General features: G+C 73.1%; 59 protein-coding genes, 1 tRNA gene and 1 riboswitch (1 of these 61 only partly in view). Of the genes, 20 read left to right on the top strand and 40 right to left on the bottom strand.

Annotated elements, in window-relative coordinates:
- A protein-coding gene (locus ACLQ2V_RS22590) for a hypothetical protein (RefSeq protein ID WP_425720552.1) crosses the window boundary here: on the top strand, positions 1–455 show its 3' portion. 4 nt of this gene lie to the left of the window's left edge; the window shows 455 of its 459 coding nt (coding positions 5–459); the start codon falls outside the window, past its left edge; its stop codon occupies positions 453–455.
- 7 nt (positions 456–462) lie between these two features.
- Here ACLQ2V_RS22590 and ACLQ2V_RS22585 read toward each other — a convergent pair whose 3' ends face one another.
- From ACLQ2V_RS22585 to ACLQ2V_RS22570, 4 genes are all read right to left on the bottom strand, one after another.
- Positions 463–1,176, bottom strand: a complete 714-nt coding sequence (locus ACLQ2V_RS22585; protein ID WP_425720551.1) for a thymidine kinase — start codon at positions 1,174–1,176, stop codon at positions 463–465.
- Positions 1,177–1,229: 53 nt separating this feature from the next.
- The gene (locus ACLQ2V_RS22580; RefSeq protein ID WP_425720550.1) at positions 1,230–2,618 is read right to left on the bottom strand and encodes an MFS transporter; all 1,389 of its coding nucleotides are present in this window, start codon (positions 2,616–2,618) and stop codon (positions 1,230–1,232) included.
- Positions 2,619–2,639: 21 nt separating this feature from the next.
- Entirely contained in the window at positions 2,640–3,407 is a 768-nt protein-coding gene (locus ACLQ2V_RS22575) for a glycerophosphodiester phosphodiesterase (protein ID WP_425720549.1), read from the bottom strand.
- A gap of 76 nt (positions 3,408–3,483) precedes the next feature.
- Positions 3,484–4,278 carry a lysophospholipid acyltransferase family protein gene (locus tag ACLQ2V_RS22570; RefSeq protein WP_425720548.1) on the bottom strand — a complete coding sequence of 265 codons (795 nt, stop codon included), beginning with the start codon at positions 4,276–4,278 and terminating at the stop codon, positions 3,484–3,486.
- A 191-nt stretch (positions 4,279–4,469) separates the two neighbouring features.
- Here ACLQ2V_RS22570 and ACLQ2V_RS22565 point away from each other — a divergent pair, with 191 nt between their 5' ends.
- The 3 genes from ACLQ2V_RS22565 (at position 4,470) to ACLQ2V_RS22555 (ending at position 8,206) form a co-directional block, all read left to right on the top strand.
- Positions 4,470–5,885 carry a cytochrome ubiquinol oxidase subunit I gene (locus tag ACLQ2V_RS22565; protein ID WP_425720547.1) on the top strand — a complete coding sequence of 472 codons (1,416 nt, stop codon included), beginning with the start codon at positions 4,470–4,472 and terminating at the stop codon, positions 5,883–5,885.
- Between the two features lie 15 nt (positions 5,886–5,900).
- Positions 5,901–6,899 carry a cytochrome d ubiquinol oxidase subunit II gene (cydB, locus tag ACLQ2V_RS22560; protein WP_425720546.1) on the top strand — a complete coding sequence of 333 codons (999 nt, stop codon included), beginning with the start codon at positions 5,901–5,903 and terminating at the stop codon, positions 6,897–6,899.
- 116 nt (positions 6,900–7,015) lie between these two features.
- Positions 7,016–8,206 (top strand): GNAT family N-acetyltransferase, encoded by a 1,191-nt coding sequence (locus tag ACLQ2V_RS22555; RefSeq protein WP_425720545.1) that lies wholly within the window; start codon positions 7,016–7,018, stop codon positions 8,204–8,206.
- 67 nt (positions 8,207–8,273) lie between these two features.
- On the opposite strand, the gene ACLQ2V_RS22550 is transcribed toward ACLQ2V_RS22555, so the two are convergent.
- The 5 genes from ACLQ2V_RS22550 to ACLQ2V_RS22530 form a co-directional block, all read right to left on the bottom strand.
- Positions 8,274–8,966: a hypothetical protein gene (locus tag ACLQ2V_RS22550; protein WP_425720544.1), complete on the bottom strand. Its 693-nt coding sequence runs from the start codon at positions 8,964–8,966 to the stop codon at positions 8,274–8,276.
- A 66-nt stretch (positions 8,967–9,032) separates the two neighbouring features.
- The gene (locus tag ACLQ2V_RS22545; protein ID WP_425720543.1) at positions 9,033–9,494 is read right to left on the bottom strand and encodes a peroxiredoxin; all 462 of its coding nucleotides are present in this window, start codon (positions 9,492–9,494) and stop codon (positions 9,033–9,035) included.
- A gap of 129 nt (positions 9,495–9,623) precedes the next feature.
- Positions 9,624–9,749: an MFS transporter small subunit gene (locus ACLQ2V_RS22540; RefSeq protein WP_425720542.1), complete on the bottom strand. Its 126-nt coding sequence runs from the start codon at positions 9,747–9,749 to the stop codon at positions 9,624–9,626.
- A complete protein-coding gene (locus tag ACLQ2V_RS22535; RefSeq protein WP_425720541.1) occupies positions 9,746–11,143 on the bottom strand; it encodes an OFA family MFS transporter in 1,398 nt (465 codons plus the stop codon). Before ACLQ2V_RS22535 ends, ACLQ2V_RS22540 begins: the two co-directional genes overlap by 4 nt.
- A gap of 93 nt (positions 11,144–11,236) precedes the next feature.
- Positions 11,237–11,716 carry a cupin domain-containing protein gene (locus tag ACLQ2V_RS22530; RefSeq protein ID WP_425720540.1) on the bottom strand — a complete coding sequence of 160 codons (480 nt, stop codon included), beginning with the start codon at positions 11,714–11,716 and terminating at the stop codon, positions 11,237–11,239.
- A 239-nt stretch (positions 11,717–11,955) separates the two neighbouring features.
- Here ACLQ2V_RS22530 and ACLQ2V_RS22525 point away from each other — a divergent pair, with 239 nt between their 5' ends.
- From ACLQ2V_RS22525 to ACLQ2V_RS22510, 4 genes are all read left to right on the top strand, one after another.
- Positions 11,956–12,654, top strand: coding sequence for a TetR/AcrR family transcriptional regulator (locus tag ACLQ2V_RS22525; protein ID WP_425720539.1), 699 nt, complete (start codon positions 11,956–11,958; stop codon positions 12,652–12,654).
- Positions 12,655–13,349: 695 nt separating this feature from the next.
- The gene (locus tag ACLQ2V_RS22520; RefSeq protein ID WP_425720538.1) at positions 13,350–14,351 is read left to right on the top strand and encodes a tyrosine-type recombinase/integrase; all 1,002 of its coding nucleotides are present in this window, start codon (positions 13,350–13,352) and stop codon (positions 14,349–14,351) included.
- 183 nt (positions 14,352–14,534) lie between these two features.
- Positions 14,535–15,308: an endonuclease/exonuclease/phosphatase family protein gene (locus ACLQ2V_RS22515; RefSeq protein WP_425720537.1), complete on the top strand. Its 774-nt coding sequence runs from the start codon at positions 14,535–14,537 to the stop codon at positions 15,306–15,308.
- A 117-nt stretch (positions 15,309–15,425) separates the two neighbouring features.
- Positions 15,426–16,193 carry a TSUP family transporter gene (locus ACLQ2V_RS22510; RefSeq protein WP_425720649.1) on the top strand — a complete coding sequence of 256 codons (768 nt, stop codon included), beginning with the start codon at positions 15,426–15,428 and terminating at the stop codon, positions 16,191–16,193.
- Between the two features lie 50 nt (positions 16,194–16,243).
- On the opposite strand, the gene ACLQ2V_RS22505 is transcribed toward ACLQ2V_RS22510, so the two are convergent.
- Entirely contained in the window at positions 16,244–16,852 is a 609-nt protein-coding gene (locus ACLQ2V_RS22505; RefSeq protein ID WP_425720536.1) for a malonic semialdehyde reductase, read from the bottom strand.
- A gap of 102 nt (positions 16,853–16,954) precedes the next feature.
- Here ACLQ2V_RS22505 and ACLQ2V_RS22500 point away from each other — a divergent pair, with 102 nt between their 5' ends.
- Entirely contained in the window at positions 16,955–17,320 is a 366-nt protein-coding gene (locus ACLQ2V_RS22500; protein WP_425720535.1) for a winged helix-turn-helix transcriptional regulator, read from the top strand.
- 10 nt (positions 17,321–17,330) lie between these two features.
- A complete protein-coding gene (locus ACLQ2V_RS22495; protein ID WP_425720534.1) occupies positions 17,331–18,137 on the top strand; it encodes a GNAT family N-acetyltransferase in 807 nt (268 codons plus the stop codon).
- On the opposite strand, the gene ACLQ2V_RS22490 is transcribed toward ACLQ2V_RS22495, so the two are convergent.
- Both ACLQ2V_RS22490 and ACLQ2V_RS22485 read right to left on the bottom strand, forming a co-directional pair.
- Complete coding sequence (locus ACLQ2V_RS22490; protein ID WP_425720533.1) at positions 18,120–18,626, bottom strand: peptide deformylase; 507 nt, start codon at positions 18,624–18,626, stop codon at positions 18,120–18,122. The genes ACLQ2V_RS22495 and ACLQ2V_RS22490 overlap by 18 nt on opposite strands.
- Before the next feature lie 9 nt (positions 18,627–18,635).
- A complete protein-coding gene (locus ACLQ2V_RS22485; RefSeq protein ID WP_425720532.1) occupies positions 18,636–19,637 on the bottom strand; it encodes a helix-turn-helix transcriptional regulator in 1,002 nt (333 codons plus the stop codon).
- A gap of 146 nt (positions 19,638–19,783) precedes the next feature.
- Here ACLQ2V_RS22485 and ACLQ2V_RS22480 point away from each other — a divergent pair, with 146 nt between their 5' ends.
- The gene (locus ACLQ2V_RS22480; protein ID WP_425720531.1) at positions 19,784–20,245 is read left to right on the top strand and encodes a VOC family protein; all 462 of its coding nucleotides are present in this window, start codon (positions 19,784–19,786) and stop codon (positions 20,243–20,245) included.
- A gap of 160 nt (positions 20,246–20,405) precedes the next feature.
- Here ACLQ2V_RS22480 and ACLQ2V_RS22475 read toward each other — a convergent pair whose 3' ends face one another.
- Positions 20,406–20,681 carry a hypothetical protein gene (locus ACLQ2V_RS22475; RefSeq protein ID WP_425720530.1) on the bottom strand — a complete coding sequence of 92 codons (276 nt, stop codon included), beginning with the start codon at positions 20,679–20,681 and terminating at the stop codon, positions 20,406–20,408.
- Positions 20,682–20,937: 256 nt separating this feature from the next.
- Here ACLQ2V_RS22475 and ACLQ2V_RS22470 point away from each other — a divergent pair, with 256 nt between their 5' ends.
- Positions 20,938–21,135: a hypothetical protein gene (locus tag ACLQ2V_RS22470; protein WP_425720529.1), complete on the top strand. Its 198-nt coding sequence runs from the start codon at positions 20,938–20,940 to the stop codon at positions 21,133–21,135.
- A gap of 93 nt (positions 21,136–21,228) precedes the next feature.
- Here ACLQ2V_RS22470 and ACLQ2V_RS22465 read toward each other — a convergent pair whose 3' ends face one another.
- Positions 21,229–21,798, bottom strand: a complete 570-nt coding sequence (locus ACLQ2V_RS22465; RefSeq protein WP_120730846.1) for a class I SAM-dependent methyltransferase — start codon at positions 21,796–21,798, stop codon at positions 21,229–21,231.
- A 290-nt stretch (positions 21,799–22,088) separates the two neighbouring features.
- On the opposite strand from ACLQ2V_RS22465, the gene ACLQ2V_RS22460 reads away from it, so the two are divergent.
- The 3 genes from ACLQ2V_RS22460 (at position 22,089) to ACLQ2V_RS22450 (ending at position 24,001) form a co-directional block, all read left to right on the top strand.
- Positions 22,089–22,313: a hypothetical protein gene (locus tag ACLQ2V_RS22460; RefSeq protein WP_425720528.1), complete on the top strand. Its 225-nt coding sequence runs from the start codon at positions 22,089–22,091 to the stop codon at positions 22,311–22,313.
- A 173-nt stretch (positions 22,314–22,486) separates the two neighbouring features.
- Positions 22,487–23,572 carry a winged helix DNA-binding domain-containing protein gene (locus tag ACLQ2V_RS22455; RefSeq protein WP_425720527.1) on the top strand — a complete coding sequence of 362 codons (1,086 nt, stop codon included), beginning with the start codon at positions 22,487–22,489 and terminating at the stop codon, positions 23,570–23,572.
- Positions 23,573–23,800: 228 nt separating this feature from the next.
- Entirely contained in the window at positions 23,801–24,001 is a 201-nt protein-coding gene (locus ACLQ2V_RS22450) for a DUF5999 family protein (protein WP_425720526.1), read from the top strand.
- A 117-nt stretch (positions 24,002–24,118) separates the two neighbouring features.
- Here the strand turns inward: ACLQ2V_RS22450 and gcvP are convergent, their stop codons facing one another.
- Together gcvP and ACLQ2V_RS22440 are read right to left on the bottom strand one after the other, a co-directional pair.
- The gene (gene gcvP / locus ACLQ2V_RS22445) at positions 24,119–26,941 is read right to left on the bottom strand and encodes an aminomethyl-transferring glycine dehydrogenase (protein WP_425720525.1); all 2,823 of its coding nucleotides are present in this window, start codon (positions 26,939–26,941) and stop codon (positions 24,119–24,121) included.
- A 79-nt stretch (positions 26,942–27,020) separates the two neighbouring features.
- A riboswitch (glycine riboswitch) is annotated at positions 27,021–27,121 on the bottom strand.
- A gap of 127 nt (positions 27,122–27,248) precedes the next feature.
- Complete coding sequence (locus ACLQ2V_RS22440; protein WP_425720524.1) at positions 27,249–28,145, bottom strand: NAD-dependent protein deacetylase; 897 nt, start codon at positions 28,143–28,145, stop codon at positions 27,249–27,251.
- Between the two features lie 127 nt (positions 28,146–28,272).
- On the opposite strand from ACLQ2V_RS22440, the gene ACLQ2V_RS22435 reads away from it, so the two are divergent.
- Positions 28,273–28,932, top strand: coding sequence for an NAD(P)H-binding protein (locus tag ACLQ2V_RS22435; RefSeq protein ID WP_425720523.1), 660 nt, complete (start codon positions 28,273–28,275; stop codon positions 28,930–28,932).
- 34 nt (positions 28,933–28,966) lie between these two features.
- Here the strand turns inward: ACLQ2V_RS22435 and ACLQ2V_RS22430 are convergent, their stop codons facing one another.
- The 15 genes from ACLQ2V_RS22430 to ACLQ2V_RS22360 all read right to left on the bottom strand — a co-directional run bounded on the left by ACLQ2V_RS22430 (position 28,967) and on the right by ACLQ2V_RS22360 (position 41,464).
- Positions 28,967–29,602, bottom strand: a complete 636-nt coding sequence (locus tag ACLQ2V_RS22430) for a DivIVA domain-containing protein (RefSeq protein WP_425720522.1) — start codon at positions 29,600–29,602, stop codon at positions 28,967–28,969.
- Positions 29,599–30,807: a globin domain-containing protein gene (locus ACLQ2V_RS22425; protein ID WP_425720521.1), complete on the bottom strand. Its 1,209-nt coding sequence runs from the start codon at positions 30,805–30,807 to the stop codon at positions 29,599–29,601. Before ACLQ2V_RS22425 ends, ACLQ2V_RS22430 begins: the two co-directional genes overlap by 4 nt.
- Before the next feature lie 2 nt (positions 30,808–30,809).
- Complete coding sequence (locus tag ACLQ2V_RS22420) at positions 30,810–32,051, bottom strand: nitric oxide synthase oxygenase (protein WP_425720648.1); 1,242 nt, start codon at positions 32,049–32,051, stop codon at positions 30,810–30,812.
- A gap of 343 nt (positions 32,052–32,394) precedes the next feature.
- A complete protein-coding gene (locus ACLQ2V_RS22415) occupies positions 32,395–32,979 on the bottom strand; it encodes a MerR family transcriptional regulator (protein WP_425720520.1) in 585 nt (194 codons plus the stop codon).
- 224 nt (positions 32,980–33,203) lie between these two features.
- Complete coding sequence (locus tag ACLQ2V_RS22410; protein ID WP_425720519.1) at positions 33,204–33,668, bottom strand: bifunctional nuclease family protein; 465 nt, start codon at positions 33,666–33,668, stop codon at positions 33,204–33,206.
- 217 nt (positions 33,669–33,885) lie between these two features.
- Positions 33,886–34,593: a MerR family transcriptional regulator gene (locus ACLQ2V_RS22405; RefSeq protein WP_425720518.1), complete on the bottom strand. Its 708-nt coding sequence runs from the start codon at positions 34,591–34,593 to the stop codon at positions 33,886–33,888.
- Between the two features lie 50 nt (positions 34,594–34,643).
- Positions 34,644–35,096, bottom strand: coding sequence for an oxoglutarate dehydrogenase inhibitor Odhl (gene odhI, locus ACLQ2V_RS22400; RefSeq protein WP_089000305.1), 453 nt, complete (start codon positions 35,094–35,096; stop codon positions 34,644–34,646).
- A gap of 213 nt (positions 35,097–35,309) precedes the next feature.
- Positions 35,310–35,690, bottom strand: a complete 381-nt coding sequence (gene gcvH, locus ACLQ2V_RS22395; RefSeq protein ID WP_425720517.1) for a glycine cleavage system protein GcvH — start codon at positions 35,688–35,690, stop codon at positions 35,310–35,312.
- Between the two features lie 58 nt (positions 35,691–35,748).
- Entirely contained in the window at positions 35,749–36,651 is a 903-nt protein-coding gene (locus ACLQ2V_RS22390; RefSeq protein WP_425720516.1) for a DUF881 domain-containing protein, read from the bottom strand.
- A 9-nt stretch (positions 36,652–36,660) separates the two neighbouring features.
- A complete protein-coding gene (locus ACLQ2V_RS22385) occupies positions 36,661–36,993 on the bottom strand; it encodes a small basic family protein (RefSeq protein WP_425720515.1) in 333 nt (110 codons plus the stop codon).
- Entirely contained in the window at positions 36,990–37,952 is a 963-nt protein-coding gene (locus ACLQ2V_RS22380; RefSeq protein WP_425720514.1) for a DUF881 domain-containing protein, read from the bottom strand. The genes ACLQ2V_RS22385 and ACLQ2V_RS22380 overlap by 4 nt, the downstream gene beginning before the upstream one ends.
- The gene (locus tag ACLQ2V_RS22375; RefSeq protein ID WP_425720513.1) at positions 37,949–38,599 is read right to left on the bottom strand and encodes a CDP-alcohol phosphatidyltransferase family protein; all 651 of its coding nucleotides are present in this window, start codon (positions 38,597–38,599) and stop codon (positions 37,949–37,951) included. The genes ACLQ2V_RS22380 and ACLQ2V_RS22375 overlap by 4 nt, the downstream gene beginning before the upstream one ends.
- 299 nt (positions 38,600–38,898) lie before the next feature.
- Positions 38,899–39,369 carry a MarR family transcriptional regulator gene (locus ACLQ2V_RS22370; RefSeq protein ID WP_425720512.1) on the bottom strand — a complete coding sequence of 157 codons (471 nt, stop codon included), beginning with the start codon at positions 39,367–39,369 and terminating at the stop codon, positions 38,899–38,901.
- Between the two features lie 66 nt (positions 39,370–39,435).
- Positions 39,436–40,602, bottom strand: coding sequence for a PP2C family protein-serine/threonine phosphatase (locus ACLQ2V_RS22365; protein WP_425720511.1), 1,167 nt, complete (start codon positions 40,600–40,602; stop codon positions 39,436–39,438).
- 109 nt (positions 40,603–40,711) lie between these two features.
- A complete protein-coding gene (locus ACLQ2V_RS22360; protein WP_425720510.1) occupies positions 40,712–41,464 on the bottom strand; it encodes an SAM-dependent methyltransferase in 753 nt (250 codons plus the stop codon).
- 122 nt (positions 41,465–41,586) lie between these two features.
- Between ACLQ2V_RS22360 and ACLQ2V_RS22355 the strand changes: the two genes are divergently transcribed.
- The 3 genes from ACLQ2V_RS22355 to ACLQ2V_RS22345 all read left to right on the top strand — a co-directional run bounded on the left by ACLQ2V_RS22355 (position 41,587) and on the right by ACLQ2V_RS22345 (position 43,218).
- Positions 41,587–42,468, top strand: coding sequence for a universal stress protein (locus ACLQ2V_RS22355; RefSeq protein ID WP_425720509.1), 882 nt, complete (start codon positions 41,587–41,589; stop codon positions 42,466–42,468).
- Between the two features lie 79 nt (positions 42,469–42,547).
- Entirely contained in the window at positions 42,548–42,757 is a 210-nt protein-coding gene (locus tag ACLQ2V_RS22350; protein ID WP_425720508.1) for a phosphatidylethanolamine-binding protein, read from the top strand.
- Complete coding sequence (locus ACLQ2V_RS22345; protein ID WP_425720507.1) at positions 42,754–43,218, top strand: hypothetical protein; 465 nt, start codon at positions 42,754–42,756, stop codon at positions 43,216–43,218. The genes ACLQ2V_RS22350 and ACLQ2V_RS22345 overlap by 4 nt, the downstream gene beginning before the upstream one ends.
- An 8-nt stretch (positions 43,219–43,226) precedes the next feature.
- On the opposite strand, the gene ACLQ2V_RS22340 is transcribed toward ACLQ2V_RS22345, so the two are convergent.
- On the bottom strand, positions 43,227–43,424 hold the full coding sequence (locus tag ACLQ2V_RS22340) for a hypothetical protein (protein ID WP_425720506.1): 198 nt from the start codon (positions 43,422–43,424) through the stop codon (positions 43,227–43,229).
- Positions 43,425–43,577: 153 nt separating this feature from the next.
- On the opposite strand from ACLQ2V_RS22340, the gene ACLQ2V_RS22335 reads away from it, so the two are divergent.
- On the top strand, positions 43,578–44,216 hold the full coding sequence (locus tag ACLQ2V_RS22335) for a hypothetical protein (RefSeq protein WP_425720505.1): 639 nt from the start codon (positions 43,578–43,580) through the stop codon (positions 44,214–44,216).
- A 4-nt stretch (positions 44,217–44,220) separates the two neighbouring features.
- Here ACLQ2V_RS22335 and ACLQ2V_RS22330 read toward each other — a convergent pair whose 3' ends face one another.
- From ACLQ2V_RS22330 to fdh, 8 genes are all read right to left on the bottom strand, one after another.
- Positions 44,221–44,391, bottom strand: a complete 171-nt coding sequence (locus tag ACLQ2V_RS22330; RefSeq protein ID WP_425720647.1) for an amidophosphoribosyltransferase — start codon at positions 44,389–44,391, stop codon at positions 44,221–44,223.
- A gap of 146 nt (positions 44,392–44,537) precedes the next feature.
- Entirely contained in the window at positions 44,538–44,735 is a 198-nt protein-coding gene (locus ACLQ2V_RS22325; RefSeq protein ID WP_320068763.1) for a hypothetical protein, read from the bottom strand.
- A 35-nt stretch (positions 44,736–44,770) separates the two neighbouring features.
- Positions 44,771–46,534: a selenocysteine-specific translation elongation factor gene (gene selB, locus ACLQ2V_RS22320; RefSeq protein ID WP_425720504.1), complete on the bottom strand. Its 1,764-nt coding sequence runs from the start codon at positions 46,532–46,534 to the stop codon at positions 44,771–44,773.
- Position 46,535: 1 nt separating this feature from the next.
- Positions 46,536–47,837, bottom strand: a complete 1,302-nt coding sequence (gene selA / locus ACLQ2V_RS22315) for an L-seryl-tRNA(Sec) selenium transferase (RefSeq protein ID WP_425720503.1) — start codon at positions 47,835–47,837, stop codon at positions 46,536–46,538.
- Between the two features lie 22 nt (positions 47,838–47,859).
- A tRNA-Sec gene (locus ACLQ2V_RS22310) sits at positions 47,860–47,955 on the bottom strand.
- A 45-nt stretch (positions 47,956–48,000) separates the two neighbouring features.
- On the bottom strand, positions 48,001–49,062 hold the full coding sequence (gene nrfD / locus ACLQ2V_RS22305) for an NrfD/PsrC family molybdoenzyme membrane anchor subunit (protein WP_425720502.1): 1,062 nt from the start codon (positions 49,060–49,062) through the stop codon (positions 48,001–48,003).
- Positions 49,059–50,102 (bottom strand): 4Fe-4S dicluster domain-containing protein, encoded by a 1,044-nt coding sequence (locus ACLQ2V_RS22300; protein WP_425720501.1) that lies wholly within the window; start codon positions 50,100–50,102, stop codon positions 49,059–49,061. The genes nrfD and ACLQ2V_RS22300 overlap by 4 nt, the downstream gene beginning before the upstream one ends.
- Positions 50,095–53,424 carry a formate dehydrogenase gene (gene fdh, locus ACLQ2V_RS22295; protein ID WP_425720500.1) on the bottom strand — a complete coding sequence of 1,110 codons (3,330 nt, stop codon included), beginning with the start codon at positions 53,422–53,424 and terminating at the stop codon, positions 50,095–50,097. The genes ACLQ2V_RS22300 and fdh overlap by 8 nt, the downstream gene beginning before the upstream one ends.
- Positions 53,425–54,102 lie beyond the last annotated feature (678 nt).

Genomic DNA, 54,102 nt, shown 5'->3' with positions numbered 1-54,102 from the left:
GCACCGACGGGGGGTGGCACCGACCGGCCCGGCGCGGCCGGCCGGCGCGCACCGGCGCGCTGGCCGCCGCCGCCGGGCTGGGGCTGTGCCTGGTCGGCGCCGCCGGGCTGGGGGCGTGGAACGTGCAGGTGGTCACCGGGGCGGCCGGTCCGGTGCGGGAGACCGCCGACGGGTTCCTGCGCGACGTCGCCGCCGGCGACGCCGACCGGGCCTACGGGCGGCTCTGCGCCGACGCGCGCACCCGGTGGAGCGGGTCGGGGTTCGCCGCCTGGCTGCGCACCCCGCCCCGGGTCACCGGCTACGAGATCACCGACGTGAGGGTCGCCACCCGCGGCGGCCGGCCCCGGGGCACGGTGGCGGTGCGGCTGATCCGCGACGGCGGCGCCGGCGCCGCGCACGACCTGCCGGTGGTGCGCGACGACGACGGGTGGCGGGTCTGCGGGGACCCGCTCTGAGCGCCGGCTACCGGTCGCCGAGGTCCCCGGCGCGGTGGTGACGCCGGCAGAGCACCTGGTAGCGCACGTCGGCGCTGTTGGCGGTGTCACCGATGACGACCTGTTCGCCCTCGCGCACCACCCGCCCGTCGACGACGCGGGCGTTGAGTAGCCCCTCCCGCCCGCACCAGCACAGCACCTCGACCTGGATGCGGGCCACGGAGTCGGCCAGTTCGAACAGCCGCTGGGCGGCGGGGAACAGGCACGACCGGAAGTCGGTGGCCAGGCCGAAGGCGTACACGTCGACGTCGTAGCTGTCGACCAGCTCGGCCATCTGCTCGATGTGGTCGAGGTCGTAGAACGACGCCTCGTCGCAGATGAGGTAGTCCACCCGCACCCCCTCGGCCCACGCGTCGCGGACCAGGTCGCGTAGGTCCAGGCCGGTGGTGACCTCGATTGCGGTGTGGGCCAGGCCGATGCGGGTGGTGACCTGCGGGCCCAACGACCGGTCGATGCGGGTGGTCACCAGGCCCCGGCGGCCCTGCCGGGCGTGGTTGTAGTTCATCTGCAGCGCCATCGTGGACTTGCCGCAGTCCATCGGCCCCCAGAAGAACTTCAACGCGGCGGCGTGCAGCGGCCGGCCGTTGACGCCCCGGGCGGCGGCGCAGCCGGTGCGGGTGCCCTCCGGGCCGGGCAGGGGACGGGCCAGGCAGAACGGTGCGTCGGCGGCGTCGTGGGTCACGTCGGGGCAGCCTAGCCCATCACCGCCGGCCACCCCGAGCGCGTGCGGCCCCGCTACAGCACCCTGGGTGGGGTGTTGCCGGCGGCGACGATGGCCCGGCGGATCGGCACGAGCGCCAGCAGCGCGAACCCGACCACGAAGAAGATCAGCAGGGAGACCAGGCCCACCCGGTAGGAGGCGGTGAGCTGGAACACCAACCCGAACAACAGCGGGCCGAGCCAGCTGGTGCCCTTGTCGCTGATCTCGTAGAAGCCGTAGTACTCGCCCTCCTTGCCGGCGGGGATGAGCTGGCTGAACAGCGACCGGCTCAGCGCCTGGCTGCCGCCGAGGACCAGGCCGATCGCCCCACCGAGGATCATGAACGGCACCGGGGCCTCGGCGGGCAGCCGGAACGCCGCGATGATCACCCCGGTCCAGAGCACCAGGCTCAGCAGCACCGTCTTGCGCGCCCCGATGCGCCTGGCCAGCGCACCCAGGCCCAACGCCCCGCCGAAGGCCAGGAACTGCACCAGCAGGATCGTGGTGATCAGGGTGCTCTGGCCCAGCTTCAGCTCCTCGGTGCCGTACTGGCTGGCCAGGGTGATCACGGTCTGGATGCCGTCGTTGTAGACCAGGAACGCCAGCAGGAACAGCAGCGTCAACGGGTACGCCCGGACCTCCCGCAGGGTGCGGCCCAGCTGCCGGAACCCGTCGACGAGCACGTTGCCGCCGCCGCGCAGCGCCTCGGCGGTGGGATGGTCGCGCAGCCACCGCAGCGGCAACAGGGTGAACACCGCCCACCACACCCCGGCCGACACGATCGACCAGCGGGCCAGGTCCAGGGTGCGTTGCGGGTTGCCGTCCTCGCTGAGCATCGTCACGGCCACCAGGTTCAACGCCAGCAGCACCCCGCCGCCGAGGTAGCCGATGGCCCAGCCCCGGCTGGAGATGCCGTCGCGTTCGTCGGGGCCGCCCAGTTGCGGCAGGAACGAGTTGTAGACCACCACGGCGGCGCCGAAGGAGATGTTCGCGACCAGGAAGAGCGCCCCGCCGAGCAGGTACCGCTCGCCGGTGACGAACGCCATCGCCACGGTCGCCCCCGCGCCGGTGAACGCGAACGCCGCCAGCAGCCGCTTCTTGTGCCGCGACCGGTCGGCCACCGCCCCGGTCACCGGCAGCACGAACACCGTCAGCAACACCGACAGGGAGATCAGGTACGGGTAGTACGAGCCGGCGGCGACGCGGATGCCCAGCGGGTACACGTACCCGTCGCAGTCGTCGGCGCCCAGCGCGCACCCGGCGGCCAGCTCGGCGACGGTGGTCAGGAACGGGCCCAGGAAGACGGTGATGACGGTGGTCTGGAACGCCGAGTTGGCCCAGTCGTAGAGGTACCAGCCGCGCCGCTCCCGGGGCGTCGACGCCGGTGGTGGGGTGTCCACCGCAGGGGTGAGCGTCTCGGCCATCAGGTCCTCCGCCGGGGTTGGTCAGGCGGCCCAGTGGCCGCGGCTGCGGTAGACGTCGCGCAGCACGCCGACGTGATCGGTCATGATGCCATCCACACCAAGATCAAGTAACTCGTGCATCTGGGCAGCTTCGTCGATCGTCCAGACATGCACCTGCAACCCCAACCGGTGCGCGTAGTCGATCAACCGGCGGTCCACCACCGGGATGCGCCCGAACCGCGGCGGCACCTGCGCCGCCACCACCGACGGGTCCAACCGCACCGGCCGCCCGTGCAGCGACGCCACCCGCAGCCGGGCCACCCCACGCGCCCCCAGACCGGTGGCGACCCGCCCACCGGTGGCCGCCCGCAGCCGCGCCAACCGGGCGTCGCTGAACGACGCCAACAGCACCCGGTCACCGGCCCCGACGCGACCCAGCGCCGCGACCGTCGGGACGACCCCGCCGTCGGCCTTCACGTCGACGTTGAACCGCACCTGCGGCCAGGCGCCCAGGACGTCGTCGAGGCGCGGCACCACCGCCGACCCGCCCACGCGCACCGACGCCAGGTCCGCCCACCGCAGCTCGGCGATGCGCCCCGGCTCACCGGTCACCCGGCGCAGGGTCGGATCGTGGAAGACCACCGCCACCCCGTCGGCGGTGGCGTGCACGTCGGTCTCCACGTACCGGTAACCCAGCTCCACCGCCCGGGTGAACGCGGCCACGGTGTTCTCGTCGCCGTCGGCCGCGCCGCCGCGATGGGCGAACGCCAGCGGCGCGGGGGCGTCGAGGTAGCCGCAACGGGACCGCACGAGGGGCAGTATGCCCGCCCGGGGCGCGCCCCGGCCACGATCGCCGCCGCGTCGACCCACCGTCGCCGCCGCGCCCTCACCGCCCCCGACGGCGGTGCGCGCGGCTGGTGTCCACGGGACGGCCCGGGTCGACGTGCCGGGGCCGGTCCGGCTCGTCGGGGCGCAGCGGCACCAGCGCCTCGGTGATCGCGTCGACGATCCGGTCGGTGGCCACCCGGGCCGCGCCGCCGGCGGCGGGATCCACCCCGGCCAGGTCCACCGGCGCCCCGAAGCGCACCCGCAGCGTCGGGCGACGCCGCACCGCCCGGACCAGGGCGCCCAGCATGCCCTTCGGGGCCTGGTACGGCAGCACCTCGTGCGAACCCCACTGGGCGACCGGGACCACCACCGCGCCGCAGGCCAGGGCGAGCCGGGCCACCCCGGTCTTGCCCCGCTCGGGCCACAGACCCGGGTCCAGGCCGATGCGGCCCTCCGGGTAGACCAGCACCACCGACCCCTGCGTCACCGCCTGGGCGGCGTCGTCGAGGGAGCGGTGCACCGCGGCGCTGCCCCGGTCGACGCGGATGTGCCCCGCGTGGCGCATGACCGCCCCGAGCACCGGGGCGCGGAACAGCCCACCGGTGGCCATGAACCGGGGGACCACCCCGCGGGCCCGACACGCGGCGGCCAGCACCACCGGGTCGAAGGGGCTGAGGTGGTTCGCCGCCAGGATCAGCGGGCCCCGCCGCAGCGCGTCGGGCACGTCGCCGCTGACCTCGATGCGGGCCAGCGCGGCGACCACGGCGTGGGCCAGCAGCAGCGCCCCGCGCCAGAGCAGGGGCGCTTGCCAGGGGCGGGTGGGGGCGTCCGTGCGGGGGGTGGGAATGTCCATCAGCGCCCGATGATCGCACCCGCGCGCCACCGCCGGACTCGGCCGGACGGGGGAGCGGGGCAGGCCCGCACGGCCCGCACGCGCGGGGTCATTGGTCCCGGGTCGGGTCGGGACCTCCGCCCCTGCAGATCGGCCGCACCACGCAGTACCCTCTACTACGTCTCGTAGTATGACTAGCTGGGGGTTACCAGGTGGACGCGTTGGACGTCGCCCGATGGCAGTTCGGTGTCACCACCGTCTACCACTTCCTGTTCGTGCCGCTGACCATCGGCCTGTCCGTCCTGGTCGCGATCCTCCAGACCCGCTGGCACCGCACCGGCGACGAGCGCTACCTCAAACTCACCAAGTTCTACGGGAAACTCTTCCTCATCAACTTCGCCATGGGCGTCGTCACCGGCATCGTGCAGGAATTCCAGTTCGGCATGAACTGGAGCGACTACTCCCGCTTCGTCGGCGACATCTTCGGCGCACCCCTGGCCATCGAGGCCCTCGTCGCCTTCTTCCTCGAATCCACCTTCATCGGCCTGTGGATCTTCGGCTGGGACCGGCTGCCCAAGCGCCTGCACCTGGCCGCCATCTGGGCCGCCGCCATCGGCACCAACCTCAGCGCCTACTTCATCCTCGCCGCCAACTCGTTCATGCAGAACCCCGTCGGCTACCGCCTCAACCCCGACACCGGCCGCGCCGAACTCACCGACTTCATCGCCGTGCTCACCAACAAGGTCGCCCTGATCACCTTCCCGCACACCCTCGCCGGCGCCTTCCTCGTCGCCGGCAGCCTCGTCGCCGCCGTCGGCCTCTACCACGTCATGCGCAACCGCGACAGCGCCGACACCAGCGCCTACCGCCACGCCACCAAGTTCGGTTCCTGGGTCGTGCTCGTCTCCGCCGCCCTCGTCATGATCACCGGCGACATCCAAGGCAAGATCATGACCCAGGTGCAGCCGATGAAGATGGCCGCCGCCGAAGGCCTCTACAACACCGAGAGCCCCGCCTCCTTCTCCGTACTCACCATCGGCAGCCTCGACGGCAGCCGCGAGGTCTTCGCCCTCAAGATCCCCTACCTGCTGTCCTACCTCGGCACCGGCGACCCCAACGGCACCGTCCAGGGCATCGACGACCTCCAGGCCCAGTACGCCAGCCAGTACGGCGCCGGCAGCTACACCCCGATCATCCCGGTCACCTACTGGAGCTTCCGCTTCATGATCGGCTTCGGCCTCGCCGCCGCCGCCATCGCCCTGCTCGTCCTCTGGACCCACCGCAAGGGCCGCACCCCCACCAGCACCTGGCTGCTCCGCGCCGGCCTGATCATGCCCCTGCTACCACTGGCCGCGAACTCCTTCGGCTGGATCTTCACCGAGATGGGCCGCCAACCCTGGATCGTCTTCGGCGAGATGCTCACCCGCGACGGCGTCTCCCGCAGCGTCTCCCTCACCGAAGTCCTCACCTCCTTCACCGCCTTCACCCTCATCTACGCCGTCCTCGCCGTCATCGAAGTCAAACTCCTGCTCCGCTACGCCAAAGCCGGCATGCCCGAACCCACCGACAACCCCGACATCGACGACACCCACGACGACGCCGAGCGCCCGCTCGCGTTCGCCTACTGAGCCCCGGAGACCACCGTGGAACTCACCACCATCTGGTTCCTGCTCGTCGCGGTCCTCTTCACCGGGTACTTCATCCTCGAAGGATTCGACTTCGGCGTCGGCATGCTGCTACCCGTACTCGGCCGCGACGACCGCGAACGCCGCGTCCTGATCAACACCATCGGCCCCGTCTGGGACGGCAACGAGGTCTGGCTCATCACCGCAGGCGGCGCCATGTTCGCCGCCTTCCCCGAGTGGTACGCCACCCTCTTCTCCGGCTTCTACCTGCCGCTGCTGCTCATCCTGCTCGCCCTCATCATCCGCGGCGTCGCCTTCGAATACCGCCACAAACGCCCCGAACACACCTGGAAACGCCGCTGGGACACCGCCATCTTCGTCGGCTCCCTCCTCCCCGCCGTCCTCTGGGGCGTCGCCTTCGCCAACATCCTGCGCGGCGTACCCCTGGACGCCGACCACGAATACACCGCCGGCCTGCTCAACCTGCTCAACCCCTACGCCCTGCTCGGCGGCGCCACCACCGCCGCCCTCTTCCTCACCCACGGCGCCGTCTTCATCGCCCTCAAGACCGTCGGCGACATCCGCCACCGCGCCCGCGCCCTCGCCGTACGCCTCGGCGTCGGCACCGCCGCCCTCGCCGTGGCGTTCCTCGGCTGGACCCTCACCATCCGCTCCAGCACCGCCGCCGTCGCCCTCGCCGTCGCCGCAGCCATCGCCCTGCTCGCCGGCCTCGCCGCCGCCCACCGGCGCCGCGAAGGCTGGGCCTTCACCGGCACCGCCGTCGCCATCGCCCTGGCCGTGGCCACCCTCTTCGCCGCCCTGTTCCCCAACGTGCTGCCCTCCACCGGCGACCCCGCCGGCACCCTCACCACCGTCAACGCCGCCTCCACCCCCTACACCCTCAAGATCATGACCTGGGTGGCGGTCATCTTCACCCCCATCGTCCTGGCCTACCAGGGCTGGACCTACTGGGTGTTCCGCAAACGCATCGGCGTCGCCCACATCCCCCAACACTGACCCGACCCACGCACACCCCGAGGGCACCGCACCGCACACCGGCGCGGTGCCCTCGACGCACCACCCACGGGCAAAACCCCACCCGCAGCACACCAGCCCACCACTATCGTCGCCCCATGCCCCAACCCACCGTCCACATCCGCGAACTCACCCCCGACGACCTCCCCGCCGCCTGGACCCTGCGCCAGCACGCCTTCGGCATCGACCCCCAACCACCACCCCCGGCCACCACCATGCCCCCCGGCGCGACCCGCCACGGCGCCTTCGACACCGCCGGACAACTCCTCGGCCAAGCCGTCGACCTGCACCACCACCAATGGTGGAACGGCCGCCCCGTCACCGCCGCCGACGTCGCCGGCGTCGCCGTCGCACCCGCCGCCCGAGGCCGAGGCGTCGCCCGCGCCCTACTGACCGCACTACTGCGCGGCGCACACGACCGCGGCGCCGCCGTCAGCGCACTCTTCCCCACCACCACCGCCCCCTACCGCGCCTGCGGCTGGGACGTCGCCGGCGCCCTGCGCACCCTCGACATCACCACCACCGCCCTGCCCCGCCACCGCCCCGCACCCCACCTCACCATCCGCGACGGCCACCCCACCGACCTACCCGCCGTCACCGACCTCTACGAACACGTCACCCGCCACCGCCGCGGACTACTCACCCGACGCGGCCCCCAACACGTCCACCCCACCGACACCCTGCCCACCGACGGACTCACCCTCGTCGAACACGACCACCAGCTCGTCGGCTACGCCACCTGGAACCGCGGCCGCGGCTACGGCACCGACGCCGTCCTCACCGTCGACGACATCCACGCCACCACCGCCGACGCCGCCCGCGCCCTCATCGGCTCCCTCGCCAGCTGGGCCAGCGTCGCCCCCACCCTGCGCCTGCACCTCCTCGACGGCGACGCCGTCACCGCCCACCTGCCCGTCGAGACCGCCCGCGAACAACACCGCGACACCTGGATGCACCGACCCGTCGACGTCACCCGCGCCATCGCCCAACGCGGCTGGCCCACCCACACCCGAGGCACCACCACCTTCACCCTCCACGACGACCTCGCCGACTGGAACACCGGCACCTGGCGCCTCGACATCGCCGACGGCACCGCCGAACTCACCCCCACCCACACCGACACCCCCCTGCACCTCACCGTCCGCGGCTTCGCCCAGCTCTACACCGGCGCCAGCAACGCCGAAACCCTCCACCACGCCGGCCTGCTGCACACCGACGCCAACACCGACCCCCGCCCCCTCGACCTCCTCGCCGCCGCCGGCCCCGCCCACCTGCACGACTACTTCTGACCCCACACGACAACCCGCCCCCGCCGCGACAGCGACGAGGGCGGGGGACAAGCACACCAACAGACGGTCAGCCCGCCTCACGCAACTCCGCCAACCGCACCTCGATCTCCGCCAACTCCGCCCGCAACCGCTCCGCCTGCTGCTCCGCCTCCGCCCGCTCCGCACCCACGATCTGCTCCACCGCCTCCTGCACCCCCGGAACATCCACCAACGCCACCATCCGCAACGCCTCCGCCGGCTTCACCACGTACGGCTTCGCCAACGCCTTCGCCCCCTGCTGCGCCGCCACCGTCCACTCACCATCGGCGTACGCCAACGTCACCGTCAGACCCGCCGGGCCCTTCGCCTTCGCCGCCTTCACCGGCCGCCGCGCCGGCTTCACCTCCACCTGCGCAGACTCCACCCTCGGCTCCTCCCGCCGCGCCGCCGGCACCCGCGGCGTGTCCAACACGAACTCCGGCTCCACCACCGGCGGCGCCACCGGCTCCGGCTCCACCCGCACCTCCGCCACCTTCCGCCCCGCACCCCGAGGCGCCACCGCCACATCGGCGGGGGAGAACGGCAACTCGTCACGACCGAACCGCACCACCACGAACTCGTCGGACACCGCCGGATCGGTCAACCCCACCACCTGACCCACCTGCCCGGCGACCTGCCCCGCCGACGAGGTGAACACCACCTTCGGCTTCCGGCCGGCAGCCAACGCCTCCCGGATGCTCTGCACCTCGTCACTGGACAAACCCTGACCCGCGGCACCCATCACAACCCTCTTCCGTACACCTGTTTGATTTCTGCCTTGATACCAGCCCGCTGCGACACCCCCACCTCAGCCCCCCAACGCCCGCAACGCCCGATCCGCATGCTCGTTCATCCCCAACTCGCTGTGCACCACCTCCACCACCCGCCGGTCCACCCCGATCACGAACGTCATCCGCCGCGCGCTCAACGGCCCCAACGGCACCCGCCGCAACACCCCGAACTGCCGCGCCACCACACCATCCACATCCGACAACAACGGATAGTCGAACCCGTGCAACCGGGAGAACTCCGCCTGCTTGGCCACCGGATCCCGACTGATCCCCACCCGCTGCGCACCCACCGCCGCGAACTCCGCCGCCAGATCCCGGAAATGACAGCTCTCCGCCGTGCACCCCCGCGTCATCGCCGCCGGATAGAAGAACAACACCACCGGCCCCGCCGCCAACAACTCCGACAACCGCCGCGACACCCCCGACTCGTCCGGCAACTCGAAATCCTCCACCAGATCCCCGACCCGCAACTGCGCCACCCTGACCACCCCTCACCTCGACGACCCGACCCCGGCAGCCTAGGCGACCAGCGACGACACCGCCCTCGCCACCGTCGCGCGGTGACACCGCCCAACGCGGGGGAGAGGGACCGCCTTCGGCGCGCGCCCTCAGCCGGTGAACAACTTCGCCGCCGTCAGCACCGTCTGCACCACCCCGTAGCCCAGCAGCACCGCCACCAACAGCCAGGAGATCCACAACCGAGCCGCCTGCCCGGACGAACCCGACGCCTTCACGCCTTGCCCCCTTCCACCGAACCCGTGCCGACGGACGCCGGCTCGTGGAACCGCTCCGGCACCGGCCGCACCAGCAGATTCGCCGCGAACCCCACCGCCAGCACCCCGACCATCGTCAACAACGCCGGCCGGTACGCCGCCGCGGTCAACGTCCCCGGCTCACCCTCCGCGTCCAGGAACCCGTTGACGATCAACGGACCGGCGACACCGGCCGCCGACCACGCCGTCAACAACCGCCCGTGGATCGCCCCCACCTGGTACGTCCCGAACAAATCCCGCAGGTACGCCGGCATCGTGGCGAACCCACCCCCGTAGAACGACAGGATCACGCACGCCAACGACACGAACAACGCCGTCGCCACCTGCCCGGACAGCGCCAACAGCAGGTACAGCACCATCCCCACACCCAGATACAGCACGTACACCGCCTTACGGCCGATCACGTCCGACGCCGAGGACCACACGAACCGGCCCGCCATGTTGAACAGCGACAACACCCCCACGAACCCACCCGCCGCCGCCACCGACACCGCCGACACCCCATCGGAGCGGAAGAAGTCCTGGATCATCGGGCTCGCCTGCTCCAGAATCCCGATCCCGGCGGTCACGTTGCAGAACAAGACCACCCACAACAACCAGAACGACCGCGTACGCAGCGCGTTCGCCGCCGACACACTCGCCAGCGTCACCATCGGCTTCGCCGCCGCCCGCGCCGGGTCGAACCCCTCCGGCCGCCAGTCGGGCGCCGGCACCCGCACGTTCGCCACCCCGAACATCATGATCACGAAATAGCCGACACCGAGCGTCACGAACAGCCACACCAGCGCCGACCCCGAGGCCGTCGACGCCGAGTTGCCCGGGTCGTAGCCCGGGTCGTACAGCGACAGAAGCTGCCGCGACAGGGGAGAGGCCACCATCGCGCCACCCCCGAACCCCATGATCGCCAAACCGGTCGCCAGGCCCGGCCGGTCCGGAAACCACTTGATCAACGTCGACACGGGGGAGATGTAGCCGATGCCCAGGCCGATGCCGCCGAGCAGCCCGTAACCCAGGTACAACAGCCACAACTGACTCGTCGCGATGCCCAGGGCACCCACCAGGAACCCCACCGCCCAGAAGCACGCCGCGACGAACATCGCCTTACGCGGCCCGTTGCGCTCCACCCAGGTCCCGGCCACCGCGGCCGACAACCCCAGCATCACGATCGCGATGCTGAAGATCACCCCGATCGCCGTCTGACTGACGTCGAAGTGGGTGATCAGGGAGTTCTTGTACACGCTGGTCGCGTAGACCTGGCCGATGCACAGGTGCACCGCCAACGCCGCAGGCGGAATCAACCACCTGCTGTAACCGGGCGGTGCGACGGTGTGGCGCCGATCCAATCCAGAAAGCATGCCCCTTGTCTTCCCGGAAGTTCACGAAAAACTCCCACCCCGCCACACCGGCTTCGGACGGGCCCCACGGCCAACCCGAAAGCCCACCCGTCGTCACTGCCCGCCCGGCGGCAACATCTCGCTGGCGTAGAACGGGGCAAGATCGAGCGCACGTTGCCGCCGCTCGCCGAGCTCCTCCTCGCTGAGCTCCGGCGGGGGAGCAGTACGGGAGTCGACGAGGTCACCACAGCGCATGAAGAACTCGTCCTGCCCGGCCGGAGCGCAGAGGCAGAGCATCCGCACCGACCCATCCGAGTTGTTGCGGAACCGGTGCGGGGCGTTGGCCGGGATGTTCACCGTCGACCCCGCCGACACGCTGGTCACCGTGTCACGGAAGAAGAAATCCACGCTGCCCTCCACGACCGTGAACATCTCCTCGAAATTGTGCCGGTGCCACGGCGGACCACCCCCGGCCGGCACGTACATGTCGAGCAGGCAGTAGGCCCCGTTGGTCTGCTTCCCGGTCACCAACACCGTGTACGTCCCACCGGCCAGCGAAACGTGCGCCACGCCGGACGAATCGGGATCAACCACGACCAACTCGCGGGTCGGATCGTCAGCCGGAAGCGGCGTGGGCCTCCCGATCTCCGGCCGGTCGGGCTCCTGCGTGGCGGTATGACCCATCATGCTCCCTCCCACCGCTGACGCGCGGACAGGTCAACCCGGACGCCGGGCGACACACCAGAATGCGGCCGCCACTTCCGAGCCAGCTCTGGATCCACCCAACCACGTTATGAACGCAACGTCCATATAATTCGTGCGAGCATGACCGCATGAGCCTGCCGGCCACTCCCGACGACCGCGCCCGACAGGCCGAGCCCGCACCCGCCGAGCCCCCGCAGGGCGTGCTGCGGCGCGGCCGCGGCCGCCGACCCACCGAACAGGTCCGCGCCGAGATCCTCGCCGCCGCCGGCCACCTGCTACTCAGCGAGGGAATGGCCACCTTCACCATCGAACGTGTCGCCGCCCTGGCTGGAGCGAGCAAGACGACGATCTACAAGTGGTGGCCGTCCCGAGGCGCGCTGGCCATCGAGGGCTACGCCCGCACCGTCGACGCGGCCCTGGCCGTCCCCGACACCGGGGACATCGAACACGACCTCACCACACAACTGCTCACGTACGCGCAGCTCCTGCGCGCCACCCCCGCCGGCAAGGTCACCGCCGAACTGCTCGGGGCGGCGCAGACCGACCCGCTGCTGGCCGAGAGCTTCCGCCGCACCTACTCCACGCCACGGCGCGCGGTCGGCCTGGCCGCCCTGCGCACCGCGCAGGAGCGCGGGCAGATCCGTTGCGACGCCGACGCCGAGGTCCTCATCGATCAACTCTGGGGGACCTGCCTGTACCGACTGATGATGCGCGACCAACCCCTGACCGACGACTTCGTCCGGGCCGTCGTGCGCAACCTCATGGACGGAGTACGCCCGACCGGCGCACCCGGCCCGAACTCCGCACCCGCCGCCGGCCCGCGGTGACACCCGGGAACGTCGGTCGGGTGGCTCGCCGCCGAGCGCGATCGGCGCGCCGCGGGGACACGACACACCGCCGCCTGAGCGGGCCGAGACGACTCCTCGGCCCGGATTCGATAATGCACATTATGTAAAGTAGCGGTTCACGAGGGCCTCCCCAGCAGTAGGCCCTCGCCCCTCACCTCTCGCCCGGCCACCGTCGCGGGCCACCCTTCGGTGTCACCGCCCCGGCCGACGTCCCCGCGCCGCCGCAGTGGGCACGACGGCCGCAAACGTGGCCGGACGGCACGGGCCGGTGCCGATGCGACGCCGGGCAACTCGGCAACGAATGGTGAGGCTGTGAATTGGTAGCCGCTTCGAAGTAGTGGCCGCTTCGCTCCCGCCGCACCGCCGTGCTTGCCGTGCGCCGGGGCGACTCCGTCCCGGCGGCGGGCTCGGGCCGCACCCGGCGCGGCCACCAAACACCGCCGCGCCGCTCACACCCGTCCCGAGCTCCGGGTCGGACGTGCGCCCGAGCAGCCGGAACAGTCGACGGCCGAGTCGGAGCGGCTGCGTCCGCGGCGGTCGCCCGCGCAGCACGGCTGCGGACGCGGAACTAGTCGGCGAAGGCCGTCCTAGCGCGGCGGCCGTTGCTCGATCGGGTCCCGCTCCCCCCGCGTCGGGACTCGCCCGAAACCCGAGAATCATGCATAATATCTCTTATGCATGACAAACAGGACGATTCGGTAGTCGGGCTTATCGAGGAGTTCCTGACGGCGCGCGCCACCCGCAAGCCGTCCCCGCACACCCTGGCGGCCTACAGGCGGGACCTGCACAGCGTCGCGGCGCTGGCCGCGCAGGGCGTCATCCCCGCCCTGTCGGCGGAGGCGTTGCCGATCAGCGCCCTCTCCCCCAGGGTCCTGCGGGCGGCGTTCGCCCGGTTCGCCGCTCCCCGGGCCGTGGCGTCGGTACACCGGGCCTGGTCGACGTGGAACAGTTTCTTCTCGTTCCTGGTCGCCGAGGGGGTGGTGGCGGGCAACCCGATGCCGGCGGTGGACCGCCCCCGCGCCCCGCTCCCCCAGCCCAAGCCGCTGCGCGGCGAGGACACCCCGGAGCGGTTGCTGACGGCGGTGTCGCGCGACGACGGCCGGCAGCGGGACCCGTGGCCGGAGCGGGACTTGGCGGTGGTGGCCTTGGCGCTCTGCGCGGGGCTGCGCCTGTCGGAGCTGCTGGCGTTGCGGGTCGGTTCGCTGGTGGGGCGGCCGGGTGAGCGGCGGGTGGACGTCGCGGGCAAGGGTGGCCGGCCCCGGGCGGTACCGATCGAGCCGGAGCTGGACGGGGTGCTGGTGGCGTATCTGGAGAGTCGGGTGCGGCGGTTCGGGTCGCGGTCGGTGCGGCCGGAGTCGCCGCTGCTGGTGGACCGGCGAGGTGAGCCGTTGCGGCGGGGTGGTCTGCAGTACCTGGTGGAGTCCTGTTATCGGCGGTCGGGGCTGGTGGACCGGGTGCCGCGTGGGGCGCGGTTGCATGCGTTGCGGCACACATTCGCGACGCGGTTGGCCGAGGACGGGGCGAGCGCGGCGGAGATCATGCGGTTGTTGGGGCACGCGTCGTTGGCGTCGTCGCAGACGTACATCGAGGTGACGGCGGGTCAGCAGCGGGCGGCGGTGCGGTCGAATCGCACGAACCGGGCGTTGGTGGGGTTGGTGCCGGGTGGTGTGGGGTGAGGGTCAGCCGAGCCCGACGACGAGGGGCCCGTGGTCGGAGATGGTGGTGCCGGGGGGCGTCACAGTCCCCGTCGGCGCCGTAACCACAGCCCTGCCCATCCCAGTGCCACGAACACCGCCATCGAACACACCAGCAGCTTCAGCATTGGGCAACCCTCCCACACCCTCCGTAGGCTGCGAAGGATGCGCCTGGTCACCTTCAACGTGCTGCACGGCCGATCCCTCAACGACGGGCTGGTCGACCCTGATCGGCTCGCCGCTGCCGTTGCCGCCCTGGATGCCGATGTCCTCGCGCTGCAGGAGGTGGACCGGGATCAGAGCCGCAGCGGCAATCTGGATCTGACCGCTGTTGCCGCCCGGGCGCTGGGCGCGTCCGAGCATCGTTTCGCCGCCGCCATCGTCGGCACCCCCGGGGCGGACTTCCGCCGGCCGCGCCATGACGATGACGGGCGTGGTGAGCCCTGTTACGGGGTCGGCCTGGTCAGCCGTTATCCGGTGCGTGGTTGGCATGTCGTCCGGCTGGCGCCGGCCCCGGTGCGTGCGCCCATTCATCTTCCCGGGGGTGGGGTGGTCCTGCTGCGTGACGAGCCCCGGGTGGTTCTCGCCGCTGTCCTGGAGACTCCGCAGGGCGAGGTCACGGTCGCGGCGACCCACCTGTCGTTCGTTCCGGGTTGGAATGCCCGTCAGTTGCGGCGCAGCGTGCGGGCCCTGCGTGCGTTGCCCGCTCCCCGGGTTCTGTTGGGGGATCTGAACCTGCCCGCCGGTGCCGCTCGGTTGGTCTCCGGGTGGGTCCCGCTGGGGCGTCGGCCCACGTATCCCGCCGCTCATCCCCGGGTGCAGCTGGACCATGTTCTCGCCGATCGTCGTGGGCGTGAGCGTCTTCCGCCCGTCACTGCGGTCAGTACGCCCGCGACGACCATTTCCGATCATCGGCCCCTCGTCGTCGACCTCGGTTGATGCCCTGCGGGGGTGCCCGCTGGCGGGTGTGAGGCGTGCGGCGGCCCGGCGGGGTGAGGTGTGCCACGGGGGGTGCCGGTGGGTGGGGTGGGGTGGGAAGAATGGCCGCCCGTGGAGCTGGATGCGGGGTCGTTGGGCGCGTTGTTGGTGGTTGCTGCCCTGGCGGGTTGGGTGGATGCGGTGGTCGGTGGTGGTGGGTTGTTGATGTTGCCGGCGTTGTTGGTGGCGGGGGTGCCGGTGGCGACGGCGTTGGGGACGAACAAGGTGGCGGCGATCGCGGGGACGGCGACGGCGGCGGTGACGTATGCGCGGCGGGTGCCGGTGGACTGGGTGGTGGTGGGTCCGGCGGCGGGGTTGGCGGTGGTGACGGCGGGGGTGGGTGCGGCGTTGGCGGGGGTGGTGCCGGCGTCGGCGTACCGGCCGGTGGTGTTGGTGGTGTTGGTGTTGGTGGCGGTGTTCGTGGTGGTGCGGCCGGGGTGGGGGTTGGTGGCGCGGCCGCAGCGGCGTACGCGGGGGCGGGTGGTGGCGGCGGTGTTGGTGGCGGGGGTGGGGGTGGCGGCGTATGACGGGTTGATCGGTCCGGGGACGGGGACGTTTCTGGTGGTGGTGTTCACGGTGGTGGTGGGGGCGGATTTCGTGCGGGGTTCGGCGATGGCGAAGGTGGTGAACGCGGGGACGAATGTGGGGGCGTTGGTGGTGTTCGGGGTGATGGGGCATGTGTGGTGGTGGTTGGGGGCGGCGTTGGCGGTGTGCAATGTGGCGGGGGCGGTGGTGGGGGCGCGGATGGCGTTGCGGCGGGGGTCGGGTTTTGTGCGGGTGGTGTTGGTGACGGTGGTGTTGGTGTTGGTGGCGCGGTTGGGTTTCGAGCAGTGGGTGGCGGGGTGAGGTGCCGGCCGGCGCGGGGTGGGTGAGACCGGGTGCCGGCCGGCGCGGGTTCAGGCGTGGCGGACGACGTCGTCGTAGTCGAGGCGGGGCAGGCGGGGGAAGGCGTCGGGGCCGGGCTTGCCGATGTTGACCACGAGCAGGGAGCGCCAGGTGGTGTTGGTGAAGAATTCGCGGTCGACGCCGGCGTTGTCGAAGCCGGCCATGGGTCCGGCGGCGAGGCCGGCGGCGCGGACGGCGAGGAGCCAGTAGCCGATCTGGAGGGTGGCGTTGAAGCGGGCCATGGCTTCGCGGTCGGGGTGGGTGGCGAAGGCGTCGCGGAGTTCGGGGCGGGTGGGGAAGGTGCGGTGGGTGTTTTCGTGGAAGTCGGTGTCGGCGGCGAGGACGGCCACGACGGGGGCGGCGACGGTCTTGTCGCGGTTGGTGGGGCTGAGGTGGGCGATGAGGCGGTCGCGGGCGTCGCCGGGGCGGGTGTAGAACACGCGCAGCGGTTGGGTGTTGCTGGCGGTGGGTGGGTACTTGGCGAGGTCGTGGATGGCGCGGAGGTGGGCGTCGGTGACGGGTTCGTCGGTGAAGGTGCTGGCGGTGCGGGCGTCGGTGAAGAGTTGGGCTTGGGCGGTGGGGTGCAGGGTGATGAGGTCGGGTGTGGTGGTGTCGGTCATGGGTGGTGCCTTTCGTGTGCGGGAAGGAAGTAGCTGCCGCGACAGTAGCAGCTAGTATTTTCGAAGTTGTTTCTGTCGCGGGCGGGCCCGTACGCTGAGTGCATGTCGTTGCGCTCCCCTGTCGGCGAGACTCCCCGCTCGTGCGATGCGGGTCTGACGCGGGCGTTCGCGTTTCTGGGCAAGCGGTGGAACGGGGTGCTGTTGGGCACCTTGGCGCGGGGGCCGGCGGGGTTCGCCGAGTTGACCCGGGCGTTGCCGGGGATCAGCGAGTCGGTGTTGTCGGACCGTCTCGGTGAGTTGGCCCGGGCGGGTCTGGTGTGTCGCACGGTGCGTGAGGGTCCCCCGCTGGGGGTGAGCTACGAGTTGACGCCGCACGGGGTGGCGGTGCTGCCGGCGTTGGACGCCCTGGCCCGGTGGGCGCGCGAGCACCTGCCTGCCGAGGGGTGTCCGCCTGCGGCGAGTGTGTGATCATCGGTGGATGTCGTTGCGTGTGGAGCACGACCGGGCTCTGCTGGGGCGGCTGTTGGGCCGTGATCCGGCGTTGCACGCGTACGAGCTGGGGGACCTGGACGACTTCTTCTGGCCGTACACGTCGTGGTTTCGCCGGGGTGAGCAGGTGGTGTTGCTGTACCGGGCGGTGACGCCGCCGACGGTGTTGGCGTTCGCCGACGAGGCGGGTCGGCGGGGGTTGGCGGCGTTGTTGGCGCAGGTGGCGCCGGTGTTGCCGGCCCGGTTGTACGCGCACCTCTCCCCCGGTCTGCTGCCGGTGCTGCGGGGGCGCTTCGACGTGGTCGACGGTGGCGCGCACGTGAAGATGGCGTTGACCGATCCGGGGGCGCTGGCCGGTGGGGACGGTGGGGCGCAGCCGTTGACGGCGGCGCAGCTGCCGGAGTTGACCGAGTTGTACGCGCAGGCGTACCCGGAGAACTGGTTCGATCCGAGGATGCTCGACACCGGTCAGTACGTGGGGGTGCGCCGCGACGGGTTGTTGGTGGCGGTGGCGGGGGTGCACGTGTATTCGCCGACGTGGGGGGTGGCGGCGTTGGGCAACGTGACGACCCGGGTCGGCTACCGGGGTCGGGGGTTGGCGCGGGTGGCGGTGTCGGCGTTGTGCCGGCGGTTGCTGGGGCGGGTGCGGTGGGTGACGTTGAACGTGCGGGCGGACAACACCGCGGCGGTGCGGCTGTACCGGGGGTTGGGGTTCACCGAGGTGGCCGGGTACGGGGAGTACACGTTGACGGCCCGGCCGGAGACCGGTGGGGTGGGTTCAGGGGCGGCTGGGTGAGTCGAAGCGGCCGGCGCGGATCTGGCGCAGGGCCTGGCGGCGGGTGTCGCCGGTGAGGGTGTCGACGTAGAGGCGCCCGGCGAGGTGGTCGGCTTCGTGTTGCAGGGCGCGGGCGAGGAAGCCGCTGCCGGTGACGGTGCGTGGCTCGCCGTGTTGGTCGACGCCGCGGGCGGTGGCGTGCAGGGCGCGGGGGGTGGGGAAGTACAGGCCGGGGATGGACAGGCAGCCCTCGTCGTCGTCCTGGAGTTCGTCGGACAGTTCCAGGGTGGGGTTGATGAGGTGGCCGCGGTGGCCGTCGGCGTCGTAGACGAACACCTGGGCGCTCACGCCGATCTGGGGGGCGGCGACGCCGGCGCGGCCGGGGGCGCCGAGGAGGGTGTCCATCAGGTCGGTGACCAGGGCGCGCAGGGCGGCGTCGAAGGTGGTGACGGGGTCGCAGGGGGTGCGCAGCACGGGGTCGCCGATGATCCGGATGGGGCGCATCGTCATGGCAGCAGATTAGTCGGTGGGTGGTGGGGGCGTGGGGGTGGGTGCGCGGGCGGCGGTGGTGGTGAGGCGGCGGGCGAGGTGGGCGAAGGCGGCGGTGAGTTCGTGGGGGCCTTCGACGTCGATGTCGGCGTCGTAGCGGGCGATGGCGGCGGCGAGGCTGGGCCAGGACCAGGAGCCGAGGGTGAGTCGGCAGCGGTCGGGGGTGATCTGCTCGACGAGGCCGTCGCGGGTGTAGCGGGCCACGGTGGCGGCGGGCAGGTCAAGGAGGACCGTGCCCTGGCACGGCCAGCTTCCTGAAGCGTCCCCGGAGCCGCGGAAGACGCCGGTGACGTAGGCGGTGATGTCTCCGCCGGGCAGCGTGCGGGGAGCGAAGCGTGGCCCGTTGGGGGTGCGTAGGCTCATCCGGTCGACGCGGAAGGTGCGCCAGTCGTCGCGGTCGAGGTCCCACGCGATGAGATACCAGCGGCCGTGCCGGGTGATCACGTGGTGTGGTTCGGTGCGGCGCGGCGGTGCGGCGCTGTCGGTGCCGTAGTCGAAGCGCAGGCTCTCGTGGGCGCGTACGGCGGCGCTGATGGTCAGGAGCATGTCAGCGTCGACCGGTTCGGCCGGCCGGGTGGTGGGCCGCTCGACGGCGGTGACGTCGAGTGCGGTGATGCGGTGCCGTAGCCGGGAGGGCAGCACCTGGCGGATGGTGTTCAGCGCCCGTTCGGCGGCCTCGGCGAGGCCGCCGCCGAGGGTGGTCGCGCTGATCTGCAGAGCGACGGTGAGAGCGACGGCCTGGTCGTCGTCGAACAGCAGCGGGGGCAGTTCGGTGCCCGCACTGAGTCGGTAACCGCCGTCGGGGCCTTTGACCGCCGCGATGGGATAGCCGAGTTCGCGCAGCCGGTCGACGTCGCGGCGCACGGTGCGCAGGCTGATGTCCAGGCGGTCGGCCAGTGCGGTGCCGGACCAGTCCCGGCGGGTTTGCAGCAACGACAGCAGGGCCAGCAGTCGCGCGGAGGTTTTCGGCACAAGCCTGATTCTGCCCGCAGTAGGTGCCACTTCCTGTCACCTACTGCTGGGAGTCTCGAACTCGAGTCGGTCCCGCGCGGTGCTTCGGTGGCGCCGGGAGCCGCTCATCCCCTGCACGCCTGAGAATCCTCACCAAGGAGTCCCACATGGCCATCACCACCACCACGCACCTGAACTTCCGCGGCGACGCCCGCGCGGCGCTGGAGTTCTACCAGTGCGTCTTCGGCGGCCACCTCACCGTCGTCGCCTACAGCGACTTCGGCATGCCCAGGGAACTCCCGGACGCCGACAAGGTCGTCTTCGGCCAGGTCACGGCCGACAACGGGTTCAGCATCATGGCCTACGACGTGCCCAGCCAGGCACCCGCCGGGTCACCGGCCGCAGCCACCACCCGCGAGAACGGCATGACCCTGACCGGCGAGCGGTTCTTCGTCTCCGTCCGTGGCGAGACCGCCGACGAGGTCAGCGTGCTGTGGGACAAGCTCTCCGACGGCGCCGAGATCGTCGAGAAGTTCGGCCCCTCGCAGTGGGCACCGGGCTTCGGGATGCTCACCGACCGGTTCGGCGTCACCTGGATCCTCGACGTCGCCGTTGCCTACGCCGGCTGACCCACCACACCTCTGCGGTCCGGGCCGCCCGTAGTTTCCAGACCAAAAACAACGGTAAGCAGTTGATCTAGGCCCTCACCTGGGGCGTAGTTCCTCAAGGCGAGGTTGCCCGGCAGCCGATTCGGCCGTTTTCCGTGATCTCGGTAAGTGGGACGGGATGTCAGCGCCGGTGTCGGCGGTGGTGCTGATCGTTCTCGGCGGTGATGCGGGCGGAGGTCTCCTCGCCGAGGCGGACGTAGATGCCGAGGGTGGCCAGGTGCCGGTGGCGAGACTTGGCCTGCAGCTCGGCGGCGCTGCGGCCCTTGGCGGCCAGGTGGGTCAACCCGGAGTGACGCAGCTGGTGGAGGGTGTACCCGGCGCCGTGCGGACCGCTGGCGCAACCACAGATGTGATCCAGGTCGAGTTCGCACTGTCGCAGCAGGCTGTCTCCCAGCATCTGCGGGTTCTCCGTGAGCACGGGTTCGCGTCGGTCCGGGCTGAGGGGGCTCGTCGGTTCTACGCCGTGGAGGCCGGGCCGTTGAGCGAGGTTGACGCGTGGCTGGACCGGTTCCGCAGGCTCTGGGACCAGCGACTAGACGCACTGGAGACCGAGCTCGCCCGCGGCAGACGTATTGCCCGGCAATCCGCCAACGACGAGCCTGGCGGGCCCAACGAAGAAGCGTAGGCACGAGGGGTTCCCTACCGAACGGAGCATGATCGCCGGCTTCCTGGGCGACGGCGAGGTCCTTGACCACGAGGAGTTCAGGGCATCGCCCGCCGGCCGCGAGTTCAGCCGGCGTAGCGCCGCCGCCTGGGGCGAGGCCCACCTGGCCGGCGGCGGCGAACCGAGCCAGGTCGCGGCCGCGGTCGAGGCCACCACCGCGTTCTACCAGCCCGCCGGGGACGCGTGATGAAGTAACGCCACCGCGGAGGTGACCGCACCGTCGGCGCGCAGCAGTCGCCGCCGAGCATGCGCGTCGGCCGCAGGGCTGGTCAGTCGGCCACTATGACGCAGCGGCTGCTGCGGCGATGGCCGCACACTTGCGGCCCGGAAACTGCTGCCTAAGACGCTGAAGTTCGGTGAAACCGGCTTCTCTCAGGCGGGCGGAGAACTCGTCCACAGGCCAGCGGTATGCGGTGTGGACCTTGTGATCGAACGCGGCCACCCCGTCGTCGCTGTCGAAGAAGCCGATTACTAGCCTCCCGGAAGGGGTCAGCATCCGGCGGAACCGGGCTAGCACACCGTCCAGCTCCGGTGGCGGTATGTGAATGGTTGAATACCAGGAGAGGATGCCGGCCACCGAATGGGCGGGAAGGTCCAGGTCGGTCATCTCTCCGAGCTGGAACTCTGGCCCGGGAAAGTTGGTCTGGGCGTAGTCGATGAACTCGGGGACCAAGTCGACGCCGGTCACGTCGGCGCCGAGCGAATGCAGGTAGGCGCTCCAATGGCCGGGGCCGCAACCGAGATCGAGCACCGTGCCGTCCAGGCCGACGAGGTGACCTCGGACGAGGGCCGCGTCGTCCGCGTGGGCCTGCCAGTCACCATCGAACAAGGCGATGTACTGCTCCGACATGTACGAGTAGGCGTCACGGACCGGTTGGTTTCTCACGGCGTCACTTTACGAGTCAGTCCTCGATCCCACTCATCCCGCGAGCGTAGAACCGGCCCCTAACCCGCTCTGGGAGTAGCGAGACAGGCACTTACCGGGCAGTAGGCACTGCGGCGAGCGACCAGTCACCGTCCGGCAGCGGAGACGTCGCCGCCGATGCCGATCTCGTTGCCATCACCGTCGCGGAACACGTACTTCCCCCACCACCGTCACCGACGACGTCGTCGTCACCTCACCAGCCCGTGGTTAGCGTCGTGCCGAGATGGCCTCGATCAGCCGTAGCGCACCTCGACGACCTGCTCGCCGGTGCCGGCACCACCCTCGACGACGCCACCCTCGACCGGATCGACGAAGTCGTCGCGCCCGGGGTCGACCCGGGCACCCTCGACATCGCCTACACACCGCCCGCCCTGGATCAGACCGCCCTGGATCAGACCGGCCTGCGTCGCCGCCCCACCGGCGACCGCGCCGCCGCCTGAACGCTCGCCGCCGGGGAGGATGTGCGCAGCAACGGTCATTGTCAGGACCGGTCTGCGAACCGGTCCTGGACGCGGAGTGCCTTGATGAGCATCACCACCACGACCCGCACCGTCGTCGAGAGGAACCCTGTCATGCGTACCCACCCGGTGGACCGCGCCGCGACGGCGCGGTGGTGACCGCGCGTCTGGACGGCCGCGCGCTCAACCGCGCGACCCTGGCCCGCCAGTTCCTGCTCTCCCGTGCCGACGCGCCCGTGCTCGACGCGGTGGCCCGGGTGGGTGGGTTGCAGGCCCAGGAGCCGCAGGAGCCGTTCGTGGGGCTCTGGTCGCGGGTGGCCGGCTTCGACCCCGGCGACGTCGACCGGCTGCTGGGGCAGCGGCTGCTGGTGCGGCTGCACCTGATGCGCCGCACCGTGCACCTGGTCACCGCCGACGACGCGTGGCGGTGGCGGCCGCGCCACCACGCCCTGCTGCGGCAGCGGATCCTCGGCACGTGGCGCCGGGAGCTGACCGGGGTGGACCTGGACGACCTGGCGGGGCGGGCGGCGGCGCTGCTGGCCGACGGGCGGCCCCGCTCGCTGGGCGACATCGGCCGTGCCCTGGCCGTGGGCGCGCCGGGGCCGGCGCCTCGTGTGTTGGGCGAGGCGGTCGTCGCCGCGCTGGTGCCGACGGTCCAGTTGCCGCCGCGCGGCACCTGGCGCAGCGCCGCCGGGGCCCGGTATCTACCGTTGTCGGCCTGGTTGGGTCGGCCGGTGCCGGTCGAGGTGGATCCGGCGGCCGCCGACGCCGCCGGTGCGGACCTGGTGCGCCGGTACCTGGGGGCGTTCGGTCCGGCCGCGAGCGCGGACCTGCGCGCCTGGTGCGGGCTGGCCGGGCTGCCGCAGGTGGTGGCCGCGTTGCGCGAGGAGCTGGTGAGCTTCCGGGACGTGCGCGGCCGGGAGTTGCTGGACCTGCCCGAGGCCCCGCGCCCCGATGCGGACATCCCGGCGCCGGTGCGGTTCCTGCCGGCGTTCGACAACGCGGTGCTGGGCTACCACGACCGGGGTCGGATCATCGACGACGCCCACCGGGGGTTGTCGGTGGCCGGCAAGCGTCTGGTGCTCGTCAACGGTCGGGTGGGCGCGACCTGGGACGCCGCCGCCGGTGGTGGTGTTGCTGTCGTGCCGCTGCGGGACTTCACCGCCGCCGAGCGCGCGGAGGTCGCCGAGGAGGCCGAGCGTCTCGCCGGGTTCCTGGCCCGGCCGCCGGCGGGCGGTTGATGCGCTCGGCGGCGGCGTCGGCCGTGCGCGGCGCGTCGGAGCGCGCTGGCGCGCGGACCACCCGCTTGGGAGCGGTTCCACGACGGGTGGCCCACGCCGCATCGGCCGTTCAGCGAAATTCCCCCCGACATGACGGGAACCTGCTCGATGCGGCTCACATTCGCTTGGTACTGTGCGTCACTGGTCATGTGAACCATGACACAGTGCCCCCACAGTCCGGAGAACCCGATGTGCCAGCACCTACCCTCCTGCCCCTCCGCCGACGCCACCGACCGCGACGCCGCCCGGGTCCTCGCCTGCTTCCCTGAGCAGGGCTGGAGCCTGCTCTGCAACGGGGTCATACGCTTCGAGGACACCGGGGAGCTACTCCCCGACGGCAGCACCATCGCCCCCCACCGGGCCCCCGCCCGGCACGCCCTCGCCGCTTGATCGATCACTGCGGGTCACCCGACGCGCACTGCCCGGCCGTGGCCGCCGCGACCGTCCCTGCGGCGCCCACCGGCCCCGCGCCGGGGCGGCGTGCCGCACCGCCCCGGCCGCCCGGCGTCACTGGGCGAACGCCTCCGGCGCCGGGCACGAGCACATCAGGTTCCGGTCGCCGTACGCGCCGTCGACCCTGCGCACCGGCGGCCAGTACTTCCCCGTCCGGTCCCCGCCCGCCGGGTACGCCCCCACCGACCGGGGGTACGGGTGCGGCCACTCGTCGCCGGCCACCATCGCCGCCGTGTGTGGGGCGTTGACCAGCGGATTGTCCCCCGCCGGCCACTGCCCTGCGGCGACCTTGTCGATCTCGGCCCGGATGGCGATCATCGCCGCGCAGAACCGGTCCAGCTCGGCCAGGTCCTCGCTCTCCGTCGGCTCCACCATCAGCGTCCCCGCCACCGGGAACGACATCGTCGGGGCGTGGAACCCGTAGTCGATCAGTCGTTTCGCCACGTCGTCGACGCTCACCCCCGTCGCCTTCGTCACCGGCCGCAGGTCCAGGATGCACTCGTGGGCCACCAGGCCCTTGTTGCCGGCGTAGAGCACCGGGAAGTGCTCCCGCAACCGGACCGCCACGTAGTTCGCCGCCAACACCGCCACCGCGGTGGCCCGGGTCAGCCCCGCCGCCCCCATCGTGCGCAGGTACACCCACGGGATCGGCAGGATCCCCGCCGACCCGTACGCGCTCGCGGAGATCGCCGGGCGGCCCGGCCGCGCCGGCCCGGCAGGGTCACCGGGCAGGTACGGGGCGAGGTGCGCGCGCACCGCCACCGGCCCCACCCCCGGCCCGCCGCCGCCGTGCGGGATGCAGAACGTCTTGTGCAGGTTCAGGTGCGACACGTCCGCCCCGAACTGACCCGGCTTGGCGAACCCGACGAGGGCGTTGAGGTTCGCCCCGTCGACGTACACCTGACCGCCGGCGTCGTGGACCTTCGCGCACAGCCGGGCGATGCCCGCCTCGTACACCCCGTGCGTCGACGGGTACGTCACCATGATCGCCGCCAGGTCGTCGCGGTGCGCGTCGATCTTCGCGTCGAGGTCGGCCAGGTCGATGTCACCGTCGCCGGCGCAGCCGACCACGACCACCCGCATCCCCGCCATCACCGCGCTGGCCGCGTTCGTGCCGTGCGCCGACGACGGGATCAGGCATACCGTGCGGTGACCCTGCCCCCGGTCGCGGTGGTACGCGCGGATCGCCAACAGCCCCGCCAGTTCCCCCTGCGACCCGGCGTTGGGTTGCACGCTGACCGCGTCGTAGCCGGTGACCTCCGCCAACCACCCCTCCAGCTGGGCGATCATGTCCCGGTACCCGGCGGTCTGCCGCGCCGGGGCGAACGGGTGCAGGTGCGCGAACTGCGCCCAGCTGACCGGCTCCATCTCGGTGGTGGCGTTCAGCTTCATCGTGCACGACCCCAACGGGATCATCCCCCGGTCCAGGGCGTAGTCGAAGTCCGCCAACCGCCGCAGGTACCGCAGCATCGCCGTCTCCGAGTGGTGGCTGCGAAACACCGGGTGGGTCAGGAAGTCCGAGGTGCGCGCCAGCCCCGCCGGCAGGGCCGCGTCGACGTCACCGGTCACCGCGTCGACGCCGAAAGCCGCCCACACCGACGCCAGGTGCGCCGCCGTGGTCGTCTCGTCGCAGGTGATCCCCACCCGGTCGGCGTCGACCAGCCGCAGGTTCACCCCCCGCGCCGCCGCCGCGGCCACCACCTGCTCCGCCCGCCCCGGCACGCGCGCGCAGACCGTGTCGAAGAACGCCACGTCCGCCACACCCACCCCACCGGCGCGCAACCCGGCCGCGAGCCGCGCCGCCATGGCGTGGGTACGGCCCGCGATGGCCCGCAGCCCGTCCGGGCCGTGGTACACGGCGTACATGCCGGCCATCACCGCCAGCAGCACCTGCGCGGTGCAGATGTTGCTCGTCGCCCGCTCCCGGCGGATGTGCTGCTCACGGGTCTGCAACGCCAACCGGTACGCCGGGTCGCCGTCGGCGTCACGCGACACCCCGACCAGCCGCCCCGGCAGCATCCGCTCCAACCCCGAGCGCACCGCCAGGTACCCGGCGTGCGGGCCGCCGAAGCCCATCGGCACCCCGAACCGTTGGGTGGTGCCCACCGCCACGTCCGCGCCGATCTCCCCCGGCGGGCGCAGCAGCGTCAACGCCAGCAGGTCCGCCGCCACGCACACCGTCGCCCCCACCGCGTGGGCGGCGGCGACCAGGTCGGTGTGTTCCCGCACCGCCCCCGACGCCCCCGGGTACTGCAGGTGCAGGCCGAAGAACTCCCCCGGCAACTCCTCGGCGTCGACGTCGACCACCCGCACGTCGATGCCCAGTGGCTCCGCCCGGCTGGTGATCACCGCGATGGTCTGCGGCAACGCGTCGGCGTCGACGACGTAGGTGTTGCTGCGGGCCTTCGACGCCCGCCGGGCCAGGGTCATCGCCTCCGCCGCGGCGGTGCCCTCGTCGAGCATCGACGCGTTCGCGGTGGCCAGGCCCGTCAGGTCGGTGACCATCGTCTGGAAGTTCAGCAGCGCCTCCAACCGGCCCTGGCTGATCTCCGGCTGGTACGGGGTGTACGCGGTGTACCAGGCCGGGTTCTCCAACACGTTGCGGCGGATCACCGCCGGGGTGTGCGTGCCGTGGTACCCCAGGCCGATCATGGACACGGCGACGGTGTTGCGCCCGGCCAGGGCCCGCAGCTCGGCCAGCGCGTCGTGCTCGGTCGCCGGGGCCGGCAGGTCCAGGGTGCCGTGCCAGCGGATCACCTCGGGAACCGCCGCGTCCATCAGCTCGTCGAGGCAGCCGTAGCCGACGGCGTCCAACATGCGGCGCTCGTCGTCGGGGCCGGGGCCGATGTGACGGGCGGCGAAGTGCTCTACGGTCATGGGTGGTGCTCCCGGGGCGGGTGAGGTCGACAGGTCGGCCTCCCCCTGAGTCGCACCCCGGGCGGGGCGCTCCACAGTGCCTGCCCACGGGGTCCTTCTGCCTGAGAGGTTCCGGGGAGGAAGCTGCCCCTTCGGCGCCGACCCGGCTGGACACCGGGTGGTCTCTCCCCCGTGGGTGATCGGCGTCGTCCACGCTACCAGCGCCAACCCGCCGCCGGGCAGGTCATCCCCCGCCGCCGTGATCACCGCCGCCGCCGGTGCGGCCCGGCCCGCTCGCCGGCCCGGGGGCGTGAGGGCCTGGGGCGGGTCAGTGGGCGGTCGGGGCCGTCACCGGCGGGTCGACGGCCGCGCCGGCGCCCGGGGCCGCCGGGGCGCCCAGCCGGTCGGCCAACGCCGGCAGCACCGCGCCCAACGGCGCGTCGACGCGCACGTCGGCGTACCCGTCGCCGCGCGTCGGCCCCTGGTTGACGATCCCCACCGCGATGCCCCGCCGCGCCGCCCGGGTCACGAACCGCCGCCCCGACAACACCGTCAACGACGACCCCAGCACCAGCAGCGCCCGCGCCCGGTCCACCAGGTCGAAGCAGCGGGCCACCCGCTGCGGGGGCACCGTCTCACCGAAGAACACCACGTCGGGTTTCAGCACCCCGCAGGGGCACCACTGGCAGTCCACCGTCCGGAACCCGGCCACCCGCTCCTCGGGCAGGTCGACGTCACCGTCGGGGTTGACCTGCGCCACCGCCGCGTCGAAACCCGGGTTGGCCTGCCGCAACCGCCGGTGCACCTCCTCGCGGGAGACCAGGTTGCCGCAGCCCAGGCAGACCACCTCGGCGAGGCTGCCGTGCAACGCCACCACCGACGTCGACCCGGCCGCCGTGTGCAACCCGTCGACGTTCTGGGTGATCACCGCGTCGACCAGCCCGGCGCGTTGCAGCCGCGCCACCGCCCGGTGCCCGTCGTTCGGGGCGGCCCCGGCGATCGTGGCCCACCCCAGGTGGCTACGCGCCCAGTACCGTCGCCGCGCCGCCGCGTCGGCCACGAACGTCTGATACGTCATCGGGGTGTGCCGGCGGGCCACCCCGCTGGGCCCCCGGTAGTCCGGGATACCCGAATCGGTGGACAGCCCCGCCCCGCTCAACACCACGACACCGCCGCCGGAGAGCAGCCCCGCCAACGCGTCGATCGTCTCCGTCACGGCGTCCATGCTGCCTCAGGGCCCGGCGCGGCGGCGAGTGACGCTCCTCGCCGACCCGACCGGCCCACCCCCTCACCGCCGACGCGCCTCGCCGACGACCCGGCGGGCGGCGGCTGCGGCGACTACGGTGACGGGTATGCGCGTCGTCATCGCCGGAGGCCACGGCAAGATCGCCCAACTGCTGCACCGGGAACTCACCGGCCGCGGCGACACCGCCGTCGGGTTGATCCGCAACCCCGACCACGCCCCGGCACTACGCGCCGCCGGCGCCCACCCCGTCGTGGCCGACCTGGAACACGCCGACATCGACGAGATCACCGCGCACCTGGCCGACGCCGACGCGGTCGTCTTCGCCGCCGGCGCCGGCCCCGGCAGCGGTGCCGCCCGCAAGGACACCGTCGACCGGGCCGCCGCCGGGCTGCTCGCCGACGCCGCGCAACGCGCCGGCACCCGCCGCTACCTGCTGATCTCCTCGATGGGAGTCGACGACGCCCCGCCGGCCGGCACCGACGACGTCTTCGCCGCCTACCTGCGGGCCAAGAAGGCCGCCGAGGACGACCTGACCGCCCGCGACCTGGACTGGACGGTCCTGCGCCCCGGGCGGCTCACCGACGACCCGCCCACCGGGCGGATCACCCTGGCCCGGCACGTGCCCGCCGGCGCCGTCACCCGCACCGACGTCGCCCGGGTCCTCGTCGCCCTGCTCTACCACCCGGCGTCCGCCGGGGCGATCCTGGAACTCGTCGGCGGCAACACCCCCATCGCCGACGCCGTCACCGCCGTCGACCACCGCTGACGGCGACCCTCCCCGGTCGGCGGGGCGGGCCGGGTCAGCCGCCGACGGCCCGGCGCAGCTGCTGACTGGCCGCCCCCGCCGCCGCCGCGTCCGCGCGCAGCTGATCCCCCTGCGCCGCCAGGTACGCCTGCCACTGCCCCAGATGCTGCTGCGCCGTGGCCACCACCGCCAACAACACCTCGTGACGGGCCTGCAACTCCCGCACCTGCCGCTGCAGGTCCTCCGACCGGCCACCCACCGGCGCCGACGGGGACCCCGCGACCGACCCGGCCCGGCGGTGCGCCTCCGCGACGATCTCCTCGGCCTGCCGGCGGGCGTCGGCGATGATCTCCGCGCTCTCCTCACTGGCCTCGGCGATCGCGCGGTTCGCCTCGTCCTGCGCCCGCACCGCCAACTCCACCACCATCGGGTCCGGGCCCTGCGGGGCGGCGCTGGGCAACGCCCCGTGCCGCAGCATCTCCACCTGCCGCACCAGGCCCTCGTTCTCCCGCCGCAGCCGCTGCACCTCACCGTTGAGCAACGAGATCCGCGCGTCGGCCGACCGGGCCACATCGGCGACCTCATCCACCGGCAGCCAATCGCCGCCCCGGAACCGCCGCGCCTCCACCGCCGCCAACGCCCGCGCCGTGTCGTCGTGACGGACGCTGCCGCTGCCCTGCTCGACGTTCACCGCGCACCCGAACCGGTGAAGTCCCGCGCCGCGTCGGCCACCCCGCCCGCCAACGGCGGATACAACGAATGGTCGTAACTCTCGGCCAGGATCCGCTCCGCGGGCACCCCCGAGGCCAGCAACGCCCCCACCGTGTCCCGGGTCATCCGCGGATTGCCGCAGACCAGCACGTCGGTGTCACGCCACGGCCCCAACCGCAGCGCCGTGTCCACCGCCCGACCCACCGCCCCCGACCACTGCCAACCCGACTCCACCGTCGGCACGTACCGCAACCACCCACCCGCCGGCCACCCCGACGCCAACTCCCGGATCGCCCGGTCGTCGTACAGGTCGTCCGGGGTCTTCGCGCCCACCACCAACGTCACCATGCGCCCCTGCCCCTGCCGCAACGCCTCCACCACCGCCCGCAACGGCGCCAACCCGGTGCCACCGGCCACCAACAACAACGGCGACTCCGGCGCCCGGTCGTACGACGACAACGCCGCGCCCAACGGCGAACCCAACAACACCCGGTCACCCACTCTCAACCGACGCACCAAATGCGTGGAGAACCTGCCCGCCGCGCGGACGTGGAACTCTATCGTGCCGTCCGGGCGCGGCGCGTTCGCCGGCGACAGGTACCGCCACAGGCGAAGCTGCGGCACCTGCACCGGCAGCGACTGCCCCGGCAGGAACTCACACAGGTAGTTCGGGCGCACCGTGAACACGCACACGTCCGCCCGGCGCCGCTGCACCGCCAGGACCTCCGCCTCCCAGTACGGCGGCGACGTCCGCTCCGCCTGCGCCGCCCCGGTGAGCATCAACCGCGTCACCGCCTCGTACGCCGCCGCCCACTGCGCCCGCAACTGCGGCGTCCACCGCGGCCCCAGGAACCGCTCCAACGTGGCCAGCAACGCCTGCCCCACCCACACGTAGTGCCACTCACCCAACGGCACCTCCCGACCCTGCCGGTCGGTGCCCCGGAACCGGCGGTGATCCGCGCCCAACCGCTGCGCGAACGCCGTCAACTCACGCTCGTCGTCGACGTGGGACACGATGTGCCCCAACGCCGCCAACAACTTGTCCTCCTGATAGCTCATGTTCGTCGGGAACATCGAGCGCGCCTCCGGGGCGAGGACGAACAAGGTGGCGTAGAAGTACTTCGCCGCCTCCGGACCCGCCGCGCTGAACTGCGCCCAACTCTGCCGCAACGCCGCGACGTCCATCCTCAGTCCTCCCGCCCGCGCGCGGCCGCGTGCCGCTGACGCAACGTCAGCTGCGCCGCCCCGTCCGGCCCGTACGCCCGCTGCGCCGGCCACAGGTTCGGGTTCGGCACCCGGGTGTCGTAGTAGCGGTGGTGCACCGCGTGCAACGCCGCCCACCCCACACTGCCGTTGAGCCACGACCAGTCACCGTGCACCGCCCGCCCCGCCCGTTCCTCCTGCGCGCAGAACTTCATGAACAACTCCGACTCGGTGTGCGGGTCCGACACCCGCACCCCCGCCTGCCGGAACGACCACAACACCGCCTGGTTGATCACCAACACGGCGTGCTCGCGCCACAGCGTGTCCTCCCGCGACGTGTCCAGCCCCAACCCCCGCGCCACCGGCAGCAACTGGTCGTAACGACCCCCGTCGCCCAGGTTGCGGGTGCCGATCTCATCCCCCAGGTAGTGCCCGTTGAACGGGGCGCAACTGTAGTCCACCCCACCGACGCGCAACCGCATGTTGCTGATCACCGGCAGGGCGTGCCACCGCAGCCGCAGATCCTCGAACCACGGATACGCCGGGTGCGCCAACGCCACCTCCCGCACCAGGTCCCGCGGCACCTCCACCAACGCCGGATCCTCGTACGCCGTCTCCAGCACCCACGGCAGCACGTCGAAGCGGCCCGGCACCGGCGGGGGCCGCCACCCCAACCGCAGCGCCGCGTCGGTCATCGGCACCTGCCCCGGGTCACCCAGCACCGACCCGTCGACGCCCCGGTGCCCGCAGTAGCGGACCAACTGGTCGTTCCAGATCCGCGCCCGCGGCCCCACCCCCGGCCGGTCCGGCGCGAAGACCGTCATCACCGACTGGATCCGACCGCCGTTCTCCGCCACCGCCAGGTGCTGGCCCAGCTCCCGGGCGATGCCCACCACCGACGTCACGTCCCGGCGGTCCCGCACCCGCAGGCCCGCCCACCGCACCCGGCCCACGCAACGCGCCGACTGCCGCCACGCCACCTTCGCCCCGTACGTCAGCTCCTCACGGGTGTGCCGGTACGTGCCGGTCACCGCGATCTCGTCGCGGACCTGCCCCACCCGCGCGGCCACCCCCGGCAACCGCCGCTCCGCGTGGAACAGGCGCAGGAACTCCTCGGCCTCCGCGAGGACGTCCGCCTCCGCGAGGGCCTCCCCGGCCGGCGGGGCCCAGGCGCCGTGCGCCACCGGGCAACCCGCCCCACCCACCCGCCGGTCGACATCCACCATGGTCATGGTGCTGTGACTGTCAGTCTGCACTACGGTTCAAATCCGATCGTCGGGCAGGCAACCTCGTCGCCCCCTGCGTCGTCCCGGAACACCGTCCGCCGACTCCCACCACCGGCCGTCACCCACGGTGGCCACCCCGGTGGGGGCGAACGCCGCACATAGGATTACCGCCGACACCGAGACTGTCAACAAGATGCCACAAAACGGGAAAGTCCACACCCGACCCCGCGCGGCGCGACGATCACAGTGGACACCACACCCCCCGCAGGTCACCACCCCTGGACCCCCGCCGGGCCACCACGCCGAGAAACATTACGCCGGAGAAGACCACGGCCGGCGGCGCTCAGCCCGCCCGACGACGCGCCCGACGCGCCGCCAACTCGTCACCCACCGACTCCACCACCGGCTCGTCGACCGCCGCGCCCACCGGCTCCCCCGGCAGATGCGACAACGACCCCTCGATCTCCTTGAACGCCCCGCCGATCGCGATGCCGAAGACACCCTGGCCGCCCTGCAACAGGTCGACAACCTCCTCCGGCGACCGACACTCGTACACCGTCGTGCCGTCCGAGATCAACGTGATCCCCGCCAGGTCACCCACCCCACGCGAACGCAACGCCTCGATCGCCCGGCGGATGTTCTGCAACGACACCCCGGCGTCCAACAACCGCTTCACGACCTTCAACACCACCAGGTCGCGGAACGAGTACAACCGGGACGTCCCCGAACCCGACGCGTCCCGCACACTCGGCACCACCAACGCCGTACGCGCCCAGTAGTCCAACTGCCGATACGTGATGCCCACCGCGTGGCACGCCGTCACACCCCGGTAGCCCACCGCGCCGTCACCCTCGGCCGCCGACCCCGCCGGCGCCACACCCGCCCCCTGCGCTTGCGTACCAGACTCGGGATCTCGCGGCTCCTGCATCCGGACAACCTCCCCGCCAGTGCGGTGACACGCCGCATCCGCGGACGTGCACCCCTCGACACCGCAACCCTATAGCGCCCTTGAGGGGTCACCACGCAGAAGCGCCCGCGACACGCCGCGCGGCCACCACAAAGATCACCCACCAACCGACCGATCACCCACGGTGACCACCGCAGCGGGGAGGAACCACACCCGGGGGGCCACGCCCACACCGGCACCGACGCTCAGCCCGCGAAGTCCTCCGGACGCACCTGGTCCAGGAACTCCCGGAACTTCTCCACCTCGTCCTCCTGCTCGTCCGGAATCACGATCCCCGCCTCACTGAGGACCTGCTCCGCACAACGAATCGGCGCACCGACCCGCAACGCCAACGCGATCGAGTCACTCGGCCGCGCCGACACCCGCACCCCCTCACCGATCAACAGATCGGCGTAGAAGACGTTCTCCTTCAACTCGGTGATCTCCACCGCCCGCAACGGCGCCTGCAACGCCGCCAACACGTCCCGCAGAAGATCATGCGTCAACGGCCGGGCCGGCTTGACCCCCTGCTGCTCGTAAGCGATCGCCGTCGCCTCCACCGCACCGATGAAAATCGGCAGATAGCGATCCCCCTCGACCTCCCGCAGCAGGACGATCGGCTGGTTGCTGGGCAACTCCACCCGAACCCCGACCACGCTCAGCTCGCGCACCGCCGCCTCCGTGTCGTTGTCAACCTACGCCCGCACCGCGACCTTCCCTGCACGGTACACGGACCGCGACACGCGCATCCCGCACGCTCCGCCCGCCATACCCGCACACAGGAAGGGTTACCCCGGCAAGCCTACGACACGCCCCCCGCGGGCAGATCCCCCCACCAACACCACGCGGCCCGGGACCACCGCCCCGGGCCGCGCAGCACACCCACGATCAACGTCCCAACGTCGACCGCAACCCCACCCGCACCAACGCCGCGTGCAACTGCTGAGACAACGCCACCAACTCACGCGCCGCCTCCGCCGCCCGCCCCCGCGCCGCCGGATCACTCTGCCGCGCCAACGGCGCCACCAACTGCGCGAACAACCCCACCTCACGATCCGCCGCCGTCCGGTAACCCCGCAGATGCCGAGGCTCCAACCCGTACGCCGCCAGACCCGCCACCGCCCGCGCGATCACCAACGCGTCACCGTCGTACCAGCCCGGCGGATCGGACACCAACACCCCGAGCCGCTCCAACTCACCCAACGTCGACTCGTCGATCCCGCTCTGCGCGACCAGCTCCGTGCGACCCAACCGCACCCGCGCCGAGTCCACCGGCGCAGCCACCGGATCACGACCCGGCACCTCACCATCCGGACCCACCGCCACCAACGTCGGCCGCGACGGCCCCGCAGGAGCACCACCATCGGAATCCCACTGCGCCAACTGATCACGGATCACCCGCAACGGCAGATACTGATCCCGCTGCGCGGTCAACACGAACCGCAACCGCGCCACATCGTCCCAGGAGTACTTCCGATACCCCGAAGCCGTCCGCTGCGGCTCCACCAGCCCCTCGGACTCCAGGAACCGCAACTTCGAAATGGTGACGTCAGGAAAATCCACCCGAAGCTGCCCCAACACCTCGCCGATACTCATCAGCGGGCGCGCGCGGGCCGCCCCCGGCGGCGTCGAAGCCGCAGGCTCGTTCACCCCCGGCCGGCCCCCTCCTCCGGGCGCGGACCGGCGATGAACACCACACGGAACTTGCCGATCTGCACCTCGTCACCATTGCTCAACGTGGCCGCCTCGACCCGCTCCCGGTTCACGTACGTGCCGTTCAAACTCCCGACATCACGCACCGTGAACGTCCCACCGTCACGGTGGAACTCGGCGTGCCGCCGCGACACCGTCACATCATCCAGGAAGATGTCACTGTCCGGATGCCGGCCACTCGTCGTCACATCATGATCCAACAAGAACCGGGCGCCCGCGTTCGGACCCCGACGAACCACCAGCAGCGCCATACCCGGCGGCAACGAACCGGACATCCGGCTCGGCACCACATCGGTGTCCGGCCCCTCCAGCACTTCGTCGAGCGAACCGAGATTGAGCGTCGAAGTGACGTCGAGCGGGGGGAACTCGTCGTCTGGCCGCGTCATGGGACCACCTCACGGATCTGTTTCGCGTCGGCGTCGGGTTATGGCGGGTCTGGCCGCCGGGCAGTCCACCCGGCGGCTGGCTCCCCGTGCCCGGAAAGGCAATTCCGCAACGCTCAACTCATTGGTTTTCTCGGTCAACTGGGCGAGCCTAGCCAGCGCCGAAAAGCAGGGCAACCGGACGCGCGGGCACAACACCCACGTGCCCACGGGCACTCAGCTCTCAGTGAGCTCGCGATACGCCCCGGCGGTCAGCAGCCCGTCCACCGCCGCCGGCTCATCCGGCGTGATCTCCACCAACCAACCCGCACCGTACGGATCAGAATTGATCACCTCCGGAGTGTCCGCCAACGCCTCGTTGCGGGCCGACACCACCCCGGTCAACGGGGCGTAGATCTCCGACACGCTCTTGGTCGACTCGATCTCACCCAACGAATCGCCGGCCGCCACCCGCACGCCCACCTCCGGCAACTGGACGTACACGATGTCACCCAGCGCGTCCTGCGCGAAGTGCGAGACGCCGACCCGGACAGCACCCGACCCGTCACCCGCCACCCACTCGTGCTCGGCGGTATACCGCAGATCCTCAGGAATCACCAGACGCGTCCTTCACCGTCGTACCGACTGCGCCGGGCGAACCGGCGCGCCGCGCCGATCACGAGACCGGACGGGCGTGTTCCAACTTCACAGGATCATGCACCGCCGAAACCTCGGCAACCTCACGATCCTCGACGATCACGTTACCGCCGTCACCGGCGACCGACGCGGCCACCCCGCCCGGAATCCGCAACGCCGTCGCCATCGTCGTCGGGTCACCGATCACCGTGATCGTGAACGGCCCCGTCAACGACCGGCCATCCACCACCAGCGCACCCGACCCGCCGTCCAGGAAGAACGTCGACGCGATCACCCGCACCGCCGCACCGTCCCCACCGGAAATCTGCATCGCCTCCGCGCCCGCGCCCCGCAACTCCTGCACCGCGTCCAGGATCCGGTACGCCGAGATCGGCTTCGCCCCCGCCTCGAAGCGCACACTCAACCCCGGCCCCCGCGCCGGCAACGTCCCCGCCAGGATCCCCAACTCGTCCGCCCGCCGCGTCGCCTCCTGCAACGCCGCCTGCCGACCCTGCTCCCCCGAGCGCAACTGCCGCTGACTCTCCTCCAACGCCTCGATGTCCTGGCGCAACCGCTTGTCCCGCGAATCCAGATCCGAGAAGATCCGCACCAGGTCCTCCTGCCGCGTCGCCGCGGACGTCGGATCCGTCGACGTCGTGCGCAACTGCACCACCAGGGTGAACCCCAACAACCCCAACAACAACGCGATCATCGCCCCCGCCGAGGTCAACCGCCGCCCCAGGTCGGGCCGCGGCGGCCCCGCCGCGTAACCCGTGTCGACCTCCGCCGCGTCGACCTCACCCGCCGCCCGCCCGGCCGCCGCCATCGACACCGTCACCTCCGACGACGCATCCACCGCATCGGCCGCGCCCGGCGACGCCTCCACACCCGGACCGTCGACACCCGACGCACCCGCACCCGTCTCGCGCTGCTCCCCACTCATCGAAAGAACCTACGCCCGGAACAGGTGCCGACGAATCGCCGCCACATTGCCGAAGATCCGCACCCCCAACACGACCACCACGCCCGTCGACAACTGCCCACCCACCCCCAACTGGTCACCCAGATACACGATCAACCCCGCCACCAGCACGTTCGAGATGAACGACACCACGAACTGCTTGTCGTCGAAGATCCGGTCCAGCTTCGCCCGCACCCCACCGAACACCGCGTCCAACGCCGCCACCACCGCGATCGGCAGATACGGCTGCAACGCCGCCGGCACCGTCGGATCCAGCAACACCCCCAGCACCACACCGGCCAGCAACGCCAACGCCGCGATCATCGGCCACCTCCGGAACGACTGGGAGACGCACCCGAACCGGACGGCTCGGGCCTGGACGAACCCTCGACACCCGAGGAGGACGGACTCGGACTGACCGACGGCTCGGCGTAGCGTAACCGCGGCTCCGGCGCCCCCGGCAACGTCAGGCCGTCGACCTGCCGCACCTGGAACGACAGACCCACCGACTCCACCAGGTCCCGCATCAGGTACGCCGCCCGAGAATCGTCGAACCGCTCCCGCATCGACCCCGGCCCGATCGCCGACACCTCGTACGGACCCGTCACCGGCCGGAAGTCCACCAGCACCGCCTCACCCGCCGACCGGATCGTCGACATCGCCGTCAACCGCTGCCCGTTGATCGCCACCGCCTCCGCGCCCGCCGCCCACAGGTCGTTGGCCACCCGCTGCAGATCCGTGTACAACACCCGAGGCGGACCACCCCCCGACCCGGTCACCGAGTCCTTCTCCGCCGCCGGCGCGTCGGCCAACCGCACCACCACACCATCGCCGCGCACCCGCCCCAACCCGGTGCCCGCCTCCAACCGACGCAACCGCGACGCCTGCGAACCACTCAGCGCCGCGTCCCGCTGCCGACCGACGTCCTCCCGCAACCGGTCCGCCTGCGCCGCCAACGCGTCCGTCTCCGCCTGCCGCTGCTTGATCTGCGCCACCAACCCGGCCCGCGCCTGACTACGCCCCGGCTCCTCGGCCACCGTCTGCCGGTACGCCACCGCGAACAGGAAACCCAACGCCACCACCAGCGCCAGGCCGACCGCCCGCGACGACCCGTCACGCCCCCGTGCCGACGACGGCGAGTTCCGCCGCCGGGCCGCCGCGTCCGCGTACCCCGGATCCAACGGGTTGCGGAACAACTCGGTCAGGAAGTCCGGCTCGAAGACCCGCGGCCTCCGGTCACCCGGCCCCTGCCCGGCCCCGCCGCGCGCCGGACCCGACGTCATACCGCCACCCCGGGCGCGCCGGCGCGCACCGACCGGACCAGGCGGGCGGCCTGCACCACGTACAACGCCCCCGCCGCCCAGTACAGCGCCAGCCCCCACCACGCCAGGCCCCAGCCGATCGCGCCCGCGGTCGTCGCCGTGACCGCCGACGTCGCGTGCGCCAGCAGCAACACCGGGAACGCGGCCAACAGCAGGAAGGTCGCGGTCTTGCCGACGTAGTGCACCGGCGGCGGGCCGTACCCGTGCCGGCGCAGCACCCCCAGCGAACCCAGCAGCAGCACCTCCCGGGCCAGCAGCGCCGCGGTGAACTGCCACGGCACCACCTCGCGCGCCGTGAACGCCAGCAGGGTGGCCAGGATGTAGAGCCGGTCGGCCAGCGGGTCGAGCAGCTCGCCGAGGCGGCTGACCTGGTGCAGCCGGCGGGCGATCCAGCCGTCGACCCAGTCGGTGGTGCCGCCGATGGCCAGCACCACCACGGCGGCGACGTCGGCGCGCGCGACGAGCAGCAGGTAGAGGAAGATCGGGACGCCGAGCAGCCGGACGAAGCTGATCAGGTTGGGCAGGGTGAGGATCCGGTCCCCGCTCGGCGTTGCCGGCGGACCGCCGGGGCTCTGAGGGGGCGACGCCCCCGCCGGCCGACGCGACACCGAACCTCCCTCCGCAGCACGATCCGACGCCCACGGGCGGGCGCTGCGGAGGCACGTGCGCGTTGCCGGGCCGGCGATGCCGGCGCCTGTGCGGCCCCGGATTGGGACCCTCCCCTTGGCCGGCCGTGATCGCGGCGACCGCCGGCCGGCGAGTTGCGCTGCCACTATATCCGGCCCTGTCGTGGGCCCACGGACCGAAGTGGTTCGCCCCGGGGCGGCTGCCCTGCGGTGTGGTGGTGACGGTGGTCACCACGTGTAGGGCGTCCTAGGATGAATGTGGTGCGGGTTGTCGGGTGCCGTCAGGCGCTGCGGGCCGGCGTCTCCGCCTGGACGGTCGTCGCGGCCGACCTGGCGGCCTGACCGAACGCCACCAGCGCCAGCAGCAGCTCGTGCTGGGCCCGCACCGGCATCCGCTCCAGCACCGCGCCGACCGCCCGCTGCCGACGCTGCGCCAACTCCTGCAGCAGGGCCTCGGCCGCGGCCGTCGGCACCAGCCGGACCTCCCGGCGGTCCCGGGGGTCGGCGGCCCGGCGCAGCAGCCCGATCGCCTCCAACCGGTCGCAGAGCCGGCTCGCCGACGACGGGACCACGTCGAGCAGCTCCGCCAGCCCGTTGACGTTGGTCCCCGGGCGGGTGCTGATCAGCCAGAGCACCCGCAGCTGCGTGGGCGAGACGGTCAGCTGGTGGCGGGAACCGGTGGCGTCCAGGACGCCGACGAGCGCCTCGGCGGCCGTGGCGATCGCCGCGGCGAGATCCAGAGGTTGCTTCACCGACGTCCCCTGCGAATGTCCGGTCGTGTTCCACTTGCCGCCAGGTCACCGCGCCCAACCGGCCGCTTACCCGCCCCGGCCGTGCCAGTCGAGGCAGACGACCACGGCGTCGTCACGGAGATCGACTTCGGCATGGTAGGACTGCAGTCCGCGCATCACCGTACCAACTGCCTCGGTCGCCGGCTGAAGCCGCGTCGCGCGCATGGACCGCGCCATGGCCCGTTCCCCGTACGGCTCGCGGTCGCCGGGCGCCGCCGCGTACACCCCGTCGCTGACGACGAAGAGGCGGTCCCCCGCTTCCACGGTGAACTCCTGCACCTCGTAGCGGGTCTCGGCGAACATGCCCAGGGGAAGCTGCTGCTCCAGCGGCACCCGGGCCACCGAACGCCCGCGCAGCCGCAGCAGGTGCGGGGAGCCGGCGTCGACCGCCCGCACCCGGCCGTCGGTGGTGTCCAGGTCCAGCAGCAGCGTCGCCACGTGCCGCTCCCCCCGGTGCTGGAAGAAGATGGTGTCCGACGCCAGCTCGGCCTGCTCGACCAGGCCGCCACCGGAGCGGCGGGCGTTGCGCATCGCGTTGACCGTCACCGCCGTCAGCAGCGCCGCCGACAGGCCCGTGCCGGCGCCGTTGAGCACCGTCAGGGTGAGCCGGTCGCCGTCGACCGACCAGTCGAAGTGGTCACCGTTGACCGAGTACGCCGGCTCGAGCTGCCCGGCCAGCAGGAACGCCCCGTGCGTCACGCTGCGCCCCGGCAGCAGGTCCCACTGCATCTCGGCGGCCATGCTCAGCCGCTCCCGGCGGCGGGCCCGGCGGTACCGGTCGGTCTGCCGGTCGGCCGCGCGCAGCGCGAGCGCCAGCTCACCGGCGACCTCCCGGGCCTGCTCCACCGTCTCCGTCGAAGGGCTGTCGGGCAGCTCGACCAGGAAGACGCCGAGGCGCTCCCCCCAGACGGTCAGCGGGAGGTACGCCCGGCACCGGCCGTCGTCGCCGGAGTCGAAGACCGGCTGCTGGCTGCTGAAACAGCGCTGGGCCACGCCGTGGCAGGACAGGAAGCCCGCGTCGGGCAGGTCGGGGTCGAGCACCGGCCACAGCCCGCTGATCCGGTAGTCGGCGACGAAGACGTCGGTGCGCGACGCCTTCAGGGTGCCCCGGACGGCCCGGTCCGCAGTCTCGACCAACAGGTCGGGCGGCGCCTCGCGCAGGGCGCGCGACACCGCTCCGGACGCGTCCGACATCATCACCCTCCGACAACTCTTGCCGTACGGCAAGCATCATACGGAGCCCCGACCCGCACCGACCCGCCCGGTCGGTACGCGCCGACGACGTCCCCGGTGACCGGGGGATTCAGTCGGGGCGACGCATGGCCAGCCCGCCGTGGAAGGCGTCCGGCAGCAGCGCCGGGGGCCGCTCGGGCCGCCAGTGGGTCACCGGGACGATCCCGTCCCCGGTCGGCGTCCAGCGGCCCAGCAGCACGGGGAACGCCGCCGGCGCCCGCATCCGGAACGCCGGCCCCATCAGCGCCAGGGCCTGCGGGTGCGCCGCGAGCTCCTCGCTGTCGAAGTCCACCGCCAGCAGGCTGCCGGGGGCGGTCGCGGCGTACAGCTCGTCGAGGGTCCGGGCGAGCGTCGCGTCGTCGAGGAACGCGGCCAGCCCGAGGAAGACCACCCCGACCGGCCGGCGCCCCCAGCCGGGCACGAGGCGGCGCAGCAGCGCCGGGTCGACCGTGGCGAGGTCGGTGGCGTCGCCGTAGCCGTACCCGGCCCGGTCGTCGCCGGCCAGGATCCGCTGACCGAGCCGGACGGTCACCGGGTCCACGTCGGTGTAGAGCACCGTCGCCTCCGGCGCGGCCTCGTGCACGTTGCCCCGGGTGGGCACGCCCGCGCCGAAGACCAGGAAGGAGTCCATTCCGGCGGCGGTCATCGCCCGCACCGCCCGGCCGAGGAAGGCCCGCAGCTCGCGGAAGAGCGGCGCGCAGGGCCCGTACGCCGTCTCGAAGGCCCGCGCGGCGGCCACGTCGACCGGGAAGTGGTGCGCGCCGCCGAGCCAGAAGTCGATCATGCGGGCGGTGCTGGGTCGGTCGGCCTCTTCCATCGACATGCGCGCCTCCGCCCGACGGGTCGCCGTCAGCGTAACGGCCGCACCCGGTGCGCGGTATCGCCACGGCGACCGCCGGCGGGTCGCGATACTGACGGCGGGGCCACGGCGGAGGAGGTACGGCGGTGAACGCGGCCAACGGCGCGGCGGTGGTGGTCGGGGTGGACGGGTCGCCGTCGGCCCTGCGGGCCGTCCGGCTCGCCGCCGCGACGGCCGCCCGGCGCGGCCGGGCGCTGCGGGTGGTGCACGGCTTCATCTGGCCGCTGCTGCGCGCGCCCCTGGGCCCGGCGCCCGGCAGCCCACCCGGGGCGGGGCTGCGCGAGCAGGCCACCCGGCTGGTCGACGAGGCGGTGGCGCAGGCCGAGGCGGCCCAGCCGGGACTGCGGGTCACCGGGGAGGTCATCGACGGGTCGGCGTCGGCCGTGCTGGTCGGTGAGTCCCCCACGGCCGCGCTGATCGTCCTCGGCGACCGGGGGCTGGGTGGCTTCGCCGCCCTGATGGTCGGCTCCGTGGCGGTGCAGGTCGCCGCGTACGCCGGCTGCCCCGTGCTGGTGGCCCGGGGCGCCGAACGCGCCGACGGGCCCGTGGTGGTCGGGGTGGACGGCTCCGCGGCGTCCCAGGCGGCCGCGGAGTTCGCCGCCGAGGAGGCGGTGGCGCGCGGGGTGGCCCTGCGGGCCGTGCACGCCTACCGGCACCCGGCCTCGGAGGGTCCCGGCGACATGCAACCCCTGGTCTACGACGAGCAGAAGCTGCGCGGCACGGAACACCGGGTGCTCGACGACGCCGTCGCCGGCCTCGCCGGGCGCTGGCCGGGGCTGCGCCTCGAGCGGGTGCTGGCCCGGCGGCGGCCGGCGGCGGCCCTGACCGAGGCCGCCGGCGACGCGCAGCTGCTCGTCGTCGGCGGCACCGGCCACGGCGAGCTCACCGGCCTGCTGCTCGGCTCCGTCGGGCACGCCGTGCTGCACCGCGCCGACTGCCCCGTCGCCGTGGTCCGCGCCCCGGCCTGAGCGCGGGTGACGGTTGGTCGCGGCGCAGGCGGGTAGACGGCGTACGCCAACGACCCCAGCGACGCCCGAGGAGGCGGCGATGCCAGGACCACGACCGGGCAGCAACGCGTACGACAAGCAGCGGGCTCGGCTGCGCGACCTGATCGAGAACTCCGGACGAGCGGCGGACTCCGAGGCCAACCGGGTCGCCAACCGGATCCTGCGCGACGACCGGGGACAACGCGGTGTGGTGCGGGGCGAACGGACCTACGGCCCCAAGGGTGAACGCGAACCGGGCGATCCCCGGTGAGCGGGGCGAGACTGGTCGACGGGGCGATCGCCGGGGCGGTGGGCAGCACCGCGCTGAACGTGGTCAGCTACCTCGACATGGTGCTGCGGGCCCGACCGGCCAGCGGCACCCCCGACGAGACCGCGGCCCGGATGGCCGGGCTCGCCCACGTGGACCTGGGGCCCGAAGATCGCGCGGCGAACCGCCGCGCGGGCCTCGGGCCCCTGCTCGGGTACGGCGTCGGCGTCGCCGCCGGGGTCGCCTTCGCCCTGATCAGCGGGGGTCGGCGGGTGCCGCTGCCGGTGGCGGTGGGGCTGCTCGGCGGGGGCGTCATGGCGATGTCGGACGGCTCGATGACCGCGTTGGGCGTGACCGACCCGCGCCGGTGGAGCCGCACCGATTGGGCGTCGGACGTCGTGCCGCACCTGGCGTACGGGTTGGCGGCCGCAGCCACGCTGAACCGGCTGCGGCCGCCCGCGTAGACCCGGCGCTAGGCGCTGTCGTCGTCGGCCACCGGGCCGCCGGTCGGGCCGTACGGCGAGGTCTGGCCGCGCGGCACGGCCCGACCCTCGTCGCCCTTGGATTTGCCCTGGTGCAGCGGGTGGCCCGACGCGCCGGGGCCCTTGGCGTCCTGCACGGCGTCGTTGCGCGCGTTGCGGCGCAGCTCCGGCTGTTGCGGATTCGACACGGGAGTCTCCTTCCGGGACGGTGGGCGCGACGTCGGCCGCGCCCACGCAAGGCTTACCCGCCGCCGTCCGCGCCATTCGGTCGCCGGCGACGCCGTTCGCGATTGTGGTCGCCTCGGGCGGGTGGCCGGCGGCGGAGCGGGTACCCGCAGCGGATGGCAGACGCCCGGAGCACCGCGCGCACCCTGCTGGAGCGGCAGGGCCGCACCTACGCCCAGGAGGCGGGCATCACGCTCGCCGACCGGCCCGGCCCGCTGTACCAGCTGCTGGTGCTGACGACCCTGCTGAGCACCCGGATCCGCGCCTCGGTGGCGGTGGCGGCGGCCCGGGAACTGCGGGCGGCCGGGTACCGCACCCCGCAGGCCATGGCGGCGTCGCGCCGCTCCGACCGGATCGCCGCGCTGGGGCGGGCGCACTACCGCCGCTACGACGAGCGGACCGCCACCGAACTCGGCGACGGCGCCCGGCTCTGCCTGGACCGGTGGCACGGTGACCTGCGCCGGCTGCGCCGGGAGGCCGGCGGGGACCCGGCGGCGCTGCGCCGGCTGCTCACCGAGTTCCCCGGCATCGGCCCCACCGGTGCGGAGATCTTCCTACGCGAGGCGCAGACGGTCTGGCCCGACCTGCGCCCGTACGCCGACCGGCGCACCCTGGCCGGGGCGAAACGGGTGGGCCTGCCGGCGAGCCCCGACGCGCTGGCGGCGCTGGTGCCCGCCGACGACTTCGGCCGGCTGGCCTCGGCGCTGGTGCGGGCCGCCCTGGGTGAGGTCCCGCAGCCGGTCGCCGCCCGCTGACGGCCTACTTCGTGGTGTCGTTCTGCGGCCGGGTCAGGTACCAGGCCAGGGCTGCGGCGAGGACGGCGAGGACCACCACGCCGCCGGAGACCCCGGCGCCCTCGTCGGGGCTGCGGCCCCGGCTGCCGAAGTAGACGACCGCCAGGCCGGCGAGCACCGCCACGGCCGTGCGCATTCCTCGGTCCTTCACGTCCCGGACGGTACGGAGGCGACCCGGCCCCACGCCCGGCGAACGGGCCGGTTTCCCCCATCCGGGTGGCCCCTGCCGGCCGGTCCCCGGGCCCTGGGTCGGTTCCGGGCCCACGAGCGGCCTCGCGGCCCTCAGTCGGTCTCCAGGTCGTCCAGGGAGATGGCGTGGGTCATCAACCAGCGGGCCAGGGCGGCCATCCCGAACAGCCACAGCGGCGCCGATTCGGTGGTGCCGTTGGTGGCGAAGACGGCGAACCTGAGGTCCGGGGCCCGGTACGCCTCGATGCGCCACCGGTGGCTGCGGTCCCGCCAGACCGCCGAAGGGTCCATCCCGTCACGCTAGGCCACCGCCGGGCCCGGCGGGCTCAGTCCGGTGGGGTGGCCATGACGCGGGCGGCGTCGGGGAGCCGGCGGGTCACCCCCCGGCGGTCCAGCAGCTCCAGCAGCGGCACGGCCACCCGGCGGGTGGTGTCCAGGGCCTGCCGGGCGGCGCTGAGCGTGAACGGCTGCGGCAGCCGGGCCAGCACCCGGGCGGCGTCGTCGACCGCGCCGGGCAGCAGCACCACGTTCTCCGCCAGCCGCAGCAGCGCGCCCGTGCGCACCGCCGCCCCGATCTCCCGGGGCCCCAGGCCGAGCTCGGCGAGGTGGTGCGCCTCCGGGGCCTGGAACGGGCGGTCGCCGTACTCGGCGCGGACCCGGGCCACGGCGCGGGCCACCGCCTCGGGCAGGGCGTCGCCGACGGTCACGGCGACCCGGCCGGCGTGCACCCGCAGCGGCGGGCGGACCAGCGCCTCGACCAGGGCCCGGTCGGGCAGGTCGAGGCGGTGGCGCAGCACCTCCAGCGGGACGCCCGGCTCCAGCGGGTGCGCGCGGGCGTACGCGGTGGTCTCGGCGGCCAGCCGGGCGGCCAGGGCCCGCCAGTGGTCGGGGTCGGCCAGCCACGCGCCGGCCACCGGGGCGGCGGTGACCGGCACCCCCATCCGGGTCAGGTCGTCGCGGCGGGCCAGCCGGCGGCGGCGCAGCTCACCGGCCAGGTCCGGGCGGCCGTCCAGGTCGGCGAGGACGGCGGCGCGGGCGGCGGCGGCCCCGCGCCGGGTCAGCGGCGGCGGGGCCACGTCCAGGACGGTCACCCCGCCGGCGACGTGGTGGCGGCCCGGGTCGCGCAGCAGCGCCCGGTCGCCGATGAGCAGCGGCAGCGGGCGGGCCAGCCGCAGCCGGGCGGTGTCCGGGCCCAGCGGGCGCACCCGGGCGGCGACGGCGGCGGAGCCGACGTGCAGGGTGAGGGTGGCCGGCAGGTCCGCCGCCGGGTCACCGGCGACCCGCACGTCGAGCAGGTCGGTGCGGCCGAACCGACCGGGGGTGAGCAGGGCGTCGCCGCGACCCAGCCGGTCCCGGGCCACGTTGCGCAGGTTCACCGCCACCCGGGCGACGGCGTCGACCCGGTCGGCGGGGGCGCCGAGGCGGTGCAGGCCACGCACCCGCACCGGCTCGCCGGTGCCGGCGAGTTCGAGGTGGTCGCCGACGGCCAGCCGGCCCCCGCCGAGGGTGCCGGTGACCACGGTGCCGCTGCCCCGGATGGTGAACGACCGGTCCACCCACAGCCGCACCGGGGCGTCGACCGCCGGGGCGGGCAGCCGGGCGGCGAGGCGGTCCAGGGCGGCGCGCAGCTCGGGCAGGCCCGCCCCGGTGGGCGCGCAGACCGCGACGGCCTCCACCGCGCCGAGCGAGGTCTCGGCGATCCGGGCCCGGGCCTGGGCCAGCGCGGGGCCCGGGTCGGCGAGGTCCGCGCGGGTCACCACCAGCAGCCCGTGGGACACCCCGAGGGCGTGCAGGGCGGCCAGGTGCTCGGCCGACTGGGGCATCCACCCCTCGTCGGCGGCGACCACCAGCAGCGCCGCCGGGGCGGGGCCGACGCCGGCGAGCATGTTCGGCACGAAGCGCTCGTGGCCGGGGACGTCGACGAACGCGACGGTGCCGCCGGAGGGCAGCGTGGTCCAGGCGAAGCCGAGGTCGATGGTCATGCCCCGGCGGCGTTCCTCGGCCCACCGGTCCGGTTCCATCCCGGTCAGCGCCCGCACCAGGGTCGACTTGCCGTGGTCGACGTGCCCGGCGGTGGCCACCACCTGCACGTCAGCCCTCCCCCGGCGGCACGGCCAGGATCGCCGCGCGCAGCGCGTCGTCGGCGGCGGCGGGAACGCCGCGCAGGTCCAGCAGCAACCGCCCGCCGGCGAGGCGGCCGAGCACCGGCGGGTCGCCGGCGCGCAGCGGCTGCGCGTACCGCTGGGGCAGGGCCAGGGCCCACGAGTCCAGGGTGACGCCGGGGGCGCCGCCGCCGCCGACGACGGCGTCGGCGGGCACCACCTCGGCCTTGGCGCCGTCGGCGGTCAGTCGGTCGCGCAGCCGTTCGGTGCGCGCCCGCAGGGCCGCCGGGTCGGCGTGCAGGGCCGCGCGGGTGGGGGTGTCCGGGTCGCCCAGGGTGGCGGCGAGGGCCGCCAGGGTGAGCTTGTCGACCCGCAGGGCGCGGGCCAGGGGGTGCCGGCGCAGCCGGTCGAGCAGGTCGGCGTCGCCGAGCAGCAGCCCGGCCTGCGGGCCGCCGAGGAGCTTGTCGCCGCTGGCGGTGACCAGGTGCGCGCCGGCGCGCAGGGCGCCGGCCGCGTCCGGTTCGTCGGGCAGCAGTGGGTCGGCGGTCAACAGCCCGGAGCCGATGTCGACGACCACCGGCACGCCGAGGGTCGCCAGCCGGTCCACGCCGACGGCGCTGGTGAAGCCGGTGACCACGAAGTTCGACGGGTGGACCTTCAGCACGAAGCCGGTGTCGGGGCCGATCGCGGCGGCGTAGTCGGCGAGGGTGCTGCGGTTGGTGGTGCCCACCTCCCGCAGCCGGGCCCCGGTGCTGGCCAGCAGGTCGGGCAGGCGGAACCCGTCGCCGATCTCCACCAGCTCGCCCCGGCTGACCACGATCTCCCGGCCGGCGGCCAGGGCGGTGGCGGCCAGCACCAGGGCGGCGGCGCCGTTGTTGACCACGTGCACGGCGGCGGCGTCGGGCACGGCGGCGGCCAACGCGTCGAGGGCGTCGCGGCCCCGGCGGGCCCGCCGCCCGGTGGCCAGGTCCAGCTCCACGTCGGTGTGCCCGGCGGCGGCGACCAGGGCGGCCACGGCGGCGGCGGAGAGCGCCGCCCGACCCAGGTTGGTGTGCAGCACCACCCCGGTGGCGTTGAGCACCGCCCGGGGCGCGGGGGCGGGCAGGTCGGCCAGGGCGGTGGCGCGTACCTGCTCGGGGGTGATCTCGCCGCGGCGGGCCCGGCCCTGGGCGGCGACGATCGCGGCCTTCACCCGGCGGCGGCCCAGGGTGCCGGCGGCGGCGGCCAGCCGCGGATCGGCCAGCAGGGTGTCGGTGCGCGGCACCCGCCGGCGGGGGTCGGCGTCGCGCATCGCGTCCTTTCCGAGGGTCGCCTGGCGGAGACGGACGGGAATCGAACCCGCCTGGCCCGGGTCCCGGACCACACCGGTTTTGAAGACCGGGAGGGGCACCAGCCACCTGAACGCCTCCACGGCCATTTGACCACAAAGATCGTCGGCCGGCGCGCGGAGGCCGTCAGCCTCCCCCGGAGGGGGCCGTGGCGGTGCCGGCATCGACCCGCTCCCGCTGCGGGATCACCGTGTACTTCGGATCGCGGGCGGAGACGACGCCGCCGTAGAAGATCCCGAACCGGGTCACCGCCGACGCGGCCAGCAGCGCCACCCCCGACAGCCCCGACAGCAGCCGGCTGCGGCGGCCGACGAACGCGCCGGCCACCCCGGCGGCGGTCAGCACCCGGCCGGCGCGCAGCAGCCGACCGGGCCGACCGATGCGGTAGGGCTCGCTGAGCAGCCCCAGGCGGGTCTCCACCCGGTGCGAGCCCCACAGCTCCAGGGCCGCCCCGGCCACGGCCATCCGCCGGGCCGGGACGCCCGCCTCGCGGGGCGCGGCGAGCAGCCCCACGCCCGCGCCGCTGGCCAGGGCGCTGCCCGCGAAGATGGTCGGCAGCTCCGGGTACGCCTCGTGCCACGACGGCACCGCCGTGTCGGCCAGCAGCACCCCGGTGTACGTGGCCAGGGCCGGCGCGGTGGCGGCGGCCAGCAGCCCGGCGGCGTGCCCGACCGGGGGCAGCAGTCGGCGGCCCAGCCCGAGCAGGCCCCGCCGGGGCAGCAGCGGGGCGGCCTCGGCGATGGCGGCCACCCCGGCGGCCGGGCCGAAGACGCTGAGGATCCAGGTGCCCACCGACATCGGGGAGGTCACCTTCGCCACCCGCAGCATGTGGTGGAACCGGGCCGGCCGGCCCAGGTCGTTGACGAGGAAGTAGGTGCTGGCGCTCACCGCCACCAGCGAGGCGACCCGGCCGGCGCGGCGCACCGCCGGGCGGCCGGTGAGCTGCCCGCCGGCGGCCAGCAGCGACGACCCGGCGGCCAGCCCGCCGGTGAACAGGTACGCGGCGATGTCCCACTTCCACACCGGCGGCTTGAGGACCGGCCGGCCGTAGTAGGAGGTGAACTCCGCCGGTGGGACGTTGAGCTGCTCCCCGCCGCCGCCGCGCCGCCGCCTGCCCCGGGTCGGGGCGGCCACCTCGTCGCGGTATCGGCGGAACCGGTCGCCCACCGGGGGCTGCGGGTCGCTCACGAGGAACCTCCGACGAACGCGACGACGACGGCCGCCGCCATGGCCAGGGCGGCCGCCCCGGCGTGCTTCCACATCCGGGGCAGGTCGCGGGTGGTGACCACCGGGTCCGGGGGCAGCCCGTAGACCTCCGGGTCGTCCAGGAGCAGGAAGAACGCCCCGTCGCCGCCGACACCGTCGTTCGGGTCGTGGCCGTAGAGGCGGGCCTCGGGCACGCCCCGCTCGTGCAGGACGGCCACCCGCTCGGCGGCGCGTTCGCGCAGCTCGTCGAGAGCACCGTACTGGATGGACTCGGTCGGGCAGGCCTGCGCGCACGCCGGGGTCTGGCCCGCGCCGAGCCGGTCGTAGCAGAGCGTGCACTTCCACGCCCGGCCGTCGTCCTTGCGCTGGTCGATCACCCCGTACGGGCAGGCGGAGATGCAGTAGCCGCAGCCGTTGCAGATGTCCTCCTGCACCACGACGGTGCCGAACTCGGTGCGGAACAGCGACCCGGTGGGGCAGACGTCCAGGCACGCGGCGTGGGTGCAGTGCTTGCAGACGTCCGACATCATCAGCCAGCGGAAGTCGGTGCGCTCGGCGGCCCCGGTGTCGCGGCCGGGCGGTCGCGCGCCGGGCATGCCGAGGAACTCCGGGCCGGTGACCATCCGCGCGGCGGCGGCCGACTCGCCCGGCGGCACCCCGCCGCTGGTGCCGGTGTCGTTGGCCGTGCCGGCGGCCACCGCCGCCGAGGCGGCGCTGACCGTGCCGGCGGTGGGGGTGCCGGCGAACGGGGCGGCCCGGTGCCCGGCCGGGCGGGGCTGCTCGACGAACGCCACGTGCCGCCACGAGTTCGCCGTCAGCGCCCCGGTGTTGTCATACGACATGCCGAGCAGGTCCAGGCCGGAGCCCGGCACGTCGTTCCACTCCTTGCAGGCCACCTCGCACGCCTTGCAGCCGATGCAGATGCTGGTGTCGGTGAAGAACCCCATCCGGGGCTGCGCGTCGGTCCAGCCGGCGTCCGGGGCCGGGTCCAGCGGCCCGTAGAAGCTGTTGGCGTCAGGCATCGTTGTCCCTCTTCTCGCCCGCCGACGCCCCCGGCGACCGTTCGTCGGTGCTGCCGGCCGCGTCGTCGCCGCCGGCCGCGTCGGTGGTGACCATCGGGATGCGCCGGTCGACGGTCATCCCGGCCCGCCGCCGGTACTCGGCGACCATGTCGAGCAGCGCCGGCCCGGTGGGACGCCGGCCGGGCCGCACGTCACAGGTGCCGATCTTGCTCTCCTGGATCAGCACGTTCGGGTCCAGGGTGATGCCGAACAGGTCGTTGGCCGAGTCGCCGGTGACCAGGCCCTCGGTGCCGAAGTGGTACGGCAGCCAGAGCTGGTGGATGATCCGCCCGTCGACCCGCAGCGGGGTCAGCCGGTCGGTGACCAGCACCCTTGCCTCGATCACCGCCCGCCCGCTGACCAGGTGCGCCCAGCCCAGGTGGGCCAGCCCCACCTCGGCGGCCAGCTCCGGGGAGACCTCCACGAACATCTCCGGCTGCAACTCCGCCAGCGGACGCACGTTGCGGCTCATCGCGCCGGCGGTGTGGTGCTCGGTGAGCCGGCTGACCGTGAACACGTACGGGAAGACGTCGCTGTGCGCCTCCGGCGGGCTCGGGTTGATCGGGTTGATCGGGTGCTCGTAGATCTTGCGGGTGGGGTTGGCCTGCTGGCCGTACATCGGGTTGCGCATGGGCGACTCGGCCGGCTCGTAGTGCGTCGGCAGCGGGCCGTCGAGCACCCCGCTCGGCGCGTACAGCCAGGCCTTGCCGTCGCCCTGCATGACGAACGGGTCGTCGCCGGCGATCGCCTCCGTCCCGGAGGAGCCCTCCGGCGGCCGGTACGACGGCGGTTTGGTCTTCTCGAAGTCCGGCACGTCGTAGCCGGTCCACTCGCCGGCCTCAGCGTCCCACCAGATGTATTTCTTGCGCTCGCTCCACGGCCGGCCCTGCGGGTCGGCGGAGGCCCGGTTGTAGAGGGTGCGGCGGTTCGCCGGCCACGCCCAGCCCCACTCGGCGGCCACCCAGTCCTGCTCGTGGCCGGGTTTGCGCCGGGCTGCCTGGTTGACGCCGTCGGCGTACACGCCGCTGTAGATCCAGCAGCCGATCGCGGTGGAGCCGTCGTCGCGGGCCTCGGCGAAGCCGCCCAGCGGGCGGCCGGTGGTGGTGTCGTAGCCGTTGATCTCGCGCAGCACCGCCTCGGCGCTCGGCTCGGCCAGCGGGCCGTGCGTCGGGTAGTCCCACGCCAGGTCCAGCAGCGCCCGGTCGCGCCGGTGCGGGGAGTCGGCCAGCCGCTCCCGCAGCTTGCGCCCCAGGTGGTAGAAGAACCACAGCTCGGAGCGGGCGTCGCCCGGCGGCTCCACGGCCTTCTCCCGCCACTGCAGCATCCGCTGGGTCTGGGTGAAGGTGCCCTCCTTCTCCACGTGCGACGCGGCGGGCAGGAAGAACACCTCCGTGCGGCACTCCTGCGGCACGATCTCCCCGGTGGCCACCTCGGGGCTGTTCTTCCAGAACGTGGCGCTCTCGATCTCGAACAGGTCCCGCACGACCAGCCAGTCGAGGTTGGCCATGCCGAGTCGCTGGGCCTTGCCGTGCGCGGAGCCGACCGCCGGGTTCTGCCCGAGCAGGAAGTAGCCCTTGATCCGGCCGTCGATCATGTTGAGCACCTGCTGGTAGGTGCCGTGGTCGCCGGTCATCCGGGGCAGGTAGTCGTAGCAGAAGTCGTTCTCCGGGGTGGCCGCGTCGCCCCAGTACGCCTTGAGCAGACTGGCGGCGAACGCGCGGGCGTTGCCCCAGAAGCCCTTCTGGCCGGGATGGCGGATGCTGTCCACCCAGTCGTCGAAGGTGACGTGGTCGGCGTGGTGCGGCATCGGCAGGTAGCCGGGAAGCAGGTTGAACAGCGTCGGGATGTCGGTGGAGCCCTGGATGCTGGCGTGCCCGCGCAGCGCCAGGATGCCGCCGCCGGGCCGGCCGATGTTGCCCAGCAGGGTCTGGATGATCGCGCCGGTGCGGATGTACTGCACGCCGACGCTGTGCTGCGTCCAGCCCACCGAGTAGACCAGCGCGCCGGTGCGCTCCCGGCCGGAGTTCTCCGTCCAGGCGCGGGCCAGTTCCAGGAACTTCTCCTGCGGGATGCCGCAGACCCGCTCGACCATCTCCGGGGTGTAGCGGGCGAAGTGCCGCTTGAGGATCTGGTAGACGCAGCGCGGGTGTTGCAGCGTCTCGTCCCGGGGGGCCTGCGCCGGCACCGGCTGGCCGTGCGACTCGTTCTCCAGGCCGGAGGCGCTGTCGCGCTCCTTGCCGGTGCCCCGGGTCTCGGCGCGCCGCTCGTGGCCCTCGTACTGCCAGGTGGCCTGGTCGTACGAGCCGGTCTCCGGGTTGTAGCCGGAGAAGAGCCCGTCGAGGTCCTCGGTGTCGGCGAAGTTCTCGCTGACGATCATCGACGCGTTGGTGTACGCCAGCACGTACTCCCGGAAGTCCAGCTCGTTGTCCAGGATGTAGCGCACCACCCCACCGAGCAGCGCGATGTCGGTGCCCGCCCGGATCGGCAGGTACGTGTCGGCCAGCGCGCTGGTCCGGGTGAACCGGGGGTCGACGTGGAAGACCTTGGCGCCGCGCTGCTTGGCCTCCATCACCCACTGGAAGCCCACCGGGTGGGCCTCCGCCATGTTGGAGCCCTGGATGACGATGACGTCAGCGTTGACCAGGTCCTGCTGGAAGTCCGTCGCGCCGCCGCGACCGAAGCTGGTCCCCAGACCGGGGACGGTGGCGGAGTGTCAAATACGGGCCTGGTTCTCGATCTGGAGTGCCCCCATCGCCGTGAAGAGCTTCTTGATGAGGTAGTTCTCCTCGTTGTCCAGCGTCGCCCCGCCCAGGCTGGAGATGCCCAGGGTGCGATTGAGCGGACGGCCCTCGTCGTCGGCGTCCTCCCAGGTCTCCTCGCGCGCGGCGAGGACCCGGTCGGTGATCATGTCGAGGGCGGTGTCGAGGTCCAGGTCCTCCCACTCCGTGCCGTACGGCCGGCGGTAGCGGACCTTGGTCTGGCGCAGCGGGCTGGTGACCAGGCTCTTGCTGGCCGAGCCCTTGGGGCAGAGCCGGCCGCGCGAGATCGGGCTGTCCGGGTCGCCCTCGATCTGGGTGACCCGGCCGTCGTGGACGAAGACCCGCTGCCCGCAGCCGACCGCGCAGTACGGGCAGACCGAGCGGGCCACGCTGTCGGCGGTCTCGGTGCGGGCGGTCAGCTCCGCCGAGCGGGTCGACTGGGCTGCCGCACCCCGGCCGAGGGGGTCGGTGCCGGTGAGCTGCCGGTAGACCGGCCAGCCCGCGATGAACGTCCGCAGACCCATCCGGGCACCCCCTCCCCCACGCGCGGAAGCTGACCTGCTGAACATAAGCCAATCCGCGGCGGGCTGCGAGCCAGGCCCGGATCTTTCCGCCTGAGGGGTCCCCGGCGGGCAGCACTCGGGCTCGCCGGGCGGGGTGGAACAGAAGCCGCCCCCGGCCTGGTGGCCGGGGGCGGCTCGGTGTCGGTGTGCAGGTCGCCTCTCGGCGAGTGGCGCGACGCGGCTCCAGCCGAACGGTATTCCGCGCCGGCAATTTAGGTGAGGCCCGGGGACACTTGACACACCGACACCGGTTACAACTTACCCGCCCGGCGGTCTGTTCCACCCGCCCCGGGTGATCCGTTTCACCGGGCCGCCGGCAGTCGGCCCCCGGGCGGGCCGGCGGGTCGCTCACCCGGGGACCGCAGGCCGGCCCGGCCTCCGGGCGTGCGGACGCCGCCGGCCCGGCACCCTGCGTGCGGGTGCCCGGCCGGCGGCGGTACGACTGCGTCTACGTGCGGGTGCGACTGCTTGTGCATGCGTGTGTGTCTGGGTTCGTGTGCTGAGCGGGGGTCAGCTGTTCCAGTGCTCGGCGACGAGGTCGGCGGCGAGCTGCTCCCACTGCGCGTAGTGATCCGGGTAGGCGGAGACCTGCACGGTCTGGGCGGCCTTGGTCAGGGGCATGTCCTGCCACCCGTCGAC

The sequence above is a fragment of the Micromonospora sp. DT233 genome, assembly GCF_049841815.1.
In the GTDB taxonomy this organism is placed as follows: domain Bacteria; phylum Actinomycetota; class Actinomycetes; order Mycobacteriales; family Micromonosporaceae; genus Micromonospora.
Note: the sequence above shows the minus strand (reverse complement) of the source record. Positions and strands in the feature narration are given on the sequence as shown.

What these genes read in the sequence shown, in the direction of transcription:
- ACLQ2V_RS22465 (WP_120730846.1), bottom strand. Translation starts at nt 21,798, where the DNA reads ATGTCGGAGCAGTACATCGCCTTGTTCGATGGTGACTGGCAGGCCCAC.
- ACLQ2V_RS22380 (WP_425720514.1), bottom strand. Translation starts at nt 37,952, where the DNA reads ATGACGTCGGGTCCGGCGCGCGGCGGGGCCGGGCAGGGGCCGGGTGAC.
- ACLQ2V_RS22525 (WP_425720539.1), top strand. Translation starts at nt 11,956, where the DNA reads ATGAGCCTGCCGGCCACTCCCGACGACCGCGCCCGACAGGCCGAGCCC.
- ACLQ2V_RS22515 (WP_425720537.1), top strand. Translation starts at nt 14,535, where the DNA reads ATGCGCCTGGTCACCTTCAACGTGCTGCACGGCCGATCCCTCAACGAC.
- ACLQ2V_RS22520 (WP_425720538.1), top strand. Translation starts at nt 13,350, where the DNA reads ATGCATGACAAACAGGACGATTCGGTAGTCGGGCTTATCGAGGAGTTC.
- ACLQ2V_RS22450 (WP_425720526.1), top strand. Translation starts at nt 23,801, where the DNA reads ATGTGCCAGCACCTACCCTCCTGCCCCTCCGCCGACGCCACCGACCGC.
- ACLQ2V_RS22475 (WP_425720530.1), bottom strand. Translation starts at nt 20,681, where the DNA reads ATGCTGGGAGACAGCCTGCTGCGACAGTGCGAACTCGACCTGGATCAC.
- ACLQ2V_RS22425 (WP_425720521.1), bottom strand. Translation starts at nt 30,807, where the DNA reads ATGGACGTCGCGGCGTTGCGGCAGAGTTGGGCGCAGTTCAGCGCGGCG.
- ACLQ2V_RS22390 (WP_425720516.1), bottom strand. Translation starts at nt 36,651, where the DNA reads ATGAGTGGGGAGCAGCGCGAGACGGGTGCGGGTGCGTCGGGTGTCGAC.
- ACLQ2V_RS22360 (WP_425720510.1), bottom strand. Translation starts at nt 41,464, where the DNA reads ATGTCGATGGAAGAGGCCGACCGACCCAGCACCGCCCGCATGATCGAC.
- ACLQ2V_RS22325 (WP_320068763.1), bottom strand. Translation starts at nt 44,735, where the DNA reads ATGGACCCTTCGGCGGTCTGGCGGGACCGCAGCCACCGGTGGCGCATC.
- gcvP (WP_425720525.1), bottom strand. Translation starts at nt 26,941, where the DNA reads ATGACCGTAGAGCACTTCGCCGCCCGTCACATCGGCCCCGGCCCCGAC.
- ACLQ2V_RS22420 (WP_425720648.1), bottom strand. Translation starts at nt 32,051, where the DNA reads ATGGTGGATGTCGACCGGCGGGTGGGTGGGGCGGGTTGCCCGGTGGCG.
- ACLQ2V_RS22580 (WP_425720550.1), bottom strand. Translation starts at nt 2,618, where the DNA reads ATGGCCGAGACGCTCACCCCTGCGGTGGACACCCCACCACCGGCGTCG.
- ACLQ2V_RS22550 (WP_425720544.1), bottom strand. Translation starts at nt 8,966, where the DNA reads ATGGGTGCCGCGGGTCAGGGTTTGTCCAGTGACGAGGTGCAGAGCATC.
- ACLQ2V_RS22350 (WP_425720508.1), top strand. Translation starts at nt 42,548, where the DNA reads ATGCCAGGACCACGACCGGGCAGCAACGCGTACGACAAGCAGCGGGCT.
- ACLQ2V_RS22440 (WP_425720524.1), bottom strand. Translation starts at nt 28,145, where the DNA reads ATGGACGCCGTGACGGAGACGATCGACGCGTTGGCGGGGCTGCTCTCC.
- ACLQ2V_RS22490 (WP_425720533.1), bottom strand. Translation starts at nt 18,626, where the DNA reads ATGACGATGCGCCCCATCCGGATCATCGGCGACCCCGTGCTGCGCACC.
- ACLQ2V_RS22480 (WP_425720531.1), top strand. Translation starts at nt 19,784, where the DNA reads ATGGCCATCACCACCACCACGCACCTGAACTTCCGCGGCGACGCCCGC.
- ACLQ2V_RS22405 (WP_425720518.1), bottom strand. Translation starts at nt 34,593, where the DNA reads ATGAGTATCGGCGAGGTGTTGGGGCAGCTTCGGGTGGATTTTCCTGAC.
- ACLQ2V_RS22470 (WP_425720529.1), top strand. Translation starts at nt 20,938, where the DNA reads ATGATCGCCGGCTTCCTGGGCGACGGCGAGGTCCTTGACCACGAGGAG.
- ACLQ2V_RS22570 (WP_425720548.1), bottom strand. Translation starts at nt 4,278, where the DNA reads ATGGACATTCCCACCCCCCGCACGGACGCCCCCACCCGCCCCTGGCAA.
- ACLQ2V_RS22495 (WP_425720534.1), top strand. Translation starts at nt 17,331, where the DNA reads ATGTCGTTGCGTGTGGAGCACGACCGGGCTCTGCTGGGGCGGCTGTTG.
- ACLQ2V_RS22330 (WP_425720647.1), bottom strand. Translation starts at nt 44,391, where the DNA reads ATGCGCACGGCCGTGGCGGTGCTCGCCGGCCTGGCGGTCGTCTACTTC.
- ACLQ2V_RS22500 (WP_425720535.1), top strand. Translation starts at nt 16,955, where the DNA reads ATGTCGTTGCGCTCCCCTGTCGGCGAGACTCCCCGCTCGTGCGATGCG.
- odhI (WP_089000305.1), bottom strand. Translation starts at nt 35,096, where the DNA reads ATGACGCGGCCAGACGACGAGTTCCCCCCGCTCGACGTCACTTCGACG.
- selA (WP_425720503.1), bottom strand. Translation starts at nt 47,837, where the DNA reads ATGCGCGACGCCGACCCCCGCCGGCGGGTGCCGCGCACCGACACCCTG.
- ACLQ2V_RS22435 (WP_425720523.1), top strand. Translation starts at nt 28,273, where the DNA reads ATGCGCGTCGTCATCGCCGGAGGCCACGGCAAGATCGCCCAACTGCTG.
- ACLQ2V_RS22335 (WP_425720505.1), top strand. Translation starts at nt 43,578, where the DNA reads ATGGCAGACGCCCGGAGCACCGCGCGCACCCTGCTGGAGCGGCAGGGC.
- ACLQ2V_RS22300 (WP_425720501.1), bottom strand. Translation starts at nt 50,102, where the DNA reads ATGCCTGACGCCAACAGCTTCTACGGGCCGCTGGACCCGGCCCCGGAC.
- ACLQ2V_RS22535 (WP_425720541.1), bottom strand. Translation starts at nt 11,143, where the DNA reads ATGCTTTCTGGATTGGATCGGCGCCACACCGTCGCACCGCCCGGTTAC.
- ACLQ2V_RS22555 (WP_425720545.1), top strand. Translation starts at nt 7,016, where the DNA reads ATGCCCCAACCCACCGTCCACATCCGCGAACTCACCCCCGACGACCTC.
- ACLQ2V_RS22385 (WP_425720515.1), bottom strand. Translation starts at nt 36,993, where the DNA reads ATGATCGCGGCGTTGGCGTTGCTGGCCGGTGTGGTGCTGGGGGTGTTG.
- ACLQ2V_RS22365 (WP_425720511.1), bottom strand. Translation starts at nt 40,602, where the DNA reads ATGTCGGACGCGTCCGGAGCGGTGTCGCGCGCCCTGCGCGAGGCGCCG.
- ACLQ2V_RS22415 (WP_425720520.1), bottom strand. Translation starts at nt 32,979, where the DNA reads ATGCAGGAGCCGCGAGATCCCGAGTCTGGTACGCAAGCGCAGGGGGCG.
- ACLQ2V_RS22505 (WP_425720536.1), bottom strand. Translation starts at nt 16,852, where the DNA reads ATGACCGACACCACCACACCCGACCTCATCACCCTGCACCCCACCGCC.